The 55821-nt window shown below is 49.4% G+C and carries 71 protein-coding genes, 1 pseudogene and 1 other annotated feature (2 of these 73 running past the window's edge); of the genes and pseudogenes, 3 read left to right on the forward strand and 69 right to left on the reverse strand.

Annotated elements, in window-relative coordinates:
• Positions 1-370, forward strand: partial view of a polysaccharide deacetylase family sporulation protein PdaB gene (pdaB, locus tag JSQ80_RS07675; protein ID WP_087432326.1) — the final stretch only. The gene continues 434 nt to the left of window position 1, outside the view; 370 of the gene's 804 nt are visible here — the last part of the coding sequence; its start codon lies beyond the left edge, outside the window; its stop codon occupies positions 368-370.
• 28 nt (positions 371-398) lie between these two features.
• Here pdaB and JSQ80_RS07680 read toward each other — a convergent pair whose 3' ends face one another.
• Positions 399-992, reverse strand: coding sequence for a KinB-signaling pathway activation protein (locus tag JSQ80_RS07680; RefSeq protein WP_206094923.1), 594 nt, complete (start codon positions 990-992; stop codon positions 399-401).
• Between the two features lie 172 nt (positions 993-1164).
• Between JSQ80_RS07680 and gerD the strand changes: the two genes are divergently transcribed.
• Positions 1165-1842 carry a spore germination lipoprotein GerD gene (gene gerD, locus JSQ80_RS07685; RefSeq protein WP_206094924.1) on the forward strand — a complete coding sequence of 226 codons (678 nt, stop codon included), beginning with the start codon at positions 1165-1167 and terminating at the stop codon, positions 1840-1842.
• A 50-nt stretch (positions 1843-1892) separates the two neighbouring features.
• On the opposite strand, the gene JSQ80_RS07690 is transcribed toward gerD, so the two are convergent.
• The 67 genes and pseudogenes from JSQ80_RS07690 to JSQ80_RS08020 form a co-directional block, all read right to left on the reverse strand.
• Positions 1893-3020: an Mrp/NBP35 family ATP-binding protein gene (locus JSQ80_RS07690; protein WP_206094925.1), complete on the reverse strand. Its 1128-nt coding sequence runs from the start codon at positions 3018-3020 to the stop codon at positions 1893-1895.
• Between the two features lie 73 nt (positions 3021-3093).
• A complete protein-coding gene (gene cwlD, locus JSQ80_RS07695; protein WP_087432330.1) occupies positions 3094-3858 on the reverse strand; it encodes an N-acetylmuramoyl-L-alanine amidase CwlD in 765 nt (254 codons plus the stop codon).
• Between the two features lie 74 nt (positions 3859-3932).
• Positions 3933-5108: a sulfate adenylyltransferase gene (sat, locus tag JSQ80_RS07700; protein WP_206094926.1), complete on the reverse strand. Its 1176-nt coding sequence runs from the start codon at positions 5106-5108 to the stop codon at positions 3933-3935.
• A gap of 54 nt (positions 5109-5162) precedes the next feature.
• Entirely contained in the window at positions 5163-5855 is a 693-nt protein-coding gene (locus tag JSQ80_RS07705) for a phosphoadenylyl-sulfate reductase (RefSeq protein WP_087432332.1), read from the reverse strand.
• Between the two features lie 242 nt (positions 5856-6097).
• Positions 6098-7231, reverse strand: a pseudogene (locus JSQ80_RS07710) (DUF2264 domain-containing protein); the annotation flags it as partial.
• 251 nt (positions 7232-7482) lie between these two features.
• A complete protein-coding gene (rpsI, locus tag JSQ80_RS07715) occupies positions 7483-7875 on the reverse strand; it encodes a 30S ribosomal protein S9 (protein WP_005544499.1) in 393 nt (130 codons plus the stop codon).
• Between the two features lie 21 nt (positions 7876-7896).
• A complete protein-coding gene (gene rplM, locus JSQ80_RS07720) occupies positions 7897-8334 on the reverse strand; it encodes a 50S ribosomal protein L13 (protein WP_087432334.1) in 438 nt (145 codons plus the stop codon).
• Between the two features lie 228 nt (positions 8335-8562).
• On the reverse strand, positions 8563-9363 hold the full coding sequence (truA, locus tag JSQ80_RS07725; protein WP_140397840.1) for a tRNA pseudouridine(38-40) synthase TruA: 801 nt from the start codon (positions 9361-9363) through the stop codon (positions 8563-8565).
• A 97-nt stretch (positions 9364-9460) separates the two neighbouring features.
• Positions 9461-9826 carry a 50S ribosomal protein L17 gene (gene rplQ / locus JSQ80_RS07730; protein WP_087432335.1) on the reverse strand — a complete coding sequence of 122 codons (366 nt, stop codon included), beginning with the start codon at positions 9824-9826 and terminating at the stop codon, positions 9461-9463.
• Between the two features lie 33 nt (positions 9827-9859).
• On the reverse strand, positions 9860-10804 hold the full coding sequence (locus tag JSQ80_RS07735) for a DNA-directed RNA polymerase subunit alpha (protein ID WP_019420722.1): 945 nt from the start codon (positions 10802-10804) through the stop codon (positions 9860-9862).
• 137 nt (positions 10805-10941) lie between these two features.
• Positions 10942-11337: a 30S ribosomal protein S11 gene (rpsK, locus tag JSQ80_RS07740; protein WP_087432336.1), complete on the reverse strand. Its 396-nt coding sequence runs from the start codon at positions 11335-11337 to the stop codon at positions 10942-10944.
• Positions 11338-11353: 16 nt separating this feature from the next.
• Entirely contained in the window at positions 11354-11722 is a 369-nt protein-coding gene (gene rpsM, locus JSQ80_RS07745; RefSeq protein WP_087432337.1) for a 30S ribosomal protein S13, read from the reverse strand.
• 18 nt (positions 11723-11740) lie between these two features.
• Entirely contained in the window at positions 11741-11854 is a 114-nt protein-coding gene (rpmJ, locus tag JSQ80_RS07750) for a 50S ribosomal protein L36 (protein ID WP_003333770.1), read from the reverse strand.
• Positions 11855-11955: 101 nt separating this feature from the next.
• A complete protein-coding gene (infA, locus tag JSQ80_RS07755; RefSeq protein ID WP_006676514.1) occupies positions 11956-12171 on the reverse strand; it encodes a translation initiation factor IF-1 in 216 nt (71 codons plus the stop codon).
• A gap of 2 nt (positions 12172-12173) precedes the next feature.
• Positions 12174-12485, reverse strand: a complete 312-nt coding sequence (locus JSQ80_RS07760) for a KOW domain-containing RNA-binding protein (RefSeq protein ID WP_087432338.1) — start codon at positions 12483-12485, stop codon at positions 12174-12176.
• 10 nt (positions 12486-12495) lie between these two features.
• Entirely contained in the window at positions 12496-13248 is a 753-nt protein-coding gene (map, locus tag JSQ80_RS07765; protein WP_087432339.1) for a type I methionyl aminopeptidase, read from the reverse strand.
• A 5-nt stretch (positions 13249-13253) separates the two neighbouring features.
• Positions 13254-13898, reverse strand: coding sequence for an adenylate kinase (locus tag JSQ80_RS07770; protein WP_206094927.1), 645 nt, complete (start codon positions 13896-13898; stop codon positions 13254-13256).
• A 143-nt stretch (positions 13899-14041) separates the two neighbouring features.
• Entirely contained in the window at positions 14042-15340 is a 1299-nt protein-coding gene (secY, locus tag JSQ80_RS07775) for a preprotein translocase subunit SecY (protein WP_087432341.1), read from the reverse strand.
• On the reverse strand, positions 15340-15780 hold the full coding sequence (rplO, locus tag JSQ80_RS07780) for a 50S ribosomal protein L15 (protein ID WP_206094928.1): 441 nt from the start codon (positions 15778-15780) through the stop codon (positions 15340-15342). The genes secY and rplO overlap by 1 nt, the downstream gene beginning before the upstream one ends.
• A gap of 90 nt (positions 15781-15870) precedes the next feature.
• The gene (gene rpmD / locus JSQ80_RS07785; RefSeq protein ID WP_019420713.1) at positions 15871-16056 is read right to left on the reverse strand and encodes a 50S ribosomal protein L30; all 186 of its coding nucleotides are present in this window, start codon (positions 16054-16056) and stop codon (positions 15871-15873) included.
• Between the two features lie 13 nt (positions 16057-16069).
• Positions 16070-16567 carry a 30S ribosomal protein S5 gene (gene rpsE / locus JSQ80_RS07790; RefSeq protein ID WP_087432343.1) on the reverse strand — a complete coding sequence of 166 codons (498 nt, stop codon included), beginning with the start codon at positions 16565-16567 and terminating at the stop codon, positions 16070-16072.
• Positions 16568-16594: 27 nt separating this feature from the next.
• Entirely contained in the window at positions 16595-16963 is a 369-nt protein-coding gene (rplR, locus tag JSQ80_RS07795) for a 50S ribosomal protein L18 (RefSeq protein ID WP_087432344.1), read from the reverse strand.
• A 64-nt stretch (positions 16964-17027) separates the two neighbouring features.
• Positions 17028-17570: a 50S ribosomal protein L6 gene (rplF, locus tag JSQ80_RS07800; protein WP_087432345.1), complete on the reverse strand. Its 543-nt coding sequence runs from the start codon at positions 17568-17570 to the stop codon at positions 17028-17030.
• Positions 17571-17603: 33 nt separating this feature from the next.
• Complete coding sequence (gene rpsH / locus JSQ80_RS07805) at positions 17604-18002, reverse strand: 30S ribosomal protein S8 (protein ID WP_087432346.1); 399 nt, start codon at positions 18000-18002, stop codon at positions 17604-17606.
• A 32-nt stretch (positions 18003-18034) separates the two neighbouring features.
• A complete protein-coding gene (locus tag JSQ80_RS07810; RefSeq protein ID WP_006676503.1) occupies positions 18035-18220 on the reverse strand; it encodes a type Z 30S ribosomal protein S14 in 186 nt (61 codons plus the stop codon).
• Between the two features lie 87 nt (positions 18221-18307).
• Positions 18308-18850 carry a 50S ribosomal protein L5 gene (rplE, locus tag JSQ80_RS07815; protein WP_087432347.1) on the reverse strand — a complete coding sequence of 181 codons (543 nt, stop codon included), beginning with the start codon at positions 18848-18850 and terminating at the stop codon, positions 18308-18310.
• A gap of 27 nt (positions 18851-18877) precedes the next feature.
• Complete coding sequence (gene rplX / locus JSQ80_RS07820; protein ID WP_019420707.1) at positions 18878-19228, reverse strand: 50S ribosomal protein L24; 351 nt, start codon at positions 19226-19228, stop codon at positions 18878-18880.
• Positions 19229-19267: 39 nt separating this feature from the next.
• A complete protein-coding gene (gene rplN, locus JSQ80_RS07825) occupies positions 19268-19636 on the reverse strand; it encodes a 50S ribosomal protein L14 (RefSeq protein ID WP_019420706.1) in 369 nt (122 codons plus the stop codon).
• 35 nt (positions 19637-19671) lie between these two features.
• Positions 19672-19938, reverse strand: coding sequence for a 30S ribosomal protein S17 (rpsQ, locus tag JSQ80_RS07830; RefSeq protein WP_019420705.1), 267 nt, complete (start codon positions 19936-19938; stop codon positions 19672-19674).
• 62 nt (positions 19939-20000) lie between these two features.
• Positions 20001-20201, reverse strand: coding sequence for a 50S ribosomal protein L29 (gene rpmC, locus JSQ80_RS07835; RefSeq protein WP_019420704.1), 201 nt, complete (start codon positions 20199-20201; stop codon positions 20001-20003).
• Positions 20191-20625 (reverse strand): 50S ribosomal protein L16, encoded by a 435-nt coding sequence (gene rplP, locus JSQ80_RS07840; protein ID WP_019420703.1) that lies wholly within the window; start codon positions 20623-20625, stop codon positions 20191-20193. Before rplP ends, rpmC begins: the two co-directional genes overlap by 11 nt.
• A gap of 2 nt (positions 20626-20627) precedes the next feature.
• Positions 20628-21293 carry a 30S ribosomal protein S3 gene (gene rpsC, locus JSQ80_RS07845; RefSeq protein WP_087432348.1) on the reverse strand — a complete coding sequence of 222 codons (666 nt, stop codon included), beginning with the start codon at positions 21291-21293 and terminating at the stop codon, positions 20628-20630.
• 13 nt (positions 21294-21306) lie between these two features.
• A complete protein-coding gene (rplV, locus tag JSQ80_RS07850; RefSeq protein WP_087432349.1) occupies positions 21307-21639 on the reverse strand; it encodes a 50S ribosomal protein L22 in 333 nt (110 codons plus the stop codon).
• A 34-nt stretch (positions 21640-21673) separates the two neighbouring features.
• Entirely contained in the window at positions 21674-21952 is a 279-nt protein-coding gene (gene rpsS, locus JSQ80_RS07855; RefSeq protein ID WP_206094929.1) for a 30S ribosomal protein S19, read from the reverse strand.
• A 71-nt stretch (positions 21953-22023) separates the two neighbouring features.
• Entirely contained in the window at positions 22024-22854 is an 831-nt protein-coding gene (rplB, locus tag JSQ80_RS07860) for a 50S ribosomal protein L2 (protein ID WP_087432350.1), read from the reverse strand.
• 33 nt (positions 22855-22887) lie between these two features.
• Positions 22888-23178: a 50S ribosomal protein L23 gene (rplW, locus tag JSQ80_RS07865; protein ID WP_019420698.1), complete on the reverse strand. Its 291-nt coding sequence runs from the start codon at positions 23176-23178 to the stop codon at positions 22888-22890.
• Positions 23178-23801: a 50S ribosomal protein L4 gene (rplD, locus tag JSQ80_RS07870; RefSeq protein ID WP_087432351.1), complete on the reverse strand. Its 624-nt coding sequence runs from the start codon at positions 23799-23801 to the stop codon at positions 23178-23180. The genes rplW and rplD overlap by 1 nt, the downstream gene beginning before the upstream one ends.
• 25 nt (positions 23802-23826) lie before the next feature.
• Positions 23827-24450, reverse strand: a complete 624-nt coding sequence (gene rplC, locus JSQ80_RS07875) for a 50S ribosomal protein L3 (RefSeq protein ID WP_087432352.1) — start codon at positions 24448-24450, stop codon at positions 23827-23829.
• An 87-nt stretch (positions 24451-24537) separates the two neighbouring features.
• Positions 24538-24846, reverse strand: coding sequence for a 30S ribosomal protein S10 (rpsJ, locus tag JSQ80_RS07880; RefSeq protein ID WP_006676490.1), 309 nt, complete (start codon positions 24844-24846; stop codon positions 24538-24540).
• Positions 24847-25192: 346 nt separating this feature from the next.
• The gene (locus tag JSQ80_RS07885; RefSeq protein ID WP_206094930.1) at positions 25193-25414 is read right to left on the reverse strand and encodes a hypothetical protein; all 222 of its coding nucleotides are present in this window, start codon (positions 25412-25414) and stop codon (positions 25193-25195) included.
• 336 nt (positions 25415-25750) lie between these two features.
• The gene (locus JSQ80_RS07890) at positions 25751-26014 is read right to left on the reverse strand and encodes a hypothetical protein (protein ID WP_206094931.1); all 264 of its coding nucleotides are present in this window, start codon (positions 26012-26014) and stop codon (positions 25751-25753) included.
• A gap of 140 nt (positions 26015-26154) precedes the next feature.
• Complete coding sequence (locus JSQ80_RS07895) at positions 26155-27516, reverse strand: globin-coupled sensor protein (protein WP_206094932.1); 1362 nt, start codon at positions 27514-27516, stop codon at positions 26155-26157.
• 245 nt (positions 27517-27761) lie between these two features.
• Positions 27762-28955 carry an elongation factor Tu gene (gene tuf / locus JSQ80_RS07900; protein ID WP_087432356.1) on the reverse strand — a complete coding sequence of 398 codons (1194 nt, stop codon included), beginning with the start codon at positions 28953-28955 and terminating at the stop codon, positions 27762-27764.
• 102 nt (positions 28956-29057) lie between these two features.
• Positions 29058-31133, reverse strand: coding sequence for an elongation factor G (gene fusA / locus JSQ80_RS07905; RefSeq protein WP_087432357.1), 2076 nt, complete (start codon positions 31131-31133; stop codon positions 29058-29060).
• 62 nt (positions 31134-31195) lie between these two features.
• On the reverse strand, positions 31196-31666 hold the full coding sequence (gene rpsG / locus JSQ80_RS07910) for a 30S ribosomal protein S7 (protein WP_087432358.1): 471 nt from the start codon (positions 31664-31666) through the stop codon (positions 31196-31198).
• Positions 31667-31709: 43 nt separating this feature from the next.
• Positions 31710-32129: a 30S ribosomal protein S12 gene (gene rpsL / locus JSQ80_RS07915; protein ID WP_019420691.1), complete on the reverse strand. Its 420-nt coding sequence runs from the start codon at positions 32127-32129 to the stop codon at positions 31710-31712.
• A 136-nt stretch (positions 32130-32265) separates the two neighbouring features.
• Positions 32266-32523 (reverse strand): ribosomal L7Ae/L30e/S12e/Gadd45 family protein, encoded by a 258-nt coding sequence (locus tag JSQ80_RS07920; protein ID WP_087432359.1) that lies wholly within the window; start codon positions 32521-32523, stop codon positions 32266-32268.
• A 262-nt stretch (positions 32524-32785) separates the two neighbouring features.
• The gene (gene rpoC / locus JSQ80_RS07925; RefSeq protein WP_087432360.1) at positions 32786-36409 is read right to left on the reverse strand and encodes a DNA-directed RNA polymerase subunit beta'; all 3624 of its coding nucleotides are present in this window, start codon (positions 36407-36409) and stop codon (positions 32786-32788) included.
• A 158-nt stretch (positions 36410-36567) separates the two neighbouring features.
• Entirely contained in the window at positions 36568-40110 is a 3543-nt protein-coding gene (rpoB, locus tag JSQ80_RS07930; RefSeq protein WP_206094933.1) for a DNA-directed RNA polymerase subunit beta, read from the reverse strand.
• Positions 40111-40500: 390 nt separating this feature from the next.
• Positions 40501-41106, reverse strand: a complete 606-nt coding sequence (locus JSQ80_RS07935; RefSeq protein WP_206094934.1) for a class I SAM-dependent methyltransferase — start codon at positions 41104-41106, stop codon at positions 40501-40503.
• A gap of 139 nt (positions 41107-41245) precedes the next feature.
• Complete coding sequence (rplL, locus tag JSQ80_RS07940) at positions 41246-41611, reverse strand: 50S ribosomal protein L7/L12 (protein WP_087432363.1); 366 nt, start codon at positions 41609-41611, stop codon at positions 41246-41248.
• A gap of 72 nt (positions 41612-41683) precedes the next feature.
• Positions 41684-42187, reverse strand: coding sequence for a 50S ribosomal protein L10 (rplJ, locus tag JSQ80_RS07945; protein WP_087432364.1), 504 nt, complete (start codon positions 42185-42187; stop codon positions 41684-41686).
• 60 nt (positions 42188-42247) lie between these two features.
• Positions 42248-42414, reverse strand: a sequence feature (ribosomal protein L10 leader region).
• 114 nt (positions 42415-42528) lie between these two features.
• Complete coding sequence (gene rplA / locus JSQ80_RS07950; protein ID WP_087432365.1) at positions 42529-43221, reverse strand: 50S ribosomal protein L1; 693 nt, start codon at positions 43219-43221, stop codon at positions 42529-42531.
• A gap of 63 nt (positions 43222-43284) precedes the next feature.
• Positions 43285-43710, reverse strand: a complete 426-nt coding sequence (gene rplK / locus JSQ80_RS07955) for a 50S ribosomal protein L11 (protein WP_087432366.1) — start codon at positions 43708-43710, stop codon at positions 43285-43287.
• Between the two features lie 76 nt (positions 43711-43786).
• Positions 43787-44320, reverse strand: coding sequence for a transcription termination/antitermination protein NusG (gene nusG / locus JSQ80_RS07960; protein ID WP_087432367.1), 534 nt, complete (start codon positions 44318-44320; stop codon positions 43787-43789).
• Between the two features lie 23 nt (positions 44321-44343).
• Positions 44344-44535, reverse strand: a complete 192-nt coding sequence (secE, locus tag JSQ80_RS07965; RefSeq protein ID WP_026010982.1) for a preprotein translocase subunit SecE — start codon at positions 44533-44535, stop codon at positions 44344-44346.
• Between the two features lie 38 nt (positions 44536-44573).
• Positions 44574-44723: a 50S ribosomal protein L33 gene (gene rpmG / locus JSQ80_RS07970; protein WP_019420680.1), complete on the reverse strand. Its 150-nt coding sequence runs from the start codon at positions 44721-44723 to the stop codon at positions 44574-44576.
• Between the two features lie 424 nt (positions 44724-45147).
• Positions 45148-45804 (reverse strand): RNA polymerase sporulation sigma factor SigH, encoded by a 657-nt coding sequence (gene sigH / locus JSQ80_RS07975; RefSeq protein WP_087432368.1) that lies wholly within the window; start codon positions 45802-45804, stop codon positions 45148-45150.
• Positions 45805-46033: 229 nt separating this feature from the next.
• The gene (locus tag JSQ80_RS07980; RefSeq protein WP_206094935.1) at positions 46034-46573 is read right to left on the reverse strand and encodes an NYN domain-containing protein; all 540 of its coding nucleotides are present in this window, start codon (positions 46571-46573) and stop codon (positions 46034-46036) included.
• An 11-nt stretch (positions 46574-46584) separates the two neighbouring features.
• Positions 46585-47325 carry a 23S rRNA (guanosine(2251)-2'-O)-methyltransferase RlmB gene (rlmB, locus tag JSQ80_RS07985; protein ID WP_206094936.1) on the reverse strand — a complete coding sequence of 247 codons (741 nt, stop codon included), beginning with the start codon at positions 47323-47325 and terminating at the stop codon, positions 46585-46587.
• Positions 47326-47387: 62 nt separating this feature from the next.
• A complete protein-coding gene (locus JSQ80_RS07990; RefSeq protein ID WP_240463596.1) occupies positions 47388-47870 on the reverse strand; it encodes a Mini-ribonuclease 3 in 483 nt (160 codons plus the stop codon).
• Positions 47871-47920: 50 nt separating this feature from the next.
• On the reverse strand, positions 47921-49354 hold the full coding sequence (cysS, locus tag JSQ80_RS07995; RefSeq protein ID WP_206094938.1) for a cysteine--tRNA ligase: 1434 nt from the start codon (positions 49352-49354) through the stop codon (positions 47921-47923).
• Between the two features lie 38 nt (positions 49355-49392).
• Positions 49393-50160 carry a serine O-acetyltransferase gene (gene cysE, locus JSQ80_RS08000; protein WP_206094939.1) on the reverse strand — a complete coding sequence of 256 codons (768 nt, stop codon included), beginning with the start codon at positions 50158-50160 and terminating at the stop codon, positions 49393-49395.
• A 462-nt stretch (positions 50161-50622) separates the two neighbouring features.
• Positions 50623-52077 carry a glutamate--tRNA ligase gene (gene gltX / locus JSQ80_RS08005; protein WP_206094940.1) on the reverse strand — a complete coding sequence of 485 codons (1455 nt, stop codon included), beginning with the start codon at positions 52075-52077 and terminating at the stop codon, positions 50623-50625.
• A gap of 82 nt (positions 52078-52159) precedes the next feature.
• Positions 52160-52642: a 2-C-methyl-D-erythritol 2,4-cyclodiphosphate synthase gene (gene ispF, locus JSQ80_RS08010; protein ID WP_087432375.1), complete on the reverse strand. Its 483-nt coding sequence runs from the start codon at positions 52640-52642 to the stop codon at positions 52160-52162.
• A 26-nt stretch (positions 52643-52668) separates the two neighbouring features.
• Entirely contained in the window at positions 52669-53364 is a 696-nt protein-coding gene (ispD, locus tag JSQ80_RS08015; RefSeq protein WP_206094941.1) for a 2-C-methyl-D-erythritol 4-phosphate cytidylyltransferase, read from the reverse strand.
• A 43-nt stretch (positions 53365-53407) separates the two neighbouring features.
• Positions 53408-54499 (reverse strand): PIN domain-containing protein, encoded by a 1092-nt coding sequence (locus tag JSQ80_RS08020; protein WP_206094942.1) that lies wholly within the window; start codon positions 54497-54499, stop codon positions 53408-53410.
• A 211-nt stretch (positions 54500-54710) separates the two neighbouring features.
• On the opposite strand from JSQ80_RS08020, the gene JSQ80_RS08025 reads away from it, so the two are divergent.
• Positions 54711-55106 carry a nucleoside triphosphate pyrophosphohydrolase family protein gene (locus tag JSQ80_RS08025; RefSeq protein ID WP_087432378.1) on the forward strand — a complete coding sequence of 132 codons (396 nt, stop codon included), beginning with the start codon at positions 54711-54713 and terminating at the stop codon, positions 55104-55106.
• A gap of 209 nt (positions 55107-55315) precedes the next feature.
• Here the strand turns inward: JSQ80_RS08025 and pssA are convergent, their stop codons facing one another.
• Positions 55316-55821, reverse strand: partial view of a CDP-diacylglycerol--serine O-phosphatidyltransferase gene (gene pssA, locus JSQ80_RS08030; RefSeq protein WP_087432379.1) — the 3' portion only. The gene runs 223 nt beyond the window's last position; only the last 506 of its 729 coding nucleotides appear in the window; the start codon falls outside the window, past its right edge; it ends in the stop codon at positions 55316-55318.

The raw sequence follows: 55821 nt of genomic DNA on the forward strand, positions 1-55821 counted from the left end.
CAAAGCGCCGAAATTGATCCGGATGCCGAACGGAGATTTCGACAAGCGTGTCCTGCGCATTGCCGACAGTCTGAACTATAAGGTCATTCAATGGGACACCGATTCATTGGATTGGAAAAATCCAGGTGTGGACACGATCGTGAATCGCGTCGTCAAGAAAGCGCACCCTGGCGATATCGTGCTGCTGCATGCGAGCGATTCATGCAAGCAGACCCACCTTGCCCTGCCGGCCATCATCGATCAGCTTCGCGCGCAAGGTTATGAATTCGTCACCGTTTCCGAACTGATTCAGCAAACGGAATTAAAAAGCAAGACCATTCAAGATCAATCTACGATGAACCAGCATTTGCACAATGCAGCCGGTATGTAATCCAATTAAAAAAGCTGACGGCCCCCCGTCAGCTTTCTTTTCTGTCCAGAATGCGGTGCAAGATAAGAACTTGGTATGCGTTGCATGCCGCCAGCGGGATATAGACGAACCATGTCGCCATGTTGCCGATGGTAAGCGCTGACAACGTTTCGATCGTCGTCACCGCAATCATGAGGAATAACGTCGGGATGAACGCGGAACGATTCGTCGCCTTTACTTTAAAATAAGCAACGACTAACGCGACCACCAGCACGACGATACCGAGAATAATGTCATTGACCCCATTCGTTACAGTATCCCCTGCAAGCAAGGTGCGGAGAAACATTAAGTCCAGCCATACGATCACCGTAAGCAGAACTTGCACGTACGGCCACGCCTTTTTAAAAATGCCGAAGGCTATGTAATTCAGCGTCAAATAGGCAAAGAACCCCATCTGCGAATACACGCTAATCATACAGCCGCTTAGTATCAGCTGCAGCACATTCAGCATAATATCCACTGGACCGTTAAAATTAGAGAACTCTTGTTGGAACACCTGTAAGGATAGACCAATAATCAGTGAAATCGCTCCGCCTAAACATAGTGTAGTCCAGAATAAATAAGACCATTTTTTCAAATTCAAGGCGCTCCACCTCCACAATGTTCATTATTTTACCAATCTTCTCAGCAAAAAACTATCGCTGTCAAACATAATTCATAATTTCCTCCGCCATACTACGCGTGAAGACCGAATTTTGCAGCTGAACTTGTCGAACGCGCAGCGTCCACTCAGGACAGAAAGGAGGGCCTATTCCATGAAGTCAAAGTTCATTCATCTTGCGCTCACTGGAGTCATGTTCATGTTCTTGATGCTCCTATCCGCCTGCGGCATGGAACAGCAAGCTTCAAGCACTACAATGGATTATAAAGATCTAAAGACCATGGTGGTGGATATCCTCAAGACGGAAGAAGCGCAAAAGGCCATGCAGTCATCGTCTTCAGCCGGCGGCGGGATGAAAATGCAAGCCTTGAATATGCAGCAGCAAGAACAAATCCGGACAGCCGTGAAGGATACGCTCATTTCACCCGATTATCAAAAAACGGTAGAAAAAGTGATGACTGACCCGAAGTTCGCCGGTGAATTCGCCAAAGTCGTCAGTAAAGAAAATAAACAAATCCATAAAGAATTAATCAAGGATCCAGCTTATCAGCAATCCGTGGGAGATATTATCAAATCCCCTGACATGATGAAGTCATATTTAGACATGATGAAAACCCCGGAGTACCGTAAACAGCTGATGGCGGTCCTCAAGGATTCGATGAGCAGTCCTATCTTCAGGCTCGAAGTTATGGATTTATTAGGCAAGGTTGTAAAGGAAGAGCTTCAGCCTAAGGAACAAGGCGGGAAAGAAGGAAAAGAAGGAGAACAAGGCGGCGGGGGCGGCGAGAGCGGCGGCGGAGGTGGAGGAGATGATGGCGGCTCCGAATCCTAATCCGCTTACAAAACAAGAGGGAGCCGCGAATGGCATCCCTCTGCACGCTGTTAGGAATTAAGCCGCTGAGCCACACTTCGGGCCAATTCCATGTACATCGCTCCAATAACCGACTCTGCTTTATAAACAGACGGTGCAAACTCACGTTCTGATGGATGGTTGTCCGTGCTGCCAAGCGGAATTTGCGCGAGCAGGTCGACGTGAAGCTCTTCTGCCAGCTTAGCGCCGCCGCCGCGCCCAAATACATACTGCTTCTCGCCGCATTTTCCGCATTCAAGATATGCCATATTTTCAACGATACCAAGAATATCATGCTTCGTATGAATCGCCATCGTCCCCGCTCTTGCAGCAACAAACGCCGCTGTCGCATGTGGTGTAGTAACGATGATTTCTTTGCTGTGCGGTATCATCTGGTGGACATCAAGCGCGACATCTCCGGTTCCGGGAGGCAGATCCAGCAGCACATAATCAAGTTCACCCCACTCCACCTCTTGGAAAAAGTTGCGGAGCATTTTGCCAAGCATTGGCCCCCTCCACACAACCGGACTGTTGTCTTCGACAAAGAAGCCCATAGACATCACTTTTACGCCAAAGCGCTCCATTGGCACAATTAGGTTGTTCACTACTGCTGGACGCTCATCGATCCCCATCATATCCGGCACGCTAAAGCCATAAATATCTGCATCAATCAATCCGACACGCTTGCCAAGACGTGCCAAGGCCACCGCCAAGTTGACCGTCACGGTCGATTTGCCGACGCCGCCCTTGCCGCTTGCTACAGCGATAAACTTTACCCCAGAGGACGGATCCAGAAGTGGATGCTCGACTCCCGCTTGCGGTCCTTTTGGATTGTGGGCTGGTTGTCCCGCCCCCTGAACTTGACCGGCTTGATTCTGGTCCGGCTTCAATCCGATAGCAGCCTGTTCGTGTTCCGATGCCAATCGGATACGCACATGCACGTCTTGAACAGACAATTCGGATAACCGGCTCTTGATTTCCCGAGTTAACGCTTCTCGTGCCGCCGCATCCGCAGCCTGCGGGGCAATGACTGCAGTTAACTTCACTTCCCCGGTTCTAACCATCATGTCCCGAATCCAGCCTATGCTTGTCATGTCTTGTCCGGTTACCGGTTCTTTCACACCTTGCAGCGCTTGCAGCACTTCCTCTTTTGTAATCAAGATGGCACCTCGTCTCATATCAAGGACTATTGATAAATGATGAATGATGTACGGATACTATTATAGCACAGCCTCACCTTTTACCAATCTTTTCCCCTGCCATAAATCGCAAAATTCCTTTATACACCGATGCAGCCACCTTGCGCTGATATTGTTCATCCGCTAGCTTCCGCGATTCTTCGGGATTGGACAGGAATCCGACTTCCACGAGCGCGGTCGGCATGCTTACTTGATCCATCAAGTATAACCGCCGATCTACGGGCTTGGCCACGCGGTCTGTATTCTCCAGATTGCGGCGAATTTCCGCTTGAATCCATTTCGCGAGCCGCTCGCTCTCCGGATTGCGCTCTGTATAAAAAGTCTGCGCACCGTTCCACCGCTGGGAAGGAATGCTGTTCATATGCAAACTGATGAGGAGGTCCGCTTTTTTTTCTTCCACAAATCTGACCCGCTGTTTCAAATCCTCGGATTTCCGCTTCGAATATCCTTTTGTATCCTGATTGGCAAGATCATAATCACCTTCTCTGGTCATGAAAACAACCGCACCTGCCTGCTGCAAATAATCACGCAAATATAGAGCGATTGACAGGTTGATGTCCTTCTCAATGACTCCTTGCCGGCTAACCGCTCCGCCATCCGGTCCGCCGTGTCCCGCATCGATGGCAATTATTTTGCCGGACAAAGGTATTGTCCAATAGGTCCATGTTTTTGTAACCGGCATATCAGCAGTCATGATAACAATGACGAGAAGCACAAGGCAAACGCTAATGACCCACTGCCGGACATGGCGCAACGGTATCCATAGGATGGAAGTTTTTCGCTGCTTTTTTTCACTCATAAAAATAGTCCACCTCCGCTCCCTTACAGACTCCTAATCATCTATATGGGACAGGGTGGACAAATATTACACGACTATACGTCACTCGAAATAGACTGTGCCATGCCTTCAATTAGAATGCTCGCCACTTCCGGACGCGAGAACTGCGGCGGCGGGCAAATGCCGTCACGCAGCAGCGCGCGCACCTTCGTGCCAGACAGCGCCACATGATGCGACTTCGGATGGGGACACGTCTTGCTGGACGCCATATTGCCGCAAGTCGTGCAGAAAAAGCTATGCTCGAAAAAAAGAGGTTGAATCGCCAACTCCTCAGGGGAAAATAAATGAAAGATTTCCTGCGCTTCATATGTTCCGTAGTAGTCTCCTACCCCCGCATGGTCACGGCCGACGATAAAGTGGGTGCATCCGTAATTTTTTCGCACGATGGCATGAAAAATCGCTTCCCGCGGTCCCGCATATCGCATCGCAGCCGGAAAGACGCCGAGAAATACCCGGTCCGCCGGATAATAATGCTCCAACAGACTAACATAGCTGCGCATCCGCACATCTGCAGGCACATCGTCTGATTTCGTCTCCCCGACCAGCGGATTGAGAAATAAAGCGTCAACGATCTCCATCGCGCTCTTCTGAATATATTCATGCGCCCGATGAACGGGATTGCGGGTCTGAAAGCCAACCACGGTCCGCCAGCCCCGCTCTTGGAACAGGCGGCGGGTATCGGCCGGATCAAAGTAATACTGTCCGAATTGCTCTGGCTGTACCCGCTGCAGCACATGCACGCTACCGCCGACATACGAATCGGGACGTTCCAGCAGCTTCTGCACTCCCGGATGCTCCGTGTCCGTTGTCTTGAATACTTGTTCCGCTTCTTTTAATTGGTCCACGACGTATTTGCTTTCAACGTCTATCGTTCCATAGATGACTCCATCCTCTTCCCCGATGATTGCCGCGGTTGAACCTATCGTTAACGTCTCGGCGATATAATCCGGAACGGCAAGCGTTATGGGCAAGCTCCATACTGTGCCATCTGCCAAGCGCATTCGCTCGACGACGCTTTTATAGTCATCTTCATTCATAAACCCAGTGAGCGGAGAAAAGGCTCCGACGCCGATCAAATCCAAATCCGAGAGCGTGCGCCGATTAACGCGGATTACCGGCATCGACTTTGCTTCGGCAAGCTTCCGTTCCAACTCCTGTTCCGGAACGAACCGATTGATAAGCCGCCCGCCATGAGGCAAAATTGAGCTCATAACTGTAGTCTCCCTTCTAGAGATTGTTCAACAAGTCCCCATTACAGCACGCACTTATTTATGCAATCCGCATTCGACTTTATCGCTTCCCGACCAACGTCCCGCACGGGGATCCTCCCCTGGCTGTACCGGACGTGTGCAATGGCTGCAGCCGATACTGGGATAATTGAGATTATGAAGCGGATTGTAAATGACGTTATGGCTGTGGATGTAATTCCAAACGTCTTCCCAGCTCCATGCCGCCAACGGGTTGAATTTAATTAATCCGAATTTGGTGTCGTATTCCACCTTTTTCGCATTGGCGCGGGTCGGCGCTTGATCGCGGCGAATGCCGGTAATCCATGCATCGTATTTGCTTAGTATTCCTGTCAACGGTTCTACTTTACGAATATTGCAGCAAAGATTGGCATTGCTTAACCACAACTGATCGCCGTAGGCTTCGGCTTGTGCTTCGGGGGATAGTTCAGGGGCCACGCGAACAAATTCCAAATCATACCGCTCTGAGATGCGATCACGGGTGTCATACGTCTCATTGAAATGGAAATCGGTATCCAAATAAAAAATATCGGTTGAGGGGCTGATTCGCTGCAGCATATCGACCAAGACGACATCTTCGGAACCGAAGCTGCAAGCAAACGTCAAATTAGGAAAGGCTTGAACAGCCCAAGCAATAACTTCTTCCGGTTCTGCATGTTCAAATTGTTCCGCTTTTTCACTCACGAGCCTTTCCTTTTCCAACAGATTCATAATTGCATCCTCCGCATGCTCATTTTAATTCATAGTATTTTGGTATGTTTTATATACTTTATAATTATAGAAGCTTTCCTATCTTTGTCAATTTGTTTTTCTATTTCTTGGCACCATAATGACAGCATATTCCGGGCGATGGCCTAAGGTGAATCAGATTTGCGCAAATAAAAAACACCGCTACCTGCAAGAGGTAACGGTGTATCGGTATGCCTTTTCGGGCGTTTTTTCAAGAAATGACACTAATCATGCAAAGCATAGTCAATGGCAAAGGACTCGCCGGACCAAGCCTTCTTCGAAGTCCACTCCGTCTCCCCCTGCCAAAATGAATGAGCCGGAGACAATGCAAGCGGCATAAGCGCAGTCGAACAAAGATAGAGGCTGCCAGTCGAGATGTAGGTTTCTCCAATGCCCGGTTGATGTCCACAGAAGCCGACCGTTAACCATCCGTCCGGGGTATAAGTGCCCGGGGCGTCCATCATACGACGCATCACTGCCGTCATGGCGCATCGCACCTGCGAAGGAACCAATGGAGCGGGAAGTTCATCAAGCCATGCCATCTGCGCCAGCGTCTGCAAGACTCCGCATCGGTAAGACAGTGACCGGCCAATGGGCGGTATCGTTCCTTCCGGAGATATCATGCGCTCCTGCTGCGCCGCATATCGCTGAGCACGTCTTATTGCGGTCGGCTTCATTGCATTCCAATCCGGATATAGGTCGCCCAGCAGCCGCAGCACATCGAGCAGCATGGGCTGAATGACGAAGCTATTGTAATAGTCTGCGTGATACGCGGGACCGTCACCATACACCCCGTCGCCAACATACCACTGCTCATGCTGCTTCAATGCATAGTCTATCCGCATCGGATCCCAGTCTGCTTCGCCAACATAATACAGCGCTGCTTCAATCATTGCGGAGAACAGGAGCCAGTTGTTGTAATGCGGCTTGCGCGAACGCGTGACCTTCCAAGCTGCAATGACGTTACTCTTGACCCGTTCGCTTAGCGGGTCCCATAGCGCCTGTGGCGCACGCAGCACACCTTGGCACAGAAACGCCGTATCGACAATCGGCTGGTATCCATCAGCAAAATTCAAGCAGTCCGGCGAATGCGGATCCGTAGCGGCATCCATGGCTTCCTCATACAGCTTGCGCAGCTCAAGGCGGAGCAACTTCTCTACTTCAATGCCGCCATCCGAGCCGAGCCAAGGCGCGATTCCAGCCATTAATCGTCCGAATGCTTCCAGGTATGCATAATGCTCTCTCTCCCCGCCGTGTGACTCGATTGGCATATCAAGCTTCAAACGTCGCTCCGCCAATGCCGTCAGAACGGGACGCGCTATCCGATTCAACAGTTCCAGCCAATATAAACGATCCTGAGCTCCTGGCTCTTCTCCAGTCCGCTGCCCTGTATACTAGTCTGAACCTTCCGTGGGCACCATGCTGTTCTGAGAGTCTCGATTCATTCCCGTTCGCCTCCATCTCACATAACCCGGTATAAGCTGCCTTCACATTCATTATAGCGGATGATGGAGCGGAATGAGCATGATATTCTATATACGCAAATAGACGCAAAAAACCCTTTTGCGCCCATAGCCGCAAAAGGGTTGATTCCGTTCGTAATCCAATCTTAACGTTTGGAGAACTGAGGCGCACGACGAGCTGCTTTAAGACCGTATTTTTTACGTTCTTTCATACGTGGATCGCGCGTCAGGAAGCCTGCTTTTTTCAAAGCTGGACGAAGCTCTGGATCAGCTTTGAGCAATGCACGGGAAATACCGTGACGAATTGCGCCAGCTTGACCGGAGATACCGCCGCCATGAGCCAAAACCAACACGTCATATTTGCCGAGTGTTTCTGTCAGGTTCAACGGTTGCTTCACGATAAGCTTCAATGTTTCCAAACCGAAGTATTCATTAAGGTCGCGTTTGTTGATAACGATGCGGCCTTCGCCCGGTACGAGGCGAACGCGAGCTACCGAGTGCTTACGACGACCTGTCCCATAGTATTGTACTTGTGCCATGAAACTGTCCTCCCCTTTCTATTATCCGCGAAGTTCGTAAACTTCAGGTTGTTGTGCTTGATGTGGGTGCTCTACGCCGGCATAAACTTTAACACGAAGTTTCATTTTATTGCCCATGCGCGTTTTTGGCAGCATGCCTTGAACAGCGAGTTCCACCATACGCTCAGGTTTTTTGTTCAACATTTCTTGAGCGCTTGTCACTTTCAAACCGCCTGGATAGAGGGAGTGACGGTAGTACATTTTGTTTTGCAATTTCTTGCCTGTCAACACGATTTTGTCAGCGTTAACGATGACAACGAAGTCACCTGTATCAACGTGAGGCGTAAATGTTGGTTTGTGTTTGCCGCGAATCAGTGCAGCCGCTTCACTTGCCAGACGACCAAGCGTCTTGCCTTCAGCGTCAATAATGTACCATTTGCGCTCAACTTCTGCGGGCTTGGCCATGTATGTGGTACGCATGAAATATCCTCCTCTGATGACATTTGACGCAACAGCAGTTGCGTTACAAATTCATTGTTCACATTCGTTCCAATGTTGCATTGTCTATATTCATTCACTTCAATGTTATGTCTTGTTAAAAACTGCTACAAGCAGTTGTGATTTCTTTATCGGGGCCGTGGGAAGCCTAAAGAAACACAAATGTTATTTTACAATATAAATGCCATTTTTGCAAGGGATTTTTTCGAATCACTTGGATGCGTTGTTATCCGTGTGAAGCCGTTCTTCTCCATTGTAATCCACATGCCATAGCGTGAGTCCGTGGGGTACCGCAGTCGGCCCGGCTGCTTGCCGGCTCTTGGCTTCCAAAATGCGCGGAATATCAGCCGGAGTAAGCTTTCCTTCGCCAACCCGCAGGAGTGTCCCTGCAATGATACGCACCATATTGTATAGAAATCCGTTTCCGGTCAGTTCCAAATGAAGGCGGCCCCTGCCTACTTCCCCCGACTTGCTAGGCTCGATATCCAAGCTAGCGTTGTAGAGGGTACGCACATTGGAAGTTTTCGTCGATTTCGGCGAAACGAAAGAAGTAAAGTCATGCTCTCCAACAAAATGGCGGACTGCCTCTTGCATGGCTGCCATATTCAGCGGTCTATGATAATGGAATTCATAATTCCGTCGAAAAACATCTGGTGTCCGCTCTGCACATATGGAGTAACGATACGTCTTGCGTTTCGCCGAGTAGCGGGCATGGAAGTACTGCGGCGCTTCCCAAGCTTCTCGAATGACGATGTCATCGGGCAATCGTGAGTTCAACGCCAAACACCAGCGTTCGACAGGTATCATCGATGCAGTCTTGAAGTTGAATACTTGACCGTACGCGTGAACTCCCGCGTCCGTGCGGCCGGATGCCATAATAGACGTCTGCTCGCCCGTCAGCATATATATCGCGCGTTCGATGCGGCCTTGAACCGTATCCAGCTCAGGCTGAGCTTGAAAACCGCAGTAAGCCGTCCCGTCATAGCTTAATACCATTCCAATGTTACGCATTGGTTGCAACCCTCCCGATAAAAAGAAAAGCTCCTCAGGGGGAGCCTTCCTTCACGTCGCAAAATGCGTCGTTATCGTACGTGTGACATCACCGCGATTACGCGCGGTCAACCAGTTCCAAATACACCATAGGCGCGGAGTCGCCACGGCGAGGACCAAGTTTCAAAATGCGCGTATATCCGCCCGGACGCTCAGCATAACGTGGTGCCAGCTCCGAGAACAGCTTTTGAATTGCGTCTTGTTCGCCATTCACTGTTTCGCGGCGCACGAATGCAGCCACTTGACGACGAGCGTGCAAATCACCGCGTTTTGCGGACGTGATTAGTTTTTCAGCGATGGAACGAACTTCCTTCGCTTTCGCTTCAGTCGTTTGAATGCGCTCATACAAGAACAAATCAGTTACCAAGTCGCGGAACAATGCTTTACGGGCACTGGAATCGCGACCCAACTTTTGGTATGCCATTGCTATTTCCCCTCCTTCTAAGCCATGTCCCGTTTAGTCTTCCATGCGTAAGCCCAATCCGAGTTCTTCGAGCTTCTCTTGAACTTCCTCCAAAGATTTGCGGCCCAGGTTGCGGACCTTCATCATATCTTCTTCGGTCTTCGTAATCAGCTCTTGAACCGTATTGATGCCTGCACGCTTCAAGCAGTTATAGGAACGAACGGAGAGATCGAGCTCTTCGATAGTCATCTCAAGCACTTTCTCTTTCTTGTCTTCCTCTTTTTCGACCATGATTTCTGCATCTTTCGCTTCGTCCGTCAATCCGACGAAGAGCATCAGATGCTCCGTCAAAATTTTCGCGCCGAGGCTTACCGCTTCTTCAGGTCGAATGCTACCATCCGTCCACACTTCAAGGGTTAACTTGTCGTAGTTGGTTACTTGACCTACACGCGTATTTTCAACGCTGTAGTTTACACGCGAAATCGGCGTGTAAATCGAATCTACCGGGATAACCCCGATCGGTTGGTCTTCCCGCTTGTTTCGATCGGCAGGAACGTAACCACGTCCACGATTTGCGAAGATTCGCATGTGGAGTCTGGAGCCTTGTGCTAATGTCGCAATGCGGAGATCCGGGTTCAAAATTTCCACATCGCTATCCGCTCGAATATCGCCAGCCGTTACAACCCCGTCGCCTTCCGCATCGATTTCGAGAACTTTCTCTTCATCAGAGTGGATTTTCAGCGACAAGGACTTCAAGTTCAAGATAATTTCAGTAACATCTTCATAGACGCCTGGAATTGTCGAGAACTCATGCAAGACGCCGTCGATTTGAACAGACGTCACTGCCGCGCCCGGCAAAGAGGAGAGCAAGATGCGGCGCAGGGAGTTGCCCAGCGTTGTTCCGTATCCTCGCTCTAACGGTTCTACGACAAATTTGCCGTATGTGCCTTCCTCGTTGACGTCAACGGTCTCAATTTTCGGCTTTTCGATCTCAATCACTGTATAACCCTCCTTCAAACGTCGCTGGCGTTTATCAACGTCAAACACCTACGGTCGGTCGATTCATGCAGTATGCCTAAACAACCATTATTCCCAACAGGCGCTAGCTTAATACTACACGCATCGGTGTGCCATCATTAAACGCGACGACGTTTTGGTGGGCGGCAGCCGTTGTGCGGGATTGGCGTTACGTCTTTGATCATGCTGACTTCCAAACCTGCAGCTTGCAAGGAACGGATGGCAGCTTCACGACCTGCGCCTGGTCCTTTAACCATAACCTCAACCGACTTCATGCCATGTTCCATTGCTGCTTTGGCAGCGGACTCAGCAGCCATTTGAGCTGCGAATGGCGTCGATTTACGGGAGCCTTTATAGCCCAAATTACCGGAACTAGCCCAAGAAATAGCGTTGCCGTGTGGATCCGTGATAGTTACGATCGTGTTGTTAAACGTAGAACGGATGTGTGCCACACCGGTCTCAATATTTTTACGGTCACGACGTTTTGTACGTACGACTTTTTTCGGTTTAGCCATTGCTACTTATCCCCCCTTACTTCTTCTTGTTCGCTACCGTACGACGAGGGCCTTTACGTGTACGAGCATTTGTCTTAGTACGTTGTCCACGAACAGGCAATCCGCGACGATGACGGATACCGCGATAGCATCCGATTTCAACCAAACGTTTTACGTTCAGAGAGATCTCACGACGAAGGTCACCCTCAACCTTAACCGTTTTGTCAATCAGTTCACGAATTTTGTTCACTTCGTCTTCTGTCAAATCGCGAACGCGAGTATCAGGGTTAACGCCAGCCTCAGCGATTACTTTTTTAGAAGTTGTTTTACCAATACCAAAAATGTATGTCAAGGCGATCTCAACGCGTTTATCCCGTGGCAAGTCTACACCAGCTATACGAGCCATTTACGCTACACCCCCTTCTTATCCTTGTTTTTGTTTGTGCTTTGGATTCTCACAGATTACCATAACATTGCCTTTGCGTCGAATGACTTTGCATTTTTCGCAAATTGGCTTAACAGAAGGTCTTACCTTCATGCTGAATACCTCCCAGTTCTCAAGTTGCACGTCAAACCGTCTACCTGACGCGTCGAACGGTCTGCAAGTGCATGCAAGCGCTGCTCGGAACGAACCGAGTGCTACTTCCGATAAGTGATGCGACCTTTGCTCAAATCATATGGCGACAGTTGCACGACCACTTTGTCCCCCGTCAGGATACGGATGAAGTGCATCCGCAGCTTCCCGGAAACGTGGGCAAGAATTTGATGACCGTTCTCCAACTCAACCCGAAACGTCGCATTCGGCAACGGTTCAATGACCGTACCTTCCACTTCAATTACGTCTTCTTTGGCCACCGTCATTCTCCTCTCTGTTCAGCATGCTGAGCGGCTTGTTCCTCGGCAAACTTCGATATCACGTATCGAAGCTTGCTGTTGGTTACCCGACCGCTTTCATTTAAACTTTGGACAACTTCATGACTCATTGCGGTTTGCAATTCGAGATGAAGCAAGTTTTTTCGTTTAGGCTGGTCAAACTTACGTTTGTCCCCGTCCGCTATCTTGACGTAGCGCGATTCTTCAATGCCCGTGATGACTGCGTAAGTGCCTGCATCACGACCTCGAAGCACCTTGACGAATTGGCCGAGACGTGGTTCTTGCATTTCATTCATGTAAGTTCACCTACTCAACCAGCTTCGTCAAAATTTCGCAACCGTCCGGCGTCACAGCTACCGTATGCTCGAAGTGAGCGCACAGCGTCCCGTCCACCGTCACGACCGTCCAGTTATCCGCGAGCGTCTTGACATGCCGTTCTCCGGCAATAACCATTGGCTCGATTGCCAACGTCATGCCCGGTTTGAGCCGCGGGCCGCGATCCGGGACGCCGTAGTTCGGGATTTGCGGCTCTTCATGAAGTTCCGCGCCTACCCCGTGCCCGACGTACTCCCGCACGACGGAAAAACCTGCATCTTCGATAACGCGTTGAATCGCGTGGGATATCGTGTACAGACGAACGTCCGGCTTTACCAATGCGAGTCCCGCAAACAGCGATTGCTCGGTTACGTCAAGCAACTGCTGCGCCGACTCCGAAATGGCACCAACCCCGTAGGTCCAAGCGGAGTCGCCGTGATACCCGCGGTATTCCGCACCGATATCGATGCTGATGATGTCGCCTTCGTTTAATTTGCGTTGGCCGGGAATGCCATGTACCAGTTCTTCGTTAACTGATGCGCAAATGCTGCCAGAAAAACCATTATAGCCCTTGAACGAAGGTGTCGCTCCTTGACTGCGAATGAACGTTTCCGCGATTGAATCGAGTTCACGAGTCGTTATGCCCGGCTCAATCGATTTAGCCAGAAGACGATGCGTTTCCGCTACAATTCGTCCAGCTTCCCTCATGAAGCCTAGTTCCACTTCGGACTTACAAATGATCATTTAGTTTAACCTCGCAGTAAAGACACGATTTCAGATGTCACCGTATCAATTTCCTTCTCCCCGTCTACCTGACGCAACAAGCCTTTGTTCTTATAATATTCGAGCAAAGGAGCCGTTTTGTTGATATATTCGTCAAGGCGCGTGCCGACCTTCTCTTCGGAATCGTCCGAACGCTGGTACAGCTCGCCTTGGCATTTATCACAAACACCCTCTTGTTTTGGCGGGTTAAACATGACATGGTACGTTGCGCCGCAGGATTTGCAGATGCGCCGTCCCGTAAGACGGGCCAGCAGCAAATTGCGGTCAACGCTCAGGTCGATGACGTGATTCAGCTTGCGATTCAATTGTTCCAAGATATCGTCCAGCGCTTCGGCTTGAGCCAACGTACGCGGGAATCCATCCAACAGGAACCCTTGTTCACAATCCGGCTGCGCGAGACGCTCCCGCACGATGCCGACCGTCACGTCATCAGGAACGAGCAGACCCTGATCAATGTATTCTTTCGCTTTCAATCCGATGGGCGTGCCCTCGCGCATTGCTGCACGGAACGCGTCCCCGGTCGAAATGTGTGGAATGCCGAATTGTGCAACGATACGTTCGGCCTGCGTTCCTTTTCCTGCCCCAGGAGGCCCCATGAATAGAATGTTCATCGAATGTCACTCCCTTTACTGTAAGCACAGGCTTAACTTCGTCGGAAGTGGGGTGCTTCGATGCCATTCGTTAAGCCTCTGCCCTACAAGAAACAGCACAATAGGTGCCGATGAGCCGCTCTTGGTTCATCAGTACCTATCGCCTATTTGTTGATGAAACCTTTGTAATGGCGTTTAATCAATTGGCTTTCAATTTGTTTCATCGTATCCAGCGCAACGCCGACGACGATGAGAATTGAAGTACCGCCAATTTGAACGGAACGCGGCAATCCGGCAAGTGCTCCGAAGAACACAGGCAAGATTGAGATAAGCGCCAGGAACAACGCGCCCGCTAACGTAATGCGGGACATAACGCGAGTCAAGTACGTGGCTGTCGCCTTCCCAGGACGAATGCCCGGAATATATCCGCCGTTCTTTTTCATTTGATCCGCCATTTGTTGCGGGTTCAATTGCACGAACGTGTAGAAGAACGTGAACCCGATAATCAACAGCACATACAAGACCATGCCAAGCGGCTTGTCATAATACATGTGGGAGATTACCCATTTGGCCCACGGCTTATCCGCCCAGAACTGCGCAATCGTAATCGGGAACATCAACAGCGATACCGCGAAGATGACCGGAATAACGCCAGCGCCATTCACCTTGAGTGGAATATGCGTGTTCTGCCCGCCGTACATTTTGTTGCCGACAACACGTTTTGCGTATTGCACCGGAATTTTGCGGTTACCTTGCTGAATGAAGATAACACCAACCACAATCAACACGATGAATAACACGATTAAAATCATCTTAACGATGTTCAGGAACATTTGTCCGCTGGCATCGACAAATTGCGAACGATAAATCTCGCTGATATGCGTAGGGATACCTGCAACGATACCCGCAAAGATTAAGATCGAGATGCCGTTTCCGATGCCCTTCTCCGTGATTTGTTCACCAAGCCACATCAAGAAGGCCGTACCGGCAGTCAGGACAATGGCGATTAGAATGTAATCCGCAAGTGTGGCCCCCGGAACCAACTCCATGCCATACATACGGTTAAATCCAATCGCTGTACCGAATGCTTGAATCAATCCCAAAATAATCGTGCCGTAGCGCGTAATCTGGGCTAGCTTACGTTTGCCGACTTCTCCTTCTTTCGCCCATTCCGCAAACTTCGGAATGACGTCCATGGTTAGAAGCTGCACGATAATGGATGCCGTGATATACGGCATAATACCGAGCGCAAAGATGGAAAACTTGAACAACGCACCGCCGGAAAATGTGTTCAGCAAGCTGAACAGGTCTGTTCCTTGGTTCGCTGAAGCAAAGACCGATGTATCTACGCCAGGAACCGGTATGAAGGAACCAACGCGATATACGATCAAGACCATGAGCGTAAATAAAATCTTACGTCTCAGATCCTCGACTCGCCATATATTCGATACGGTCTTGAACATTAGATCACCTCGGATTTACCGCCGGCAGCCTCGATCTTCTCTACCGCAGATTGAGAGAACTTATTTGCTTTGACCGTCAATTTAACGGACAATTCACCATTACCCAAGATTTTGATTCCGCTCATTGGGTTTTTCACGATGCCTTGTTCCATCAGCAATTCCGGAGTTACTTCCGTTCCTGCTTCAAAGCGGTTCAATTCCGTCACGTTAATAACCGCGTACTCTTTGCGAGTAGGGTTGATGAAACCGCGTTTTGGCAAACGACGGTACAGTGGGTTTTGTCCACCCTCGAAGCCCGGACGAACACCACCGCCGGAACGAGAATTTTGACCTTTGTGACCACGGCCAGATGTCTTCCCATTTCCTGTCGCGATACCACGGCCAACGCGCTTACGTTCGCTGCGGGAACCAGGTGCCGGAGAAAGTTCATTCAACTTCATCGTTCGTCGCACCTCCTTAAATATTTATGCACTCATCATTATTTGTTGTACATGTTTCGAACAGTTGAATGAAGCGCGGGGTATGAAACCTTACGCTTCGATTTCTTTTACTTCAACCAGATGTTTCACTTGATTGACCATTCCGCGGATCGCATCGTTGTCATTATGAACAACTGTCTGATTCATTTTGCGCAAGCCCAATGTGTTCACCGTGCTACGTTGAGTTTGCGGGCGACCGATCAGACTGCGAACGAGGGTAATTTGCAATTTCGCCATCTTTGTCCCCTCCTTATCCTAACAGTTCTTCAACGGATTTGCCGCGCAATTTCGCTACTTGCTCTGCCGTCTTCAGACGGGACAGACCTTCAAGTGTTGCGTTAACCATGTTCATAGAGTTCGAGGAACCAAGCGATTTCGTCAAGATATCGCCTACACCTGCCAACTCCAACACGGCGCGAACAGGCCCGCCAGCGATAACCCCTGTACCTTCGGAAGCTGGTTTCAAGAGAACTTTACCAGCGCCGAACTGACCCGTAACTAGGTGAGGGATTGTCGTGTTAACAAACGGAACATGAATCAGATTTTTCTTTGCGTCTTCGATGCCTTTGCGGATAGCGTCAGGTACTTCGGATGCTTTACCGATGCCTGCGCCGACCCAACCATTGCCATCTCCAACAACTACGAGTGCGCTAAAGCTAAAGCGGCGTCCGCCCTTTACGACTTTAGCCACGCGGTTAATTTGAACAACTTTTTCAGAAAGTTCTAACGTGTTTGGATCAACTCGCAAGTCGTTTACCTCCTTCGATTGAATTCATTAGAATTCAAGGCCAGCTTCGCGTGCCGCGTCAGCCAACGCATGAATACGTCCGTGGTACAAGTAACCGCCGCGATCGAATACGACTGTATCGTAACCTTGTGCTTTTGCACGTTTCGCGATCAATTCGCCCACTTTGCGTGCCGATTCGACGTTACCGCCGTTTTTGATGTCGGCACTAAGCTCTTTGTCCATCGTCGATGCAGATACGATAGTGACACCTTTAACATCGTCGATAAGCTGAGCGTAGATATGTTTAGAGGAACGGAATACGTTCAAACGAGGACGTTCAGTCGTTCCTTCAATTTTCTTACGGACACGAAGGTGTCTTTTCAAACGAGCTTTGTTTTTATCGGCTTTCGTAATCATCTGATTGTTTCACTCCCTTCAGTTTGACCGTCAAGCTACTAAGGTAAGTGAGCTAGGCAAGATTTTATTTCTTCTTGCCTGCTTTACCTTCCTTGCGAATAATGCGTTCACCTTCGTATTTAATCCCTTTGCCTTTGTAAGGCTCAGGCTCGCGTACGGAACGAATTTTCGCTGCGTATGCACCAACGCGCTCTTTGTCGATGCCTTTAACGATAATTTTCGTTTGAGCAGGCACTTCGAATTCGATGCCAGCTTCCGGTGTAATTTCAACCGGATGGGAGTATCCAACGTTCAAGACGAGCTTGTCGCCGGACTTGTTCGCACGGTAACCTACACCGACCAACTCCAAAGTTTTGGAGAAACCTTCCGTTACTCCATTCACCATGTTGCTGATTACGCTGCGAGTAGTTCCGTGCAACGAACGATGAAGTTTATTTTCAGAAGGACGTTCAACGGAAATAACAGTTTCTTCGACGGACACTTTCATGTCTTTGTGAAGTTCACGTGTCAATGTTCCTTTAGGTCCTTTTACAGTAATAACGCTGTTATCCAAAGTGACAGTTACGCCACTTGGCACGTTAATTGGCTTGCGACCAATACGAGACATGTGTTGTTGCACCTCCAATCTTATGCGAATGGTTTACCAAACGTAGCAGATTACCTCGCCACCAGATTTTGCTTGGCGAGCTTCTTTGTCTGTCATAACGCCCTTAGACGTCGAAATAATTGCGATACCGAGACCGCCCAATACGCGTGGTACCTCTGTGGATTTCGTGTACACGCGCAATCCTGGTTTACTGATGCGCTTCAAGCCTGTAATAACACGCTCGTTGTCTGCACCGTATTTCAGGAAAATGCGGATCATACCTTGTTTGTTGTCATCGATATATTCTGCATCGCGGATAAAACCTTCACGCTTCAAGATTTCAGCAATTTGCTTCTTCATCGTCGAAGCTGGCATTTCCACCGTTTCATGACGTACTGTGTTTGCATTGCGAATGCGTGTAAGCATATCTGCAATCGGATCGGACATAACCATTAGTGTAAACCTCCTTCCCGCAACAGGGTTGATTACCAGCTAGCTTTTTTAACGCCAGGAATCTGGCCTTTGTATGCCAATTCGCGGAAACAAATTCTGCAAATTTTGAACTTACGTAATACAGAGTGCGGACGTCCGCAACGCTCGCAGCGTGTGTATGCCCGTACTTGAAACTTCGGTTTGCGTTGTTGCTTGATTTTCATCGAAGTTTTTGCCACGTAGTTGACACCTCCTAGAGATTTGTGTCGATGTATTCGGAACGAATAATCTCCGTTCATTTCACAATCTTAACCGACCTGCGCGAATTACTTCACGAAAGGCATGCCGAGTTGCGTCAACAGTTCGCGGGACTCTTCATCCGTATTCGCCGTCGTTACGATGACGATATCCATACCGCGCACTTTGTCTACTTTATCGTACTCGATCTCAGGGAAGATGATTTGCTCCTTAAGACCAAGCGTGTAGTTGCCGCGGCCGTCAAACGCTTTGTTCGAGATACCGCGGAAGTCGCGGACACGTGGAAGCGTGACATTGAACAATTTGTCCAAGAAGTAATACATACGCTCACCGCGCAGTGTCACTTTCACACCAATCGGCATTCCTTCACGAAGTTTAAAGCCTGCGATAGACTTCTTCGCGCGTGTAATAACTGGCTTTTGACCAGCGATTTGTTCCAATTCAGCAACCGCTGTATCCAATACCTTGGAGTTCTGAACAGCCTCACCCATACCCATGTTGATGACGACTTTCTCCACTTTTGGAACTTTCATAACAGATGTATAGTTGAACTTCTGCATCAGCGCAGGAGTAATTTCGTTCAAATAACGTTCTTTCAAACGAGCTGCCATGTAAAAAGGACCTCCTTTCCGTAAGCGTTAGTCGATGATTTCGCCGGAGCGTTTCGCTACGCGCACTTTTTTGTCGTTCACAACTTTGTAACCAATGCGCGTTACTTTACCCGACTTCGGATCCACGTGCATTACGTTCGACGCGTGGATTGGCGCTTCTTGCTCGAGAATGCCGCCTTGTGGGTTCATAGCGTTAGGCTTCTGATGCTTCTTCACCATGTTTACGCCTTCCACAAGAACGCGGTTTTCACGAGGATAAGCTGCGATAACGCGGCCTTTTTTGCCTTTATCTTTACCCGTGATGACGATAACCGTGTCGTCTTTCTTCACGTGCAATTTGTTGTTATGCGACTCGAGAATTTTCTTCAATCGTGGCATGTGTCACACCTCCTGAGTCTTGCCTGGCGGGCAAGTTGATTAAATAACTTCCGGAGCCAGGGAAACGATTTTCATGAAATCTTTTTCGCGAAGCTCGCGAGCAACAGGTCCGAAAATACGAGTCCCGCGAGGGCCCTTGTCTTCTTTCACGATAACCGCTGCGTTCTCGTCAAATGCGATATAAGAACCGTCTTTACGACGTACAGCGCGCTTTGTACGAACAATAACCGCTTTTACAACGTCACCTTTTTTGACAACGCCGCCTGGTGTTGCTTGTTTTACGGAGCATACGATCAAATCACCAACGTGAGCTGCTTTACGTCCAGTACCGCCCAACACGCGAATGCACATCAGTTCCTTCGCACCAGAGTTGTCTGCTACCGCCAAGCGTGAAAATGGCTGAATCATTCGATTGTCCTCCTTTCGGTGAAACTATCCGTCCATTAAACGAGTACTGCTTTCTCTACGACTTCAACGAGTCTCCAGCGCTTGTCTTTCGACAACGGACGCGTCTCCATGATTTTCACTGTATCGCCGATCTTTGCTTCGTTGTTCTCGTCATGCGCTTTGAACTTTTTCGTATATTTGATGCGTTTGTGGTACAGGTTGTGCTTTTTGTACGTTTCAACCGCAACTACGATTGTTTTGTCCATCTTGTCGCTAACGACTTTCCCGATCTGCACTTTACGAGCGTTACGTTCTTCACTCATGAGTGGTAAGCCTCCTTCCTGGATACAGGATGTCTATATTCCGATATCGACATCAAGGTCAATTAACTGGTAATCCCAAGTTCTCTTTCACGAACAACCGTTTTTGCACGGGCAATCGCCTTACGTACATCACGGATGCGAGTTGGGTTGTCAAGCTGTCCGGTAGCCAATTGGAAACGGAGGTTGAAAAGTTCTTCCTTGAATCCGGCAATCTTTTGTTCAAGTTCAGCAGTGGTCAAGTTGCGGAATTCACTAGCTTTCATTTGCTTCACCACCCATTTCTTCGCGTTTCACAAACTTCGTCTTGATTGGCAGCTTATGAGCAGCAAGACGCATTGCTTCGCGTGCTACATCCTCAGGGACACCAGAAAGCTCGAACATGATCTTGCCTGGCTTGACTACAGCTACCCATTTCTCGACGTTACCTTTACCGCTACCCATCCGAACCTCAAGCGGCTTCGCCGTTACCGGTTTGTCAGGGAAAATTTTAATCCATACTTTACCGCCACGTTTGATGTAACGAGTCATCGCAATACGGGCAGCTTCGATTTGACGGTTCGTAATCCATGTAGGTTCCATAGCTTGCAAACCGTATTCGCCGAAGTTCAACGTCGTGCCACCCTTAGCTTGACCTTTCATGCGGCCTTTTTGATGCTTACGGTGTTTGACACGTTTAGGTACCAACATGATTAGTTGCCTCCTTCCTCAACAGCCTTTTTCTTAGCCGCAGGAAGTACCTCTCCACGATAGATCCATACTTTTACGCCGATTCGGCCGTAAGTTGTATGAGCTTCAGCTGTGCCGTAGTCAATGTCGGCGCGAAGCGTATGAAGTGGCACTGTCCCTTCGCTATATCCTTCCGAACGAGCGATTTCAGCACCGCCCAGACGACCGCTAACTGCAGTTTTAATCCCTTTTGCGCCTGCACGCATGGAACGTTGAATTGCTTGTTTCAATGCACGACGGAAAGAAACGCGACGTTCCAATTGTTGTGCAATGCTTTCAGCAACCAGAATAGCGTCCAAATCTGGTGTTTTGATTTCCGAAATGTTGATGTGAACTTTCTTGCCGCCAGCAATTTTAGTTACTTCACGACGAAGCGCTTCAACCTCGGAACCACCTTTACCGATGACCATACCCGGCTTGGCAGTGTGGATTGTTACGTTAACGCGGTTAGCCGCGCGTTCAATCTCAATCTTGGAAACGGCTGAATCTTTCAATCTATTTTTAAGGAATTCACGAATTTTAACATCTTCGATCAGTAATGTGCCGAAGTCTTTCTCGGCATACCACTTGGATTCCCAGTCACGGATAATACCAACTCGAAGTCCGACTGGATTTACCTTTTGGCCCACACGTTATCCCTCCTTATTTCTCAGATACCACGATTGTAATGTGGCTAGTTCTCTTGTTGATACGGCTTGCACGTCCCATAGCGCGTGGGCGGAAACGTTTCATCGTTGGCCCTTGGTTCGCATACACTTGCGTAACAACAAGTTTGTTCACGTCCATTTGGTAGTTATGTTCTGCATTGGCAATTGCCGAGTTCAACAATTTTTCCACCACTGGGGACGCCGATTTCGGCGTGTGGCGCAAAATTGCGATTGCTTCGCCCACTTCTTTACCGCGAATCAAGTCGATAACGAGCTTGACTTTGCGTGGAGCAATGCGAACATTATTCGCATGTGCCTTCGCTTGCATGGAAGTACCTCCCCTCGAATGCTATATCTCAAAATTATCGTCTGCCCGTTTTCTTATCGTCGTCATGACCTTTGTACGTACGCGTTGGCGCGAATTCGCCAAGCTTGTGTCCGACCATATCTTCCGTTACGTACACCGGCACGTGTTTACGGCCGTCATAGACTCCGAATGTGTGGCCGATGAATTGAGGAAAAATAGTAGAACGACGGGACCAAGTCTTAACAACGACTTTCTTGTTGGACTCGTTCAACTCTTCAACTTTCTTCATCAGGTGACCATCGACGAATGGTCCTTTTTTCAAACTGCGACCCATGTGTGAATCCTCCCTTCACGAGACCTTATACTTGCGCATGTTACGCCACTTCGTATTCAATCCGATTCATATTATTTCGTGCGGTGACGAACAATATATTTGTCGGAATGCTTACCTTTTTTACGCGTTTTGTAACCAAGTGTCGGTTTACCCCATGGAGACATAGGAGACTTACGACCGATCGGCGCGCGACCTTCACCACCACCGTGTGGGTGATCAACCGGGTTCATAACGACACCGCGAACGACTGGGCGTTTACCCAACCAACGGCTGCGTCCTGCTTTACCGATTTTGATAAGCTCATGGTCACCGTTACCAACGGAACCGATTGTCGCACGGCAAGTTCTCAAAATTTTGCGAACTTCGCCAGAAGACAAACGAACTGTTACATACTTTTCTTCTTTACCGAGCAATTGGGCTTCCGTACCAGCGGCGCGAACCAACTGACCGCCTTTACCCGGTTGCAACTCGATATTGTGGATAACTGTACCCACTGGAATATTCTCAAGCGGCAATGCATTACCGATTTTGATGTCCGCAGCGGAACCCGATTCGATAACGTCGCCAACTTTCAAGCCTTTCGGCGCGATGATGTAGCGTTTCTCACCGTCAGCATAGTTAATCAAAGCGATGTTGGAAGTACGGTTTGGATCGTACTCAACTGTAGCAACGCGGCCTGGAATGCCATCCTTGTTGCGTTTGAAGTCGATGATGCGGTATTTACGCTTGTGTCCGCCGCCTTGATGGCGAACCGTAATTTTACCTTGGTTGTTCCGGCCTGCTTGTTTGCTCAATGGCGCAAGCAACGATTTCTCCGGCGTGCTTGTCGTAATCTCTTCGAACGTAGACACGCTCATGCCACGACGAGCCGGGGATGTCGGTTTGTACTTTTTGATAGGCACTAGTTTTCCCTCCTTACTTTACAAGTCGTGTATTTATACCGTTTCGAAGAATTCGAGCGGCTTGCTGTCTTTAGTCAACGTTACAAATGCTTTCTTCCATTCGGAAGTATAACCAGAGTAGCGGCCATAGCGTTTAGGCTTAGCTGGCACGCGAAGCGTGTTCACGTTCGCTACTTTCACTTTGAAAATCTGCTCAACAGCTTGTTTGATTTCCGTCTTGTTAGCACGGATATCAACCTCAAATACGTATTTCAGGTCGTTCATCATGTCAGCTGTGCGCTCAGTGATAATGGGACGCTTAATGATATCGCGAGGGTCTTTCATTACGCGAACACCTCCTCTACCTTCTGAACCGCATCTTTCGTAATGATGAGCTTCTCATGGCGAAGAACATCATATACGTTCACACCGTCTGCTGCAACCAACTTCACCGAAGGAATGTTGCGAGCGGAGAGTGCCACGCTGTCATTGTACTCAGGGAGCACGACGAGCGCTTTGCGATCCACTTTCAGATTATTCAAGATCGCCGCAAATTCTTTAGTCTTCGGCGCGTTCATAGCCAATGCATCCAATACGATGATTTGCTCTGCCAACACTTTGGAAGACAATGCGGATTTAATCGCCAGACGGCGGACTTTCTTAGGAAGCTTGTAGGCATAACTGCGTGGAGTCGGTCCAAATACAACCCCGCCGCCTTTCCATTGTGGCGAACGAATCGAACCTTGACGCGCACGGCCTGTTCCTTTTTGTTTCCAAGGCTTACGGCCGCCGCCGCGAACTTCGGAACGGTTCTTAACTTTGTGCGTACCTTGACGCATCGATGCAAGCTGCATTACAACCGCATCATGAAGCACGTGTTTATTCGGTTCAATACCGAATACTGTGTCGGCCAATTCAATCTCACCGACTTGCGCACCGCTAATGTTGTATACTGCTACTTTAGGCATTCTGAGCTCCTCCTTTCCTCACCAATTACTTTTTAACTGCTTGTTTTACGTTAACGAAGCTGTTTTTAGGACCTGGAATGGAACCTTTAACGAGGATGACATTGCGTTCTGCATCCACTTTAACAACTTCAAGATTTTGAATTGTAACCGTATCTGTACCCATGTGACCTGGAAGGCGTTTGCCTTTAGGAACGCGGTTCGCTTGAATGGAACCCATGGAACCTGGTCCGCGATGGTAACGGGAACCGTGAGTCATTGGACCGCGGTGTTGTCCCCAACGTTTGATAACGCCGGCGAATCCTTTACCTTTCGAAATACCAGTAACGTCTACGAATTCACCTTCTGCAAAGATGTCGGCTTTCAACTCCTGGCCAACTTCATATTGAGAAAGTTCCACACCACGAAGTTCTTTTACGTAGCGCTTAGGCGTTGCATTTGCTTTTTTGGCGTGTCCGATTTCTGGCTTAGTCGAACGCTTTGCTTTCTTATCAGCATAGCCGATTTGGATAGCTTCGTAGCCATCGTTCTCAACGTCTTTCTTCTGAAGAACGACGCAAGGACCAGCTTCGATAACAGTTACCGGCACTACATTACCTTCAGCGGTAAAGATTTGAGTCATGCCGAGCTTTTTACCTAAGATACCTTTCATGTTGACACCTCTTTTCCATCCTTAATCCGTTCATTACTATGAAAAAAGCAGTTATTCAGCTGTGGATAACTGTTCCTTCAATAAAGCTTACAGCTTAATTTCAATATCTACACCGGACGGCAAGTCCAGGCGCATCAGCGCATCCACCGTTTGCGGCGTTGGATTCACGATGTCGATCAAGCGCTTATGCGTGCGCATTTCGAACTGCTCGCGGGAATCCTTGTACTTGTGCACCGCACGAAGAATTGTGATAACTTGCTTCTCCGTTGGCAACGGGATTGGCCCGGATACTCCTGCACCGGAACGTTTTGCCGTTTCAACGATTTTCTCAGCGGATTGATCAAGAATTCTGTGATCGTATGCTTTCAAGCGAATACGAATTTTTTGCTTTGCCATTTTAGTCCCTCCTTTTATCGCCCAATTTTGCATCGGACATACTCCGTGAAAATTTTCCTCGCACACCGCCATGGCAAAGGGGCCGGGTGTGTCGGTAACCTCTCACTTCATCGCAACGTCGACGAACAACATTCATTATTATATATAAATGTCCCGGCGATTGCAAGTGTTTTTCACAATGATTTTCATTGGCCGCTTGCATCATTCCAGGACATTATATAATCCGGCTCTATCGAATCTGCTATATGAGTTTAACATGAGCTCTGCGTGCATTGTAAGACACAGGTTTTGGATATGAATCCATCTATCAATATAGATACTTCTACTTATATTAGGTAGCTACGGATTATTTAAGCCGCCATATCGTTCCGTCGGAGTAACGAACAGATGTAATCTTCACGTTCGCTTTGACCATATTGTCATGGAAATACATTTTCCATCCATAGGCATTCGTATATCCTCTTTCCAAAGTCATTTGTTGGGCGGTTCCATTTGCTGAACCAACACCGGAAATGCTATTTTTGACGACCCGATCATAAGCATCGTAGCCCGTTATCGTCACTTTCATATAGATAATATCTCTTGCACGCTGCTTTGTAGTATAAAACTCAGTGTCTGACTCTAAATAGGGATTTTCAATCTTCTCGCCATTTGATGTTAGAACATAGTCTAATACCGTGCCGAGATATGTACCTAAATACTGTTTGCTATCCTCTTCCTTATTGCCGTCTATTGATTCAACATCCTGATCAGCCGTTCTGAACTTTTCCTCGATATATACGATAGCTCAATTTGATAAGCAGTCAGTTTACGATTTTCTATATATGCCTCTTTTTGTGTAAACGCAACATTCGACTCAATTGGAGTACGATCCGAATGTGCAATGGCAATTCCGCCCAGCTTTTTATTTATGTTTCGGGAGATGCGTATCGTATTTTGAGTCATTGTTGATGGCCACGTCAAAGCCGTAGTGGTTTAAATCTTTGACGGCAACCCAGAAAGAATTGCGAAATGTATAACCCTGTATGGGTATGCCATTGATTTTCCCTTTCAATTGCTGCGATGCAATCTTGCCAATTACCATTCCCTCCTTAAGAGGTGTTTTGGCTGAAGCAATATCAGACAAAGAAGGAAGCAGCAGCATAAACCGTTTCATGATTACTTTCATCTTAATCCTCCTGCCCTATAATATGAAGCAACACGATTGCAATCGTAGCATGTCCTATCTTCAAAACATAGAAAAAGACTGGCGTAATAGCTCAGCCTTTTCCAATAAAGATTAGGGCAACATTCACTCCGCGGCTCCCGCTATAAATGCAGTGTCGTTTCGTTCAGCCGTTCTGCCGAAGCGGCAACTTCTGCTGTCGATTGGCCGATGCCCGTAATCATTTGCAGCAGCGTCTTCATCTCCTCCTGCACATGCTCCATATCTGTCGTGCTCCGCTCTACCTGTTCAACGATATTGTGGAATGTCTCTCTCGTCTCATCTGCTTGTTCTCTAATGGCGCCTACATTCCCCTTCACCTGCGCAATGATGTGGACGACCGCATTCGTCACCAACGTGGAATTGCCAATCAGCTCTTCAATATCCGTAACCGTATCCTTCGTATGCGCAGCAAGCTTATTTACTTCTTTGGCAACGATCGCAAAGCCTGTTCCATGCTCGCCGGCACGCGCAGCTTCGATCGACGCATTGAGCGATAACAGATTCGTCTGGTCTGCAATTTCTTTAACGGCCCCTACAATCGAGCGGATGCGTACCGATGTATTTTTCAACTCGTCAATGCTCGACTTCATGGAGTGCGTATGTGCAACGATTTGCTGCATGCTGCCCGTAAATTGCATCATGAGCCGTTCACCGTCTTCCGCTCTGACCTGCGTCTGATGTGCTGAGTCGCTTGTCTGCAGCACCCTTTCATTCAAATTCATGCCGCGCATGATTAGACTTTGAATCGTTTCATTCGTATGAGCGGCAAGCTCTGCCAAGTGGCTGCTCAGTTCTGCCATATTGCCTTTCAGTTCATCCTTAACCTCTTGATATTGTCGCTCCCGTTCTATGCGGTGGCGCTCCTCGTAAGACTCAAGCACAATCTGCTGCTCCAGATTCATAATCTTCATAATCGCCCTCATCATCTGTATCTGCAGCTGCGAATCGCCGATGTGCCGATGAATGATATCGATTAACCCGTTCTGTAAATTTTGAAAGGCTCCCATATACCACTTGGAATCCAGTCCGATGCGATGATGCACTTCCGCGATCTTAAAACGTTTCTTCAAAAAAGCCTCATCGATGATACCGTCAAAGATTTCGGAAATATGCTGTTCCAACGTCTTCTTCAGACGTTCTACTGAACTGTGACTTTGAATCATGTTGTTGAGGCTGGTTACATCCAGAATCGTGTTATAGAAAACGTCCGTTATTGGGGCGATATGGGGAAGAAGATGAGGCTTTATCGCTCGCAGCAAGGATAAATCGTTATCCGTTATCCCTATCATGCCAATTTGTTTATGTATAGGATGATTCTCAGGCAATCGAATCCCTTGCTCTGCCATAATATCCGTATCGATATCCCATATTTTCACGTGATTGGGTTGGACAGGAGTCCCGACATTACTCTGGGTCTGACCAACTGTATCTATCCACCGTTGAATCCATTGCTTTATGCGCATGTTTTGCTTCCTTTCTGCCAGCACATTCTAACAACTTTCGACACAAAACAGGTCTATAAGCCTATTTAAATTTCAATGAATGCAGGATTTAAGCTCTATTATACAAGTCTTGCACAAAAAGCAAAGAGAGAACGATGAACGAACTGTGAATTTCCGATAATGGTTATGTAAAAGCGATCTAAAAAACCCCCTGTCCCGAAGGACAAGGGGTTCTATCAAGCGCCGGCTACTGCCGGCAGCTTGCATTATTTGATGATGGATGCAACCGCACCAGCACCTACTGTACGGCCACCTTCGCGGATAGCGAAGCGAGTACCTTCTTCAATCGCGATTGGAGCGATCAAGTTAACAGTAACTGTGATGTTGTCACCAGGCATAACCATTTCAGTGCCTTCTGGCAAATCGATTACACCAGTTACGTCCGTTGTACGGAAGTAGAACTGTGGACGGTATCCAGTGAAGAAAGGCTTGTGACGGCCACCTTCTTCTTTAGTCAACACGTACACTTGTGCAGTAAACTCAGTGTGTGGTTTAACCGAAGCCGGTTTAGCCAATACTTGACCGCGCTCGATGTCTTTACGGTCAACACCACGGAGCAATGCGCCGATGTTGTCGCCCGCTTGAGCGGAATCAAGAAGTTTACGGAACATTTCAACGCCCGTAACAACACATTTGCGAGTTTCTTCGTGAATACCAACGATTTCGATCTCGTCGCCGACTTTAACTGTACCACGCTCTACACGGCCAGTAGCAACTGTACCGCGGCCTGTGATGGAGAATACGTCCTCGACAGGCATCAAGAAAGGTTTGTCAGTGTCGCGCTCTGGAGTTGGGATGTACTCGTCAACTTGGTTGAACAATTCAACGATTTTTTCAGCCCATTCTCCTTCAGGATTTTGAAGAGCTTCACGAGCAGAACCGCGAATGATTGGAGTATCGTCGCCAGGGAATTCATATTCGCTAAGAAGATCGCGAATTTCCATTTCAACCAATTCCAACAACTCTTCGTCTTCAACCATGTCGCATTTGTTCATGAATACGACGATGTAAGGTACGCCTACTTGGCGGGAAAGCAAGATGTGCTCACGAGTTTGCGGCATTGGGCCGTCAGCTGCGGATACAACGAGAATCGCGCCGTCCATTTGAGCAGCACCCGTAATCATGTTCTTAACGTAGTCGGCGTGACCTGGGCAGTCAACGTGAGCATAGTGACGGTTAGCCGTCTCATACTCAACGTGGGAAGTGGAAATTGTGATACCGCGTTCGCGCTCTTCTGGAGCTTTATCGATTTGATCGAATGCGATAGCGGATCCACCGCCGTATTTTTTTGCCAGAACTGTAGTGATTGCAGCAGTCAAAGTTGTTTTACCATGGTCAACGTGACCGATCGTACCGATATTAACGTGCGGTTTCGTACGTTCAAACTTAGCCTTTGCCATTTGAACTAGTTCCTCCTTAATAAGTGGAATGTATGGTTTAATGGCTGGAAGCGCACGGGCAAGCCATGCGCTCAGCCGATTGAAAACAATTCAAGGACGAAATTACTCGCCTTTGTTCTTGGAAATAATCTCTTCCGAAATGTTCCGTGGAACTTCTTCGTAGTGAGAAATTTCCATTGAGAACACGCCACGGCCTTGTGTACCGGAACGAAGCGTTGTCGAGTAACCGAACATTTCTGCGAGAGGCACTTTGGCACGGATAATTTGTGCGCCTGCACGGGAATCCATACCTTCGATGCGACCGCGGCGAGAGTTCAGCATACCCATAACGTCGCCCATGTACTCTTCAGGAACAGTGACTTCGACTTTCATGATTGGCTCGAGCAAGCAAGGATTACACTTGTCTTTTGCTGCTTTAAGCGCCATGGAACCGGCAATCTTAAACGCCATTTCACTGGAGTCGACATCGTGGTAAGAACCATCGAAGATGGTCGCTTTAATATCAACGAGCGGGAAGCCGGCCAAGACACCGTTCTTCATCGACTCTTCGATACCGGCTTGTACCGGCGCGATGTATTCGCGCGGAACGACACCACCGACAATTTTGTTCTCAAAGGTAAAGCCAGCGCCTGGCTCTTGCGGTTCGAACTCAATCCATACGTGTCCGTATTGACCACGGCCACCGGACTGACGAACGAACTTACCTTCAACCTTAGCGGCTGTACGGAACGTTTCACGGTAAGCAACCTGAGGTTTACCTACGTTTGTTTCCACTTTGAACTCGCGACGCATACGGTCAACGATGACATCAAGGTGAAGCTCACCCATACCGCCAAGAATCGTTTGTCCCGTTTCTTCATCCGTGTGAGCACGCAATGTTGGGTCCTCTTCCGTAAGCTTAGACAAAGCTACGCCAAGTTTGTCTTGGTCCGCTTTTGTCTTCGGCTCAACGGCGATATGAATAACCGGTTCAGGGAAATTCATGGATTCCAAGATGATCGGGTGCTTCTCGTCACAAAGCGTGTCGCCAGTACCTGTATCTTTCAAGCCTACTGCAGCTGCGATGTCACCAGAGTAAACTACGGCGATTTCTTCACGGCTGTTCGCATGCATTTGAAGGATACGACCGATACGCTCGCGCTTGTTCTTCGTTGCATTCAGAACGTAAGAACCGGAGTTCAGTACGCCAGAGTATACGCGGAAGAACGTCAGCTTACCAACGTATGGGTCTGTCATAATCTTGAACGCGAGGGCCGCGAACGGCTCTTCGTCCGAAGAATGACGAATCGATTCCGTACCATCTTCAAGATGACCTTGAATATCAGGTACATCCAATGGAGATGGCAGGTAGTCAACAACAGCGTCGATCATCATCTGAACGCCTTTGTTACGGTAGGAAGATCCGCATACAACCGGGAAGATTTGAACGTTGCATACCCCTTTGCGAAGAGCTGCTTTCAGTTCAGGAACTGAAATTTCTTCGCCTTCAAGGTACTTCATCATCAAGTCTTCGTCGAGCTCTGCAATCTTCTCAACCAATTCCATGCGAAGTTCTTCAACTTTGTCTTTCAACTCAGCAGGAACTTCAGTTTCATCAACTTCTTTTCCGAGGTCATCTTTGAAGATGTACGCTTTTTCCGTCATCAAATCGATGATACCTACGAAATCATTCTCTGCGCCAATCGGCAATTGAATCGCTACAGCGTTCGCTTGCAAACGATCTTTCATGGAATCAATAACGCCGAGGTAATCAGCGCCGATGATGTCCATTTTGTTCACGTAAGCAATACGAGGCACACCATAACGGTCAGCTTGACGCCATACCGTTTCGGATTGCGGCTCAACGCCCTCTTTTGCAGAGAAAACGCCTACGGCTCCGTCCAATACGCGAAGGGAACGCTCAACCTCTACCGTAAAGTCAACGTGGCCCGGAGTATCGATAATGTTAACGCGGTGACCTTTCCATTGTGCGGTTGTTGCCGCAGATGTAATCGTGATACCGCGTTCTTGTTCTTGTTCCATCCAGTCCATTGTTGCAGAACCTTCATGGGTTTCACCAATCTTATGAGTACGACCAGTGTAGAACAAAATACGCTCCGTTGTCGTTGTTTTACCGGCATCGATGTGAGCCATGATCCCGATGTTACGCGTATTTGCCAAGGAGAACTGTCTTGCCATGGAGTGATCTCCCTTCAAAATGGGTTAGGTGACTCGATAATCGAGACCCGAATAGCTTTATTCTACCAACGGTAGTGAGCAAACGCTTTGTTCGCTTCAGCCATTTTATGCGTATCTTCGCGTTTCTTAACAGCTGCGCCAGTGTTGTTGGAAGCATCGATAATCTCTGCTGCCAAACGCTCTTGCATTGTTTTTTCACCGCGGTTGCGCGAGTAGTTAACCAACCAGCGCAATCCCAAGGATGTGCGGCGCTCAGGTTTAACCTCGATAGGTACTTGATAGTTAGAACCACCTACACGGCGAGCTTTAACTTCAAGGACCGGCATAATATTTTTCAATGCTGCTTCAAACACTTCCATAGGATCATTTCCTGTGCGTTCACGAACGACTTCAAATGCATCGTATAGAATTGTTTGAGCAACACCACGTTTACCGTCGAGCATGATGCGATTAATCAGGCGAGTAACCAGCTTGCTGTTATACACCGGATCCGGCAACACGTCGCGCTTAGGAACTGGACCTTTGCGTGGCATGTGAATCCCCCTTTCCAAATGACTTCATAAGAGACGCGAACTATTATTTCTTCGCTTTAGGACGCTTCGTACCGTATTTGGAACGAGCTTGCATACGGTTGTTCACACCTGCAGTGTCCAATGCACCGCGAACGACGTGATAACGAACACCCGGAAGGTCCTTAACACGGCCGCCGCGAACGAGAACGACACTGTGCTCTTGCAGGTTATGACCGATACCGCCGATATAAGCATTCACTTCAACCCGGTTCGTCAAACGAACACGTGCATATTTACGAAGCGCGGAGTTCGGTTTCTTCGGAGTCAATGTACCTACACGAGTGCAGACACCGCGTTTTTGAGGCGCGCTCAAATCCGTTTCTTCGCGTTTCAACGCGTTGAACCCTTTTTGCAATGCTGGGGATTTGGATTTCTTGATTTTAGCTTCGCGGCCTTTACGTACCAATTGGTTAATTGTTGGCATGTTGCCACCCCCTTCCCATAAAATTAAACACCTTTACAACCCATTCATTTAAGCCCACAGATCCAGGTGGTTCATAAATGAACAAATGAAAAGTTTTTGCCGTAGGACTTCACCTTTAACAAAAACATAGGTTTCCTTATTCATTGCCTTCGACGACAGCCACCATAGCAGCGCCCACTTCAATGCCGCATGCTTTCCCGAGTTCGCGCATCGTGCTTACATAAGTAAGCTTGACGCCCTTCTTCTCGCACAGCGCTATGACCTTGGACGTTACACGCGAGTCTGCGTCTTCTGCGACATACACTTCAATGGCCTTGCCATGCTCAACCATCTTTAACGTTTGTTTCGTCCCAATTCTTACATTGCTATCCTGTAACCCTTTATCATTAGACATGAAACATGTTCCTCCAAAAGTACAGGTCATTGCCTCGGGCACACTACGATATATTAGCATTTCAAAAACCGAGTGTCAAGCAGTTTATTTACTTTTTATTGCAAACTATTAAATTAAAAAAAGAAAAAGCGAGGGGGAGAGGATTATACCACACTAGCGTAATATAATTCCCCTTCGCTTCTCAAACAGAAAGTCAGCTGGCACCCTGCTTGCCGGCGCCAGCTGACACTCCGCCATTATTCATTGTACAGCTAAGTCAAGCTTACTCCGATGCGCCTACGCCGGCAGCGTCCAAAGTTTCTTCCGTTGCTTCTTCTTCAAGCGGATTGATCAGCTTCACGCTGCGGTAACGGTTCATACCGGTACCGGCAGGAATGAGCTTACCGATAATGACGTTCTCTTTCAAGCCGAGCAATTGGTCGACTTTGCCTTTGATCGCCGCATCGGTCAATACGCGTGTCGTTTCTTGGAACGATGCTGCCGACAAGAAGGAATCTGTCTCAAGAGACGCTTTGGTGATACCAAGCAAAATTGGTTTCGCCACGGCAGGCTCTTTTCCAGCAAGAATCGCATCTTTGTTGGCTGATTCATATTCATGCATATCTACAAATGATCCTGGCAGAAGAATCGTATCTCCCGCATCAACGATGCGGATTTTGCGCAGCATCTGCTTGATCATGACTTCAACGTGCTTATCGTTGATTTCTACCCCTTGGTTCCGGTAAACGCGCTGAACTTCTTGCAAGATATAGTTCTGCACGCCGCGAATACCTTTGATGCGGAGCATTTCTTTCGGGTCGATCGAACCATCCGTAATCTCGTCGCCGGCTTCGATCTGCATGCCTTCGGTTACGCGAATGCGGGAACCATAGGTAACTGGGTACACCTTCGTCTCAGCCTCGCCTTGGACTTCCACTTCACGGCGGTCTTTCGCTTCGCGAATCTCTTTGACGACACCGTCGATCTCGGAGATAATCGCTTGACCTTTCGGATTCCGCGCTTCAAAGAGCTCTTGGATACGCGGCAAACCTTGTGTAATATCGTCTCCTGCAACACCACCGGTATGGAACGTACGCATCGTGAGCTGCGTTCCTGGTTCACCGATGGATTGCGCCGCGATAATACCGACGGCTTCCCCGATTTCCACGTGCTTGCCTGTCGCCAAGTTGCGGCCATAACAGATCTTACATACGCCATGACGGGCACGGCAGCTAAGAACAGAGCGAATTTGCAGCTTTTTGACGCCGGCATTGACGATAGCTTCTGCCTTGTCCGTGTCGATCAGCTCGTTGCGGTGAACGATAATTTCGCCCGTTTCCGGATGACGAATCGTTTCGAAGGAATAGCGGCCCTCAATTCGGTCATACAATCCTTCGATGACTTCTTTGCCATCGGAAATATTGCTGACCAAGAAGCCTTTGTCTGTGCCGCAATCGTCTTCGCGGACGATAACGTCCTGCGCAACGTCGACGAGACGACGGGTCAAGTAACCCGAGTCAGCCGTACGGAGAGCCGTATCCGCGAGACCTTTCCGCGCACCGTGAGTGGAAATAAAGTATTCCAAAACCGTAAGGCCTTCACGGAAGTTCGATTTGATTGGCAATTCAATAATCCGTCCAGACGGGTTCGCCATCAGACCCCGCATACCGCCGAGCTGAGTAATCTGCGATTTGTTACCCCGTGCTTTCGAGTCTACCATGAGCATGATGGAGTTGTAACGATCCATCGATTTCATGAGTATATCTGTAATTTTATCCTTCGTCATGGACCACACTTCAATAACACGGTCATAACGCTCGTCATTCGTAATCAGACCGCGACGATACTGGTTCGTGATGACTTTGACCTTCTCTTCGGATTCCTTCAAAATATCCACTTTTTCCGGAGGCACGACAACATCCGACACCGCAATCGTAATTCCGGCGCGTGTGGAGTACGTAAATCCGATTTGCTTGATACGGTCCAAAATGACCGACGTCTTCGTCGTATGGAAAATATCGAAGCAACGGGCAATGATTTGACCGAGATAGTCTTTGCCGACTGCCCCGGATTGCGGAATATTCTGAATAATTTCATGAATATTCGCGCCTTTTTCATAAATAAAGTAATGATCCGGAGTTCCCTCGAACAAGTTGCGCTTCGTCGCCTCGTTGATGTATGGGAATTCTGCCGGGAAAATTTCATTGAAAATGATGCGTCCTACCGTTGTAACGATAAACGCTTCTTGTTGCTTATCCGTAAACGAAGTCTTATTCAAAGCCTTCGCAGGAATGGCAACACGCGCATGCAAGGACGCCGTGCCGCGTTGGTATGCAGACACCGCTTCGTTCACAGAAGCAAAAATCATGCCTGAGCCTTCGGCTTCTTTGTTATCCATCGTCAAGTAGAAAGATCCGAGGACCATATCCTGAGACGGGGTAACGACCGGCTTGCCGTCTTTAGGGTTCAAGATGTTGCCGGAAGCCAGCATAAGCAAGCGCGCTTCAGCTTGCGCTTCTGCCGACAACGGAACGTGAACGGCCATCTGGTCACCGTCAAAGTCCGCGTTGTACGCCGTACAAACGAGCGGGTGAAGACGGATTGCGCGGCCTTCGACCAAGATCGGTTCGAACGCTTGGATACCGAGACGGTGAAGCGTCGGCGCACGGTTCAACAGAACCGGGTGCTCGCGGATAACTTCTTCGAGAACGTCCCATACTTCCGGACTGACGCGCTCCACTTTGCGTTTTGCGCTCTTGATGTTGTGTGCCAAACCTTTATTCACGAGCTCTTTCATGACAAAAGGTTTGAACAGCTCAAGGGCCATTTCCTTAGGCAAACCGCATTGGTACATCTTCAAGTAAGGACCTACAACGATAACGGAACGACCGGAATAGTCAACCCGTTTACCAAGCAAGTTCTGACGGAAGCGCCCTTGTTTCCCTTTCAGCATATGGCTAAGTGATTTGAGCGGACGGTTCCCTGGACCTGTTACCGGACGGCCGCGACGGCCGTTGTCGATCAAGGCGTCTACCGCTTCTTGAAGCATCCGTTTCTCATTTTGTACAATGATGTCCGGTGCTCCCAAGTCGAGCAAGCGCTTCAAACGGTTGTTCCGGTTAATGACGCGGCGGTACAAGTCGTTCAAGTCGGACGTAGCAAAACGACCGCCATCAAGCTGCACCATCGGACGAAGTTCCGGAGGAATGACCGGCAGCACATCAAGAATCATCCAATCCGGGCTGTTGCCGGAATTGCGGAATGCCTCAATGACTTCCAGACGCTTAATAGCCCGGTTGCGGCGTTGGCCTTGAGCTGTGCGCAGCTCTTCTTTGAGCATATCCAGCTCTTTGTCCAAATCCAAATCTTGAAGCAGCTTTTTGACAGCTTCCGCACCCATACCGGCTTGGAAAGCATGACCATATTTCTCACGGTAGCTGCGATATTCTTTCTCGGACAACAGTTGTTTCTTCTCAAGCGGCGTATCTCCTGGGTCCGTTACGACATAGGAAGCGAAATAAATGATCTCTTCCAATGAACGCGGGGACATATCCAGCGCTAAGCCCATACGGCTCGGAATACCTTTAAAGTACCAAATGTGCGATACCGGAGCGGCCAATTCAATATGCCCCATCCGTTCACGTCGAACTTTTTGGCGAGTTACTTCAACGCCGCATCGATCACAGACGACGCCTTTATAACGTACACGTTTGTATTTACCGCAATGACACTCCCAATCCTTCGTCGGCCCGAAAATCTTCTCGCAGAACAAGCCTTCTTTCTCCGGCTTCAGCGTGCGATAGTTGATCGTTTCTGGCTTCTTGACTTCGCCGCGAGACCACGAACGAATTTTGTCGGGAGAGGCAAGCCCGATTTTCATGAATTCAAAATTGTTGACGTCCATCAAGGAGCGACCCTCCTTAATCTGTACTTGAGTTCGCCGCTTTTGTTTTCACACAGGAAGCGGCCTTCTGTGTTCGAATCTATATGGGTTGACGATGGCCGGAACGGCAAGAGCCGCCGACCATCGTCTGAACCAACAACGCTATCCAATTTGCGCAACTGTTACTCTGCTACGTATTCGTCATCCGTACCCAGATTCAATTTATCCTGAGGGGCATCGTCGTCTTCGTCCAATTCGCGCATTTCAATTTCTTCTTCGTCCTCTGTCAAAATCTTGACGTCCATACCCAAGCTTTGCAGCTCTTTAATCAAGACCTTAAATGACTCTGGAACACCCGGCTCCGGCACGTTTTCGCCTTTGACAATCGATTCGTACGTCTTCACGCGGCCGACGACATCATCGGACTTGACGGTAAGAATCTCTTGCAAGGTGTATGCCGCACCATAAGCCTCCAGTGCCCATACCTCCATCTCGCCGAAGCGCTGGCCGCCGAACTGTGCTTTACCACCGAGCGGCTGCTGCGTAACGAGTGAGTAAGGGCCCGTAGAGCGGGCATGAATTTTGTCGTCGACCATGTGCGCGAGCTTAATCATGTACATGACGCCGACTGTCACTTCACGTTCGAACGGTTCGCCCGTACGGCCGTCATACAACCGCGTCTTACCGTTGCGCTGCATTCCGGCTTCTTCCATCGTATCGAATACGTCGTACTCGGTCGCGCCGTCAAATACCGGGGTAGACATATGCATGCCGAGATAGCGCGCAGCCATACCCAAGTGAACTTCGAGCACCTGACCGATATTCATCCGGGAAGGAACGCCGAGCGGGTTCAAGACGACTTGAACCGGCGTGCCGTCCGGCAAGAATGGCATATCTTCTTCCGGAAGGATACGTGCGATGACACCCTTGTTACCGTGGCGTCCCGCCATTTTGTCACCCTCGGAAATTTTACGTTTTTGGGCAATATATACTCGAACGAGCTGATTGACGCCTGGCGGAAGCTCATCGCCATTCTCGCGCGTGAACACTTTAACGTCAACGACGATGCCGTCGGTACCATGCGGTACGCGCAGGGACGTGTCACGAACTTCGCGGGCTTTTTCACCGAAGATGGCGTGCAGCAAGCGTTCCTCTGCCGTCAGTTCCGTAACGCCTTTTGGAGTTACTTTACCGACGAGAATATCGCCTGCTTTAATTTCAGCACCGACGCGGATAATGCCGCGCTCGTCAAGGTTCTTGAGCGCTTCTTCACCGACGTTCGGTATGTCGCGAGTGATTTCTTCCGGTCCGAGCTTCGTATCACGGGCTTCGGACTCGTACTCTTCAATGTGAATGGACGTGTAGACATCCTCTTTAACCAGCTTCTCGGACAACAGAATCGCGTCCTCGTAGTTGTAACCTTCCCACGTCATAAACGCAACGACGACGTTGCGTCCAAGGGCCAATTCGCCCACCTCCGTGGAAGGTCCGTCCGCAAGAATATCGCCTTTCTTGACGATTTCGCCTCGCTTCGCAAGCGGACGCTGGTTAATGCATGTTCCTTGGTTGGAACGCATAAACTTCTGCAATTTATATTTCACGAGGTCGCCTTTGACCTCTTTGCCGTCCACTACTTCGACGCGACGCACTTGCACTTCATTGGCCGTGACGCGTTCCACGTAGCCGTCCACTTTAGATACGACGCACACGCCGGAATCTTTAGCGGATTTGTGCTCCATTCCCGTACCGACAAACGGCGCCTCCGGAATAAGCAAAGGCACAGCTTGCCGCTGCATGTTCGAACCCATGAGCGCACGGTTGGAGTCATCATTCTCCAAGAACGGGATGAGCGCGGTCGCTACCGACACAACCTGCTTCGGCGAGACGTCCATGTAGTCTACACGTTCGCTCGGCATCGTCAAGATGTTGTCAGATTGCTTGTTGTAACGAACAATGACCATTTCGTCCTGGAACGAGCCATCTTCATTCAACAGCGCGTTCGCTTGGGCAATGACGTAGTTGTCTTCTTCATCCGCCGTCATATAATCGATCTGTTCGGACACCTTGCTTGTCTTCGGATCCACCCAACGGTATGGGGCTTCAATGAAACCGTACTCGTTGACGCGGGCAAATGTAGACAAGGAGTTGATCAAACCGATGTTCGGTCCCTCCGGCGTCTCGATTGGACACATCCGGCCATAGTGAGAGTGGTGAACGTCTCGAACTTCAAAGCCCGCGCGTTCACGCGTCAGACCGCCGGGTCCGAGCGCAGACAGACGGCGTTTATGCGTCAGTTCTGCAAGCGGGTTCGTCTGGTCCATGAACTGAGACAGCTGCGAACTTCCGAAGAACTCTTTAATAGACGCAATAACCGGTCGAATGTTAATCAAAGCCTGCGGTGTAATGACATTCGCGTCTTGAATCGACATCCGCTCGCGAACAACGCGTTCCATACGGGACAGACCGATACGGAACTGGTTCTGAAGCAGCTCGCCTACCGAACGCAGACGACGGTTGCCCAGATGGTCGATGTCGTCCGTGCTGCCAATTCCGTGCAGCAAGTTCATAAAGTAGTTGATAGACGAGATAATGTCTGCTGGCGTAATGTTTTTAACGGCTTTGTCGATAATGCCGTTGGCGATGACCTTGATGACCTTGCCTTCCTCAATCGGCGAGAACACCTCAATCACCTGCATCGGAATATCGTCGGTTTCCAATACGCCGCCCGCAACATGATATGTTTTAAAGCCAACATTGCTTTCGAGTCGCGGCAAAATTTCGTCCAATAGACGACGGTCAATCATTTGACCTGCTTCTGCGATAATCTCGCCCGTATCCGGGTCGATCAGCGTCTCAGCCAAGCGTTGGTTGAACAAGCGGTTCTTAATGTGAAGCTTCTTATTCATTTTGTAGCGCCCAACATTCGCCAAATCATAGCGTTTAGGATCGAAGAAACGTGCGATCAGCAAGCTTCTCGCATTGTCCAATGTCGGCGGCTCACCCGGACGCAAGCGCTCATAAATTTCAATCAGCGCTTTCTCCGTCGAATCTGTATTGTCTTTATCCAGCGTGTTGCGGATATATTCGTCGTGTCCAAGCAAATCTAAGATTTGTTCATCGGTACCAAAGCCCAAGGCACGAAGCAGCACCGTCACCGGAATCTTCCGCGTGCGGTCGATGCGGACGTAAATGATATCTTTCGCGTCCGTCTCCAGCTCCAACCATGCCCCACGGTTCGGAATGACCGTCGCCGTGTAGGTTTTCTTCCCGTTCTTGTCAACTTTAGTACTAAAATAGACACTTGGGGATCGAACCAACTGGCTGACAATAACGCGTTCCGCACCATTGATGATGAACGTACCCGTTTCGGTCATAAGCGGGAAATCACCCATGAATACTTCCTGCTCTTTGACTTCTCCGGTCTCTTTGTTGAGTAGACGCACCTTAACCCGAAGCGGCGCTGCGTAAGTCACATCGCGTTCCTTCGAATCATCGACCGAATATTTTGGTTCGCCCAAGCTGTAATCAATAAATTCCAGAACTAAATTGCCTGTGAAATCCTGAATTGGCGAAATGTCTTGGAACATTTCACGCAATCCCTCGTCCAAAAACCATTCGTACGATTTCTGTTGGATTTCAATCAAGTTCGGAACTTCGAGTACCTCTTTGATTCGCGCGTAGCTGCGCCGAGTGCGTCGTCCATACTGAACAAGATGTCCTGCCAACTTTAACTCACCCCTCATGTCTACTACAAAAATGGATTGCGAATCCTTTTCGGTATCCTTTATAATAAAGTCCACGAAAGAGACTCTGAAACAAGTTGAAAATGTAGAAAATAAAGCAAAAAGAAAAACGCACGTTCACGGCAAAAACGCGAATTGCGATGGACGCCGTTTCCCCGTGCCGCCGTTTCATGTTGTCGTTTGTCCTTCATATCGATAGACTTGCCCAAAATGTAAACATTATACGTCAATTCCTAAAAAAGTATGCATCGTTTTAAAAAAAGACTTGACATTTTGGTCATGTAAAGACATGAAGGCCATCCTAATACTGACATTTTATAATAATATCACATTGGGCATATGAAGTCAACTCGAAAATTGGGTTACCGTCTATTATCGTTTCGTTGCCCGATATACGCGATACCCTTTATCCTTCGTTACCAACTCCACATTGTCTTCTCCGAACAACGTATGCAGCTTCGCCTCGGCTGAAGGCGCCCCCTGCTTCTTCTGAATCACGATCCAGAGCGATCCTTGTTCGTTTAATTGTTCATAGGACTGTTCGAAAATGCGATGGACGACTTCTTTCCCGGCCCGAATCGGAGGATTGGTCAAAATGACATCAAAGCGTTCGCCTGTAAGTGCGGCCAATCCGTCACTTTCCTGAACCGTGACATTATGAATGCCATTTTGCGCGGCATTTTCCCGTGCCAGCTGCAAGGCGCGTTCATTGACGTCCACCAACTTAACATGCCCCTGCCTTGCCAAGCGAGCTGCCGTCAAGCCAATTGGCCCATACCCGCAGCCGACGTCAAGCACCTGCGCCTGTTCGGGAATGTCCATGCTGTCAATCAATACGCGGCTTCCATAGTCAACGGCGCCCTTCGAAAATACGCCTGCATCGGAAACGAACTGGAAGTTCATTCCGCGAAGAGCCGCCCGCCACTGCTGACGGTCATGCGAAGCCTCCGGCCGTTTGCTGTAATAGTGTCCGTTCATTCCCTTACCTCCTAGCGAGTTACACTCCAGCAGGTCAAAATCGCTGCCGTTCATTGGCTAAGATGCGCACCATGGTCGTATCCTAGACAACAAACCCCTTGAATGGTCTTCAAGGGGTTCGCACTTTACAGAGCTGAAATTACTTCACTTCTACAGATGCGCCTGCTTCTTCGAGCTTCGCTTTTACAGCTTCTGCTTCTTCTTTGCTTACTTTTTCTTTCAATGGTTTCGGGCAGTTGTCTACCAAGTCTTTCGCTTCTTTCAGGCCAAGACCTGTAATTTCGCGAACTACTTTGATAACGTTGATTTTGCCAGCGCCAGGGCCGTTCAAAATTACGTCGAATTCTGTTTGCTCAGCTGCGCCACCGTCGCCAGCACCACCAGCCATAACTGCTACAGGAGCTGCAGCTGTTACACCGAATTCTTCTTCGATTGCTTTAACAAGGTCGTTCAGTTCCAAAACGGACATGCCTTTAATGGCTTCCAAGATTTGCTCTTTGCTCATTGTTAAACCTCCATATTCGTGATTGATTATTAGATGTTCGCGCAATGCCCCATGTCGGGAACGCGATTATGATTACGCTTCGGCTTCGTTCTTGTCTGCGACTGCTTTGACAGCAAGTGCGAAGTTGCGCATAGGCGCTTGAAGCACGCTGAGCAACATGGACAGCAAACCTTCACGGGATGGCAATTCTGCCAACGCTTTGATTTGAGCCACATCGACGACGCGGCCTTCGACGACGCCACCTTTGATCTCAAGAGCTTCGTTCTTCTTCGCAAAGTCGTTCAAAATCTTCGCAGGAGCTACTGCGTCTTCACGGCTGAATGCGATTGCCGTAGGACCCGACAATACTTCATCAAGTTCCGACAATTCCGCTGCTGCTGTCGCACGGCGAACCAATGTATTTTTCAATACTTGGAATTCAATGCCTGCTTCGCGCAGTTGTTTGCGGAGCTCGGTAACTTGAGATACGTTCAAGCCACGGTAGTCGGCCACAACCGTTGTTGCGCTGCCACGCAATTTCTCAGCGATTACTTCCACTGCTTGCTGCTTCGCTTCGATTACTTTTGCGTTTGCCACTCGATCCACCTCCTACAAGTATCATTTCTAACCGCATCCCGACCGATGTCTTCTACCTACTTCAGCATAAGAAAAGCCTCTGCAGTTCACTACAGAGGCATCACGAAAAGGTCAGGCGCGCAGTCGCGTCTACGACGCGCACCTTCGCACTCATTCTATTTCGAACACCTCGGTAGGAGATTAAGCCTTCCGGCACCTACTGTCTACGGTACGATTATTCAAGTTTAATTATACGCTGTCTTTCAGCAACTCTATCAGTATAGCACGAACGGCCGAATCATGTCAACCTCTTCCGTTACTTACCATCAGAGGCCAGATCATTTCCCTCAGGAAAGTTAATCTTAGCGGAATGCTGCAGTTTCAACGCGCGCTGCAGGTCCCATCGTCGAAGAAACGGCGATGTTTTTCAAGTACACGCCTTTTGCCGCTGCCGGCTTCGCACGGTTCAATGCATCGATGAGAGCTTTAAAGTTGTCATGCAACTTGTCTGCATCGAAGGACACTTTACCGATTGGCGCATGAATTTGGCCTGCTTTGTCCAGACGGTATTCGATTTTACCCGCTTTGATCTCTTGGATCGCTTTAGCGACATCGAATGTAACCGTGCCGGCTTTAGGGTTAGGCATCAGACCTTTACCACCAAGGATACGGCCCAATTTACCAACTTCGCTCATCATGTCTGGTGTTGCTACGCAGACATCGAATTCGAACCAGCCTTGTTGGATTTTGTTGATCATATCTTGATCGCCTACAAAATCAGCGCCAGCTGCTTCTGCCTCTTTCGCTTTTTCGCCTTTTGCAAAGACGAGAACGCGCTTAGTCTTACCTGTACCGTGAGGAAGTACGACAACCCCACGAACGTTTTGGTCTTGTTTACGAGGGTCTACGCCCAAGCGAACAGCCACTTCAATCGTTTCGTCAAATTTAGCCGTAGCCGATTTTTTCACTAGTTCAATAGCTTCCATCGGCTGGTAAGTTGCATCTTTGTCGAACAACTTAGCGGCTTCAACGTATTTCTTGCCACGTTTTGCCATGTTATGTTTCCTCCTTTGTGGTATTAACGGATAAACCTCCCACATGCGTCAAGAAAACCAAAATTAGTCTTCTACGACGATACCCATGCTGCGAGCCGTACCTTCAACCATACGCATAGCCGATTCAACGGATGCTGCGTTCAGGTCAGGCATTTTTTGTTCTGCGATTTGACGAACAACGTCGCGCTTTACAGTCGCAACTTTTTTCTTGTTCGGTTCGCCGGAACCTTTTTCTACTTTCGAAGCTACTTTCAACAATACAGCAGCCGGCGGCGTCTTCGTAATGAACGTAAAGGAACGATCTTCGAACACAGTGATTTCGACAGGAATGATAAGACCTGCTTGATCCGCTGTTTTCGCGTTGAACTCTTTACAGAACGCCATGATGTTAACCCCTGCTTGACCCAATGCTGGACCTACCGGAGGCGCAGGATTTGCCTTTCCCGCTGGTATTTGCAACTTAACGATTTTGATGACTTTTTTCGCCACGTAGTACACCTCCTTGCGCTAATATGTGAGCTTGAAGCTTGCGCCCTGTCTCACAGCAGAAACCTGAAAAGATGTATTAAATCTTCTCCACTTGGTGGTAATCCAACTCAAGCGGGGTTTCTCTTCCAAACATATTGACATGGACCTTCAACTTTTGCTTGTCCGTAATGATTTCTTCAACCGTACCGACAAAGTTGGCAAAAGGACCCACTTTAATACGCACCGATTCCTTCAAGTCGAAATCGACCTTCGGCTTCGGCGCTTCCATTCCCATTGTCTTCAAGATTTGTTCAACCTCATCAGGCAATAGCGGAATAGGCTTTGAACCAGAACCAGTAGAACCGACAAAACCAGTGACCCCTGGCGTGTTGCGAACAACATACCAAGACTCATCCGTCTGGATCATCTCTACCAAAACATAGCCAGGGTAAACCTTGCGCATGACGGTCTTTTTCTTGCCGTCTTTGTTTACCACTTCTTCTTCCATCGGAACAAGAACTCGGAAAATTTTGTCTTCCATGCCCATGGATTCGACGCGCTTTTCCAAATTGGCTTTCACTTTGTTTTCATACCCCGAATAGGTATGAACAACGTACCATCTCTTTTCCATAACCAAGCCACCTTGGGACTTTATTAAATAATCGCTTCGACGATCGCGGAAATTCCGATGTCAAGGACCCAAAAATAAAGCGTCATAAAGACAACCGTGGCTAATACGACGATCGTATAGCTTGTCAATTCTTTACGATTGGGCCAGCGAACCTTTTTCAATTCGCCCCAGCTGTCGGCAAAGAAGGAAAACATTGAACCGAAACTACGTTTCAGATTCCCGAAGAAAGCCACGGACTACACCTCCATCTGACTTATCTTGTTTCGCGATGAGAAGTATGCTCGTTGCAGAACTTGCAGAATTTCTTCAACTCAATGCGGTCTGGGTGATTGCGTTTGTTCTTTGTTGTCGTGTAGTTGCGTTGTTTGCAGTTCGTGCAAGCCATCGTAACGATTACCCGCATATAGTACACCTCCTGAAGACACCTTAATGATAAGAAGCGTCGAATTTATCCCAAGCGGAAACAGTTTGCTCCCCTTCTAAAAGGAATAAAAACCGCCTCTCGAGCTGAATAAGACAGACTTATTCAGTAAAAACGTACGCATATTTAGGGCTACCTAAAACACTTTATCATAAGGGTCAAATCATGTCAATGAAAAGTATTGACGCCACGGGGGTTCACGACCTCCACTCTATCATAACCGACAGCCGCATGCAAAGGGAAGAATCTCGAATGTCGAAGTCTATACCAGTATGGTAGAATTTCTAACAATCTAAACGTACGCCTATCATCTCACAAACTTAAACATTCCTTAATGATAAAAAAAGCTTATACCATCACTCGCAAGGTGGATAAGCTCTTCATCATATTCCTTTATCGCCCGCCATTATCCCTCGTGCGCGCCATCGCGCAATTCCAAATACCGCTCCAGCTTGCGCTTCACGCGCTGCAAAGCATTGTCAATGGATTTGACATGACGGTCCAGATCGACGGCAATCTCTTGATAGGAACGTCCGTCCAAATAAAGCATCAGCACCTTGCGTTCCAAATCGCTCAGTATCTCGGACATCTTGTCTTCAAGTCCCACGAACTCTTCCTGATTAATAATGAGTTCTTCCGGGTCCGATACACGCGAACCCCCGATAATATCCAGCAGCGTCCGATCCGAATCTTCATCGTAAATCGGCTTGTCCAACGAAACGTAGGAATTTAAAGGGATATGTTTCTGACGCGTCGCGGTCTTGATCGCGGTAATAATCTGTCTTGTGATGCACAGTTCGGCAAACGCCTTGAATGAAGCCAACTTGTCACCTTTAAAATCCCGAATCGACTTGTATAGGCCGATCATACCTTCTTGTACAATATCTTCACGGTCAGCCCCGATCAAAAAATAAGAGCGTGCCTTCGCCCGTACGAAATTGCGGTATTTGTTAATTAAGTATTCAAGCGCTTCACTGTCCCCGCCACGAACTGCGTCGACTAGCTGTTCATCCGTCAACCGCTCGTATGAGGAGGCGCATAATACTCTGAGGTCAACACTCACTAGCAATCCCTCCGGCCTGCAACGCAATCCACCGTCACATCACAAATGATAGATTCAGTATATATGAATCTATCTAGCACCGTCAACCAAGAGAAGCCTTATCCAGAGCGGAATCCAGGCTATTTTACAAATAAAGAGACGATCACTTGGAAAAAAGTTACCTAAATCCATCCTGGGCGAACAACTCTTCTCCGGAATCCAATGCGTATTTAAGGTCACTTTATCTTTTCTAGTCTTTCTCGCCGCGACGCATCCGTTCCAGCTTCAGCAGTTGATCCAGGCTCAGCTTCCCTTCCAGCGGATTGCGTTTAATCGGCTGCGATGCATGCTCCCGAATGCGCGACTGCACTTCTTGTCTCGCCTGATCGATGATGAGCAGCAGCTCCCGGGCAGAGACGCGAAGGGCCCCTTGCCCGAAGGCGATGCGCTGCTCCGTCATGTCGGAGGTGGCGACGTAGATTTGACGGCGGCGATGCGTAAGCTCTTTTACGAGACGTTCAATGCATTCATCCGCCGTTTCTTTTTCTTTTGTAAAATAAACCGTCACATTTCCCTGCTTGTATTTCATTCCGAGCCCGGGAACGCGATACGCGTCGAACACGGCCATGACCCTCCGCCCCGAATAGGCTTGATAATCCGTAAGCATGTGCAGCAGCCGATCCCGCGCTTCTTCCAAGCGGTTATCCGCAAGCTGCGACAATTCTGGCCATGCCCCAATCATATTGTAGCCGTCGACCAAAAGAACATCGCGCCAATCCTGCCGTTCCATGCTCCGCAGCCTCAGCCGCGGCGCCGGCGCACAACCTCATACATAAAGATGCCAGCGGCTACCGACGCGTTTAGCGAATTGATTTGCCCTGCCATTGGCAATTTGCAGAGAACATCGCAGGTCTCGCGGATTAGACGGCCCATGCCTTTGTTCTCATTGCCAATTACAAGCGCTACCGGAAGTGTGAACACATCCGCATCGTATATTTCCTGGTTCGCCGATACATCCGTTCCGACGATCCATACGCCGCGCTCTTTCAGCTGCTCCATCGTCTGCGACAAATTCGTCACTCTGGCAACCGGCACATATTCCACAGCCCCTGCCGATGTCTTCGATACCGTAGCGGTAAGTCCGACCGAGCGCCGCTTCGGAATGATGACGCCGTGAACTCCCGTGCAATCCGCCGTACGCAAAATGGAGCCTAGGTTATGCGGATCTTCTATTTCGTCCAGCAGCAGCAAAAAAGGAACTTCCCCTTTGGCTTCGGCCCGGGCGAGAATATCTTCTACATCCACATATTCATAAGCAGCGACTTGTGCGACAACACCTTGATGCTGCACGCCTTCGGCCATTTGGTCCAGCTTGCGCTTGTCCACCGTCTGAATGATAACGCCCGCTTTTTTCGCTTCGGCGATGATAGGCTGGGTCAAATGCTTCTGCGCATTATCCGCAATCCATATTTTGTTGATGGTGCGCCCGGATTTGAGCGCTTCGGTAACCGAGTGTTTCCCGGCGATAAATTCTTCATGCATGCGTGTAATGGCCTCCCGTTATGTTACTTCGCGTATTGCTGTATTGCATCTCCGTCCACGCTTTATTTATTGTCGTGTTCCGCTTCATGCGCGTGAATGATCAGGTTCAGCAGCTGGCGCATGCGATCGTGCTGCCCGCTGAAATATAAATAGCCGAACAGCGCTTCCAGCGCCGTTGCCTGCCGGTATTCGCCCACATCGGCACTCTTCGGCACGCTCGACTTCGTGTTTCGCCCTTGGCGCACGATGTCGGCCTCCTCTTCCGTCAAGGATGGGGCGATGCAGCCAAGAAAGCGCGCCTGTGCTTTGGCTGACACATAGCTAATGACCTCACGATGCAAATGATTCGGACGATGATTCCGCTTCGAAATCAAATATTGCCGTATCGCCGCTTCGTAGATGGCATCACCCATGTAAGCCAGCACGATCGGGTTCAAATGCTTCGCTTCCTTGGACGGAGCGAAGGGGAAGAGCAAAGGCTGCGGTTCCCCTTGTCCCGTGCTCGCTTCATCTATTCCACGCCGTTCTTGTTCATCCTTGTTCATGGCGCTGTTACTCGCTCCTTTGCTTCCGGACGCCGGTTGTTCGCCTCTCATCATTTGCGACGCCAGCGTACGCCTTGCGGCGTGTCCTCCAGCAATATTCCTTGCGCTGTCAGCAAATCGCGAAGCTCATCGGCACGCGCCCAATTTTTAGCTTTGCGCGCATCATTGCGTTCTTGAATGAGTTGGTCCACTTCATCGTCAAGCAGCTCGTTCTCCTGCTCCATCACGAGACCGAGCACGTCATTCATCGCCTCGAACGCATCGAGCAGCGCTTGCAAATTACCGGCCTGCCGCGCCCCTTGGGCTCCTTGCTGCAAGTAGGTGTTAGCCTCGCTTGCCCACTCGAACATAGCCGTAATGGCATCAGCCGTATTGAAGTCGTCCCGCATCTTCGCATCGAACGTATCGAGAATTCCGGCCAGCTTCACCTGAAGCTTCTCATCCGGCTCCTGTTCATGCCCTGATTCCGCCCCCGCTCCGCTCGTTACCGTCTGCAGGGCATGCCGCACATTCGCCATCGCATTGGCAATCCGGCTTACGCTCTTCTCCGCCTGCCCCATCGCCTCTTCGCTGAAGTTAAGTGGATTGCGATAATGCGTCGCCAGCATGAAATAACGGAGCGCCGCCGGTTGATACTGCTTGCGCAAATCTTTGACAAGCACGCCGTTGCCGAGCGACTTCGACATTTTTTCATTATTAATATGAATATATCCGTTATGCATCCATACATTCGCCAGCGGCTTGCCTGTGATGGACTCCGATTGCGCCACCTCGCACTCGTGGTGCGGGAACTGCAAATCCTGGCCCCCGCCGTGTATATCCAGTGTCTCGCCCAAATATTTGCGTGCCATCGCGGAGCATTCGATATGCCAGCCTGGACGGCCATCGCCCCACGGGCTCGGCCAAGAGATTTCTCCCGGCTTTGCCGCCTTCCACAGTACGAAATCTTCAGGGTTTTCTTTGCGCTCGTCCACTTCAATTCGAATGCCGAGTTGAAGTTCTTCTATATTTTGATGAGAGAGCTTCCCGTATTCATGAAACTTCTTCGTGTAGAAATAGACGTCCCCGCCAGATTCATATGCGAAGTCCCGCTCTACCAATTCAGCGATGTAGGCGACGATCTCCGGCATATTATCCATTACGCGCGGATTCTGCGAAGCGCGGCGGACGCCAATCCCGTCGATATCTTCATAAAATGCCTGGATAAAACGGTCAGCCACTTCAGGCACGGTAGAGTCAAGTTCTCCCGCTTTGCGGATTAACCTGTCATCCACATCCGTGAAGTTGACGACATAGTTCACTTCATAGCCTAACGTTTCCAAATAACGGCGTACCACGTCAAAGAAAATCTGCGGACGCGCATTGCCGATATGGATATAATCGTATACGGTCGGACCGCATACATACATGTTCACCTTATCCGGATATATTGGGACGAACGGTTCCTTGCGGCGCGTCATCGTATTATAAATGTGCAGCGTCATGGGTGCGTTAACCTCCTACATTGATCTCGTTTCGTTTTTTATTTTTTGATTGCAGCGGCTTCAACAAGCCGTTCCACAGCTCCTTGTTGAGGCTGCTTGCCTGCCGCGTCTGGATCTCCTGCTTGTTCAGCGGGTTGATTACTGGCAGCAATATGGCCTGGCTGAGTTAACTTGACTTGCTTCAATTCGGCCTTCAACACATCGATTTCGCCTTGCAAGCTGCGCAGCATGTCAATGACCGGGTCAGGCAATTGGGCATGATTCAGACGGTCGATCCGAATCCCGTCCTGCTTCACGATACGTCCGGGTATGCCGACTACGGTACAGTTCGGCGGAACTTCCCGCAGCACGACGGAATTGGCTCCAATGCTGGAATTGTCTCCAACCTTGAACGAGCCGAGCACCTTGGCGCCGGAAGAAATGACTACGTTGTTCCCGATTGTGGGATGCCGCTTTCCTTTTTCTTTCCCCGTTCCCCCAAGCGTAACCCCTTGGTAGATGACGACATCGTCTCCAATTTCACACGTTTCGCCGATAACGACACCCATCCCGTGGTCGATGAACAGACGGTTCCCTATGCGGGCCCCCGGATGAATTTCGATTCCGGTCATAAAGCGGCTTACCTGCGAAATGACACGGGCCACCGTAAACCACCGGCGCCGGTACAGCCAATGAGCGAAGAGATGCGCCCATATCGCATGCAGACCAGAGTAGGTGAATATCACTTCGAACCGGCTTCTTGCCGCAGGGTCGTTATCGAACACCGCTCGCACATCAGATTGCATTCGTCGAATGATACGCCTCATGACCCGTTCCCCCCCGGAACTTTGGTAATAAAAACGCCTCTGCAGCATGATGCTGCAGAGGCGCGGTGCGCGGTTCCACTCTGCTTGGATAGCGCAACGCTCAGCCCGCACGGCCTCAGTCCTCCGAATGGTGTTCGGATTCCTGGCCGCTATCGCGGTCTGCAAGCTGTAACAGCTATCCCACTTCAACGTTCATTAACGCGAACGACACGTCATCTCCTACCCGCGCTTTTCAAGCACGCTCAAAGACGAAGCTTCCGGGTGCAACGCATCGGCATCGAACCGGAACGACTCTCAGCCTGCAAGAACATCATGCTCCATGCTCTTGGCCGTTCGTTCCTCTCTGTGCGATTCTTCATAGCCAACGCTTTCCCGTTCAACGCTTTTCCTTACTCGTATTATATCTTCTAGTATATCGGATGTGCAGCTGAACTGACAATAAGGGCTTCTCGTCCGATATTGCTACGACAGCTGGCGCAAACGATTGAATACTTTATCTCGGCCAAGCAGGACAATCGTTTCGTTCAGGTCGCGCCCGTGCATTTGGCCCGATACCGCCACACGGACAGGCATGAACAGCCCTTTGCCTTTGGCGCCCGTTTCTTTCTGAACTTCCTTCATTGCCGCTTTGACCGTATCGACATCCCAAGATGATGCGGCTTCCAGCTTTTGAAGCAACGCGCTCAGCACGGCAGGAACTTGCGGTTCCTCCAGAACAGGCTTCGCTTCTTCATCTATGACAAGCTCATCGCGGAAGAACAGTTCAGACAGCTCCACGATGTCGGAAGCGCAGTTCATCTGCTCTTGGTACAGCTTAACGAGCGATGTCGCCCAAGCGAGCTGCTGCTCATTCAAAGTCTCCGGCAATCGTCCCGCTTGCTGCAAGTGCGGAATCGAAAGCGCCGCGATGCGGTCGAGGTCTGCCTTTTTCATATACATATTATTAATATGTGTCAACTTATTCGTATCGAATACCGCAGGGCTCTTCGACAAGCGATTCGCATCGAAAATCGAAATCAACTCATCGAGCGAGAACAACTCGTCCTCTCCCTTCGGAGACCAGCCGAGAAGCGCGATGAAGTTGCAGATGGCTTCCGGCAAATAGCCGAGCTGCTCGTACTGCTCGATAAACTGAATGATCGATTCGTCGCGCTTGCTGAGCTTCTTGTGGTTCTCATTGACGATAAGCGTCATATGACCGAATACCGGAGCCTCCCAGCCGAACGCCTCGTAAATCATCAATTGGCGCAGCGTATTCGTAATATGATCCTCGCCGCGCAGGACGTGCGATATGCGCATCAAGTAATCATCAATCACGACCGCGAAGTTGTACGTCGGAATGCCGTCCTTCTTTACGATAACCCAGTCTCCTGTCGTGTCCGACTCGAAGGTGATATCGCCCTTGACCAAGTCGGGAAACGTATAGGATCGGCCCGCCGGAACGCGGAAGCGGATGCTGGCTTGACGTCCTTCCGCTTCGAGACGCGCGTGATCCTCTGCGGATAGTCCACAGCATTTGCCTGAATATTTCGGTGTTTCCCCGCGGGCGGTCTGCTCCTCCCGCTCCGCTTCAAGCTCTTGCTCCGTGCAGTAGCAGCGATACGCCCAATCGCGTTCAAGCAGCTCATTCACATATTGATTGTATATATCCAAACGCTCGGTCTGGCGATACGGGCCGTAATCGCCACCCACATCGATGCTCTCATCCCAATCCATGCCGAGCCATTTCATGTACTTGAATTGATTCTCTTCTCCGCCTTCCACGTTGCGCTTCACGTCCGTGTCTTCGATACGGACGATGAATTGCCCGCCATGATGACGTGCAAACAAATAATTGAACAGTGCAGTACGTGCATTTCCGATATGTAAATGTCCCGTTGGACTTGGGGCATAACGTACACGAATTTTTTTATTCATGATAGCTTCCCTCACACCGATTATTTTAGTCTACCTTTTTAGAAAGTGTTCAAAAGGTCCCCTTTTGAACACTCACTTTTAGTTATACCATATCTTGAAAGAGGCAGACAACCGCCTGCGCGGCAATTCCCTCGCTTCTCCCGGTAAAGCCAAGCTGTTCTGTCGTCGTCGCTTTCACGTTCACCTGCGACTCATCCGCTTCCAAAATACGCGCGATATTCGCAACCATGGCCGGTATGTGCGGCAGCATCTTCGGCTTCTGCGCAATAATGGTGCAGTCCGCGTTGCCCAGCCGGTAGCCACGCTCCTTCGCGAGCGCCCAGACATGCTCCATCAGCTTCACGCTGTCCGCGTCTTTATATGCCGGATCCGTGTCTGGGAAGTGCTTCCCGATATCGCCGAGCCCCAATGCGCCGAGAACGGCGTCACTTACCGTATGCAGAAGCACATCGGCGTCGGAATGCCCCAACAGCCCTTTTTCATATGGAATATGCACGCCGCCGATGATGCACGGACGCCCTTCCACCAATTGATGCACATCGAATCCCTGTCCCACTCGTATCACGAATTTCCCCTCTCCCTTACCCGTTGTTATTGATTCCGTGACATCCACCAAGCCGCCCAATCCAGATCGTCCGGCGTCGTAAGCTTAATGTTCGTGTAATCCCCTTCCACGACATGAACCGGAACGCCCATGCGCTCCACGAGCATCGCGTCGTCCGTCCCGATGATTCCTTCCCGCTCGGCCTGCTCATGGGCGGACATGCATACGGAAAGACGAAAAGCCTGTGGGGTCTGAATCGCCCACAAGCTGCGTCGGTCCGGCGTTGCCGTAATGACGCCGTCCCCGTTCACCTGCTTTATCGTATCTTTCACCGGGACGGCCAGTACGGACGCCCCATGCTTCCGGGCCGCGGCAAAGCATGTCCTCACCTTGCCCGGGTCCACAAAGGGACGCACGCCGTCGTGAATTAATACATAATCCAAGCCGCGCGCCTTCAACGCCTGCAGTCCCGCATACACCGAGTGCTGCCGTTCCCCGCCGCCGGCTACGATATCGCGGACTTTGTCCAGCCCATATTCATGAACCCAGCCTGCACAACGGGGCATGTCCTGCGCTGACGTCACCCAAGCGATCGTCTCGCATTCGGGCATCGCTTGGAACCGCTCCACCGTATGTACAATGACCGGCTTGTCCATCAGCCGTAAATATTGCTTGCTCTCCTCGGTGCCCATGCGCGTGCCTCTGCCCGCGGCCACGATCACCACTCCAAAGCCTTGTTCCATCCCTGTTAACCCTCCATGATGGTGCTAACTCCATCATACCTGTTTATTGGGCTTTTTCCAACAGTTTTGGCTTGGCGAAGATCATGCGTCCCGCCGACGTCTGCAGCACGCTCGTTACGAGCACTTCCATCGTCATGCCGATATAGTCGCGTCCGCCCTCGACCACGATCATCGTGCCGTCATCCAGGTAGGCCACGCCCTGACCGTGTTCCTTGCCGTCTTTAATCACCTGCACGACAATCTCTTCTCCGGGCAATACGACCGGCTTCACCGCATTGGCGAGGTCGTTAATGTTCAACACGGACACGCCTTGAAGCTCGCACACTTTGTTCAAGTTAAAGTCATTCGTGACGACCTTGCCCTTCAACAGCTTCGCAAGCTTGACGAGCTTGCTGTCCACCTCGGAGATCTCGTCGAAATCCCCTTCATAAATCAGTACCTTGACCTCGAGTTCCTTTTGAATCTTATTTAAAATATCCAATCCCCGGCGTCCGCGATTTCGTTTTAACAAATCCGAAGAGTCGGCGATATGCTGCAGCTCTTCCAGCACGAATTCCGGAATGACAATCGTCCCTTCGATAAATCCCGTCTTGCAAATATCTGCAATCCGGCCGTCAATAATGACGCTCGTATCCAATATTTTGTGCTCTTCGTACCGGTATTCGGAGTCTTCATCGCTGCTGCGTTCCAGCCATTTGAACGAAGACAGCCACATTCCCATGTCTTCCTGTTTGAGCAGCGCAATTTGCATGCCTGCACACCCGCTCGCCACCGCGATAATGATCGATAGCATATGCCCTACGCTCCCGAAATTGCCCAAGAGCGGCGTAATGAGCGATGCAAAGCATAGGCCGAGCAGCGCACCTGCCGCAGCCGCCACCAGCATTCCCGTGGACATCTCCGCAATTCGTTCCCGCCCTGTATTCCAAATACGTGACAATGGCATAAAGAGTGCACGACCTACTACATAAAAGCAAAATGCCCCGCCAAGTGCCCATAACAGGCGGCCGGAAGTAAATCCTTGATCCATTGCCGCAGCAAATTCCATCGTCTGTGTATACCAGTAATGTTGAAGCTCCAACCCGCTCCAAGCGCCAATCAGTCCAGCTAATCCCAGAAATATTCGTTTAAACACAAACGTCCACCTCCTTACTCTTTTTGGATTTCTTTACAATTATGGCCCAACGAAATGGCTCCTAATCCTCGATTTCGGAATTTTATCGCGGTGCCGAGTTGAAAAATGGGAATTCCTAGTCGTATAATGTTCTTGAAAACGTTAGACGTAATAAGCGATCACGTGCGACGCATGCTCCGTTGCACGATTCCAAGAATAGAGGTGGATGGAAATGAGCACTCCCAGTTTGCAAACGCTTCAAGATCAGGTAGCTGACTTACTGTTACGACACCGAAGCTTGTTGGACATACTCTCCAAATACGGTCAGTCCGACGCCTCGGTGAACCGCGCCGTGACCAAAGCAATTACAGAATGCGGTTGCTTGGAACTGCACGCCACGCGGCAGCCGTATTGCGCTGATATGGATGTCAATCAAGCGAAGCAGAGCATGGAAAGCCACGTTCAAGGAAATTTGTGCGACCATTGCAAAGACGTCGTAAAAAGCGAGCTTGGAAAGCACCTCTTCTACATGTCCGCCCTGTGCAACCTCCTAGACATCGAGCTGAATGATGTCGTGAAGCAGGAATCGAGCAAATGTTCGACGCTTGGCATTTTCAATTTGTCGTAACCGCAGCTTAGGACGACAATACAATAAACGGAGCCGAGAGCGGGCATCTGTGCTGCATATTAAGGCAGCTTCAATTCCCTCTCCCGGCTTTTTTCATGCCAAAAAGCCGGTATCATGTACGATACCGGCTCGGAATACATATACAGCACTTGACGCCGAAGGAATGACGCATGCCGTTCCCTCCGCGCTCAAGTGCTGTGTCATTTAGGTCAGGAATGCTTCGATTGATACCACTCTTCCGCGTCTCTTTGTTTCTTGCGGCGCCGATTCAGCATTCTAACGTTTTTTTTTAAACCAAGGAGAGCATATAGCACCAAGGGAACAAATATTAGCTTCGGTGTCTGCTCCGGCTTCCAAAATGCAATGGCTGCGGATGCCGCAATGACGATAGGCGTAATCCAAATCGCTTTTTTCGGAATGCCGACCTTTTTGAAATTCGGATATTTCACAGTGCTCACCATCAAATAGGACAGAAGGAGCATGGCGATAATCAAGTAAGCTCCGGGAATCGTTTCATGAAATAGCGCAAGCGTACAAGCAACGCCGCCTGCAGCCGGAATAGGCAAACCGATGAAATAGCCCGGAATCCCATCCTTGACGTTAAAGCGAGCCAAGCGAAGCGCACCGCAAATCGGAAATATGGCCGTTACGATCCAGGCAAGCGCAGGGTTCATTTCGCTAAATGCCACCACATACATAATGAACGCCGGGGCGA

This window comes from Paenibacillus apiarius (genome assembly GCF_017052585.1).
GTDB classification, from domain to species: Bacteria; Bacillota; Bacilli; order Paenibacillales; family Paenibacillaceae; genus Paenibacillus_B; species Paenibacillus_B apiarius.

Bases quoted from the DNA above. Each gene is read 5' to 3' on its own strand.
- rpmJ (WP_003333770.1), bottom strand. From the start codon at position 11,854: ATGAAGGTAAGACCTTCTGTTAAGCCAATTTGCGAAAAATGCAAAGTC.
- rpsL (WP_019420691.1), bottom strand. From the start codon at position 32,129: ATGCCAACAATTAACCAATTGGTACGTAAAGGCCGCGAAGCTAAAATC.
- sat (WP_206094926.1), bottom strand. From the start codon at position 5,108: ATGAGCTCAATTTTGCCTCATGGCGGGCGGCTTATCAATCGGTTCGTT.
- rplC (WP_087432352.1), bottom strand. From the start codon at position 24,450: ATGAAAGGTATCTTAGGTAAAAAGCTCGGCATGACTCAAATCTTTACC.
- JSQ80_RS07920 (WP_087432359.1), bottom strand. From the start codon at position 32,523: ATGTCTAATGATAAAGGGTTACAGGATAGCAATGTAAGAATTGGGACG.
- secY (WP_087432341.1), bottom strand. From the start codon at position 15,340: ATGTTCAAGACCGTATCGAATATATGGCGAGTCGAGGATCTGAGACGT.
- rpsQ (WP_019420705.1), bottom strand. From the start codon at position 19,938: ATGAGTGAAGAACGTAACGCTCGTAAAGTGCAGATCGGGAAAGTCGTT.
- rplA (WP_087432365.1), bottom strand. From the start codon at position 43,221: ATGGCAAAACGTGGCAAGAAATACGTTGAAGCCGCTAAGTTGTTCGAC.
- rplF (WP_087432345.1), bottom strand. From the start codon at position 17,570: ATGTCTCGTATTGGTCGCAAGCCAATTAACGTGCCAAGTGGCGTAACT.
- rplX (WP_019420707.1), bottom strand. From the start codon at position 19,228: ATGCCACGATTGAAGAAAATTCTCGAGTCGCATAACAACAAATTGCAC.
- rplO (WP_206094928.1), bottom strand. From the start codon at position 15,780: ATGAAGTTGAATGAACTTTCTCCGGCACCTGGTTCCCGCAGCGAACGT.
- rpsM (WP_087432337.1), bottom strand. From the start codon at position 11,722: ATGGCTCGTATAGCTGGTGTAGACTTGCCACGGGATAAACGCGTTGAG.
- rplQ (WP_087432335.1), bottom strand. From the start codon at position 9,826: ATGGCATACCAAAAGTTGGGTCGCGATTCCAGTGCCCGTAAAGCATTG.
- rlmB (WP_206094936.1), bottom strand. From the start codon at position 47,325: ATGCATGAAGAATTTATCGCCGGGAAACACTCGGTTACCGAAGCGCTC.
- rplW (WP_019420698.1), bottom strand. From the start codon at position 23,178: ATGAAAGACCCTCGCGATATCATTAAGCGTCCCATTATCACTGAGCGC.
- gerD (WP_206094924.1), top strand. From the start codon at position 1,165: ATGAAGTCAAAGTTCATTCATCTTGCGCTCACTGGAGTCATGTTCATG.
- rpmC (WP_019420704.1), bottom strand. From the start codon at position 20,201: ATGAAAGCTAGTGAATTCCGCAACTTGACCACTGCTGAACTTGAACAA.
- cysE (WP_206094939.1), bottom strand. From the start codon at position 50,160: ATGAGGCGTATCATTCGACGAATGCAATCTGATGTGCGAGCGGTGTTC.
- JSQ80_RS07895 (WP_206094932.1), bottom strand. From the start codon at position 27,516: ATGCGCATAAAGCAATGGATTCAACGGTGGATAGATACAGTTGGTCAG.
- JSQ80_RS07760 (WP_087432338.1), bottom strand. From the start codon at position 12,485: ATGAATGAAATGCAAGAACCACGTCTCGGCCAATTCGTCAAGGTGCTT.
- JSQ80_RS07935 (WP_206094934.1), bottom strand. From the start codon at position 41,106: ATGAACGGACACTATTACAGCAAACGGCCGGAGGCTTCGCATGACCGT.
- rpsJ (WP_006676490.1), bottom strand. From the start codon at position 24,846: ATGGCAAAGCAAAAAATTCGTATTCGCTTGAAAGCATACGATCACAGA.
- rplN (WP_019420706.1), bottom strand. From the start codon at position 19,636: ATGATTCAGCCATTTTCACGCTTGGCGGTAGCAGACAACTCTGGTGCG.
- rpsG (WP_087432358.1), bottom strand. From the start codon at position 31,666: ATGCCACGCAAAGGTCCAGTTCCTAAGCGCGACGTGTTGCCGGATCCG.
- rpmG (WP_019420680.1), bottom strand. From the start codon at position 44,723: ATGCGGGTAATCGTTACGATGGCTTGCACGAACTGCAAACAACGCAAC.
- truA (WP_140397840.1), bottom strand. From the start codon at position 9,363: ATGCGTAACATTGGAATGGTATTAAGCTATGACGGGACGGCTTACTGC.
- rplP (WP_019420703.1), bottom strand. From the start codon at position 20,625: ATGTTGGTACCTAAACGTGTCAAACACCGTAAGCATCAAAAAGGCCGC.
- JSQ80_RS07980 (WP_206094935.1), bottom strand. From the start codon at position 46,573: ATGGAACGGCAGGATTGGCGCGATGTTCTTTTGGTCGACGGCTACAAT.
- JSQ80_RS08025 (WP_087432378.1), top strand. From the start codon at position 54,711: ATGAGCACTCCCAGTTTGCAAACGCTTCAAGATCAGGTAGCTGACTTA.
- rpmD (WP_019420713.1), bottom strand. From the start codon at position 16,056: ATGGCGAAATTGCAAATTACCCTCGTTCGCAGTCTGATCGGTCGCCCG.
- map (WP_087432339.1), bottom strand. From the start codon at position 13,248: ATGATCATTTGTAAGTCCGAAGTGGAACTAGGCTTCATGAGGGAAGCT.
- ispD (WP_206094941.1), bottom strand. From the start codon at position 53,364: ATGGAACAAGGCTTTGGAGTGGTGATCGTGGCCGCGGGCAGAGGCACG.
- fusA (WP_087432357.1), bottom strand. From the start codon at position 31,133: ATGGCAAGACAGTTCTCCTTGGCAAATACGCGTAACATCGGGATCATG.
- JSQ80_RS07705 (WP_087432332.1), bottom strand. From the start codon at position 5,855: ATGAATCTGTTGGAAAAGGAAAGGCTCGTGAGTGAAAAAGCGGAACAA.
- cwlD (WP_087432330.1), bottom strand. From the start codon at position 3,858: ATGAGTGAAAAAAAGCAGCGAAAAACTTCCATCCTATGGATACCGTTG.
- rplE (WP_087432347.1), bottom strand. From the start codon at position 18,850: ATGGCAGCTCGTTTGAAAGAACGTTATTTGAACGAAATTACTCCTGCG.
- rpsI (WP_005544499.1), bottom strand. From the start codon at position 7,875: ATGGCACAAGTACAATACTATGGGACAGGTCGTCGTAAGCACTCGGTA.
- gltX (WP_206094940.1), bottom strand. From the start codon at position 52,077: ATGAATAAAAAAATTCGTGTACGTTATGCCCCAAGTCCAACGGGACAT.
- JSQ80_RS07770 (WP_206094927.1), bottom strand. From the start codon at position 13,898: ATGAACATTCTATTCATGGGGCCTCCTGGGGCAGGAAAAGGAACGCAG.
- rpsK (WP_087432336.1), bottom strand. From the start codon at position 11,337: ATGGCTAAACCGAAAAAAGTCGTACGTACAAAACGTCGTGACCGTAAA.
- cysS (WP_206094938.1), bottom strand. From the start codon at position 49,354: ATGACGCTGCACATTTATAATACGATGACGCGCCGCAAGGAACCGTTC.
- nusG (WP_087432367.1), bottom strand. From the start codon at position 44,320: ATGGAAAAGAGATGGTACGTTGTTCATACCTATTCGGGGTATGAAAAC.
- rpsS (WP_206094929.1), bottom strand. From the start codon at position 21,952: ATGGGTCGCAGTTTGAAAAAAGGACCATTCGTCGATGGTCACCTGATG.
- rplL (WP_087432363.1), bottom strand. From the start codon at position 41,611: ATGAGCAAAGAGCAAATCTTGGAAGCCATTAAAGGCATGTCCGTTTTG.
- JSQ80_RS07990 (WP_240463596.1), bottom strand. From the start codon at position 47,870: ATGAACAAGGATGAACAAGAACGGCGTGGAATAGATGAAGCGAGCACG.
- rpsH (WP_087432346.1), bottom strand. From the start codon at position 18,002: ATGGTTATGTCCGATCCGATTGCAGATATGCTTACACGCATTCGCAAT.
- rplM (WP_087432334.1), bottom strand. From the start codon at position 8,334: ATGCGTACCACATACATGGCCAAGCCCGCAGAAGTTGAGCGCAAATGG.
- JSQ80_RS07890 (WP_206094931.1), bottom strand. From the start codon at position 26,014: ATGAAAGTAATCATGAAACGGTTTATGCTGCTGCTTCCTTCTTTGTCT.
- rplV (WP_087432349.1), bottom strand. From the start codon at position 21,639: ATGCAAGCGAAGGCACATGCGAATAATGTTCGCATTGCTCCACGCAAA.
- rplD (WP_087432351.1), bottom strand. From the start codon at position 23,801: ATGCCTAAAGTAGCAGTATACAACATTAGCGGTGCGCAAGTCGGTGAG.
- rplR (WP_087432344.1), bottom strand. From the start codon at position 16,963: ATGATTACGAAAGCCGATAAAAACAAAGCTCGTTTGAAAAGACACCTT.
- JSQ80_RS07885 (WP_206094930.1), bottom strand. From the start codon at position 25,414: ATGAAAGTGACGATAACGGGCTACGATGCTTATGATCGGGTCGTCAAA.
- tuf (WP_087432356.1), bottom strand. From the start codon at position 28,955: ATGGCAAAGGCTAAGTTTGAACGTACGAAACCGCACGTTAATATCGGT.